Source organism: Algoriphagus resistens (assembly GCF_001442615.1).
Taxonomy (GTDB): Bacteria; Bacteroidota; Bacteroidia; order Cytophagales; family Cyclobacteriaceae; genus Algoriphagus; species Algoriphagus resistens.
Map to the genome: position 1 here is coordinate 288358 of NZ_LMXN01000005.1, position 57671 is coordinate 346028.

The following is a 57671-nucleotide window of genomic DNA, read 5'->3' on the forward strand; positions in this document are numbered from 1 at the left end:
CATTTACTTGTGTTTTTTAGAAATAAGATCAAAAATAGGCGAAGCCCACCTCTTTTATACAAATTCTCTAAGTCGATAGATTTAGTTATTGGTGGTAATTTCTTCGTCTAGCATTTCATAATCCTTTGCTCCGTTTGAATCCGGCACATAGTCAAATATGCTATGTGCCTAGAGCTGGCCTTTTGATTTTCAATAAAAATATTCAATGCTCGCTTGATGGGATCGACGAAATTCTTAATTTGGTCACAGTAGAGTTCCGGAACCCTGCGGATAATCGCGATATTGATGCAATAAGGTTGCGGGAGTTCTTTAACAACAAATGTTAGCGGATATTTTACAGACAACCTAAACTTCGACAAAGAACTATGGCACTTTATCCACAAATACTATTTCACTTTACTAAGAAAAAGAGCCTTTATACAATACTAAATGAAACATTTAAAGCTTCCTATGCCAGAGAAAGAATCATTGGTGGAAATAACACAAAGGAATTTGCTGTTCCAATGGTTTCCTTCAGTGACTTGAGACTTTCTGAGCTTAAAAATAATATCGGCACTTACGGAAAATTTGGTATTGGATTTACTGTCATCCGGGTAAGTTTTTCATATCCTAAAATAGTGGGTTTTCTGGCTTTCTAGGGTGATTTTTCCTTTTTTCTCAAAACACCCCCCTGCTCAATTCCAAATATATCCAATTGCACTATTTCCAGATTTCGTTCTTCTGCTGCCAGACAGTTTGTTTTTAGTATGGTCTGGAAGCACACATACGATATCAGGTTGGCCCGGGCCATGGATACCAACGTAGTAAACTGCTCTGCTTCTTTGATCCGCTTATGGATCACACTGAATATCAGATTGGCGATCAATACCATCCATACCTGCGTTTTGATCCCCTCCCTGCTGTCCGAGAAAAAATAGCCCAACTCGAAGTTCTGCTTTATTTTTTTATAGAACGGCTCGATCTCCCAGCGGTTTTTATAAAGGAGCACTATAGTATGGGACTGGAAGTCAAACAGGTTGCTCAGAAAGCGGAACACCTTGCCTGTCAATGGAGCTTTATAGGTGATCAATCTGGCCTTCAGTGGCCCTTCATTGGTCTTTAGCTCCACCAACTGGTCCAGGATGGTACCCCCGGCCAGGAAGTCATGGATGTCCGCACGGATTTCACTCACCACTTCATAGGTGGCGTTTTCATTTAAACATGTGACGAAAAAGGAACCACTCTCAGTCCATTTTTTATAAACCCCATAATTTACATACCCCTTGTCAAAGACATAAATCTCTCCTCGTTGTGGTTTCAGCTGTCCGAGGAAATCTTTATCGTTGCTACTGGCAGGGGTCAGCCAGATCAGTTCGGGCACCATATTGTCCAGGGGGAGTACCGCATGGACTTTGAGTCCCCCTTTTTTCTTCCCGTTCATAGGATTCCTTCCCGTCCCTTTGAATACATCCGTCCACAGGGTCACGGTGCTGGAGTCCATCAGTTTAACCCGGTCTGGGGAAACTTCCCCGTTGATGGGTAGACTGAGGTAACTGTCTGAAATCTCCGCTCTGTAATGGGCCAATAATAAGTAATAAATATACCCATGCACTTCATTGGGACGCTTACGGTTGGCATCCGAAAGGGTGCTGCTTGCAGGAAGCTTATAGATGCCCAAATAGCTTAGCTTCTGTCCCAAAAACAACAGGCATTTGCAGAGGCTGTTCAGCGACTGCGCTTTGGAAACCACTCCGTAAAGCATGAAGACAAGCTGTTTCCAGGTATCCATTGTCTTGTAGTAGCGGTCCGACTGAAAGGTTTCTGCAGCTTTATCGACTATCTCCCGGGGTACGAAAGAAAGTAGCTGGCTGATTATCGGATGACCGGATAGTTTTGTAGTTTGCATTGGGATAGTTGATGTGTCGTAACCTCAACTTGCACCAAAAGGCGGGATTTACCTAATCGGTGGTTCCGCTTTTCCTGTTTTGTACTATTCCAAGAATGTCATTTTAAGCCTGTTTTTTACTCGGATGCCAGTATATTGGATTGACAAAGTCATGGGCAATAAGAAATGGACTTAATCCTGTTATGTATGCAAGTAAAGAAAGTCTTTTCACAGGAAACTTTATGAGTGGAGTTGAGGATATTTTCACGCTTTTGACAAAGGCGAATGACACAACAGGAAAATTTGAAACAGCATACAATAACACAATTAATACTTTACGCTACATAAAAAACTATCAAGGAGACCTAATTAGACCAGGAAAGAAAACAAAACCAAATTATGTATTTGCAAATGAAAGGGAATGGAGATATGTTCCAGCAATTACAGACGACATTTTATCCTTTATACCAATTGATAAAATTAGAACTGCTCAACAGAAATCAAGTTTCAACAAAAAAGTAAGCCATATACGACTTCATTTTCAGCCAGATGACATAAAGTATTTGGTAGTTGAAAAAGAAACTGATATTAACCCATTAATAGCTCACTTACGGCAAGCAAAAAGTAGATTTTCTTATGAAACGGTTGACAAACTTGCAAGCAGAATTTTAACTTATGAACAAATTGAGAAAGACGTATAAAAAACAGCGGCTAACATAAGTTTTTATAGGGGCAGACGAACAAATTCTTATCTTTAGTTTTTCAATTTGGCTTTTTGTGGTGGTTGGGCAGACGTTCCCTGCCCCCCCCCGCAACGCCAAACTTTGAACGTTGTAAACCATAAAAGAGATGGCTAAAAAGATATTTAAACTTCATACCAGTAAGGTTGAAAATGATTGGTTTACATCATCAATTCAACCAACAGATTTTGATGTGTTTGGTGAAAAAGTTGAAACTATATCACGATTTGATAGCGATACTATTATATGGCGGTATCTGGATTTTAGCAAGTTTATTGCGCTTTTAGAAACAAAACAATTACACTTCACACGATTAGATGACTTTTATGACAAATTTGAGGGTTCATATTCGCCATCTGATTACGAAAGATTCTTATCAGATGACTTCTTAACAAGGATTGAAAACTCATTACTTTCTCAACTGATTGACATTTCAGTTCGTCTAGGTAACTTTGCATCTTCCTGGCACATTAATAATTATGAAAACTATGGGATGTGGAAGTCTTATGTTAAATCTAATGAGGGAGTTGCAATTAAAACAACTGTTGGCAACCTTATAAAAAGCCTTCGAAATTCAAAAAGTTCTCTTGTATATGGAAATATAGAGTATGTAGATTTTGAAGAACTAGATATCAGGAAGTATTTTGAACACAATAAACAACACGGCGTTCAAGTTATGCCTATTCCATCCTTCTTTAAAAGGAAAAGTTTCTCATTTGAAAATGAATTTAGAGTAGTTATTTATTTTGAATTTGGAATCTCTAACACAAATTTGATAAATCAAGATTATATTGATAATATAATTAAATCACAGAAACGCTTTTATCAAGAATCCATTGACTTAAATGAGCTTTTTAATGAAATTTATATACATCCAGATTCAACAGAATGGTTTGATACTTTGGTTAGAAAAGTGGGTGACAGATACAATGTTGATGCGACAATATTAAAATCTGATATATAAAAGTATTGCTTTCATTTTGTATATGTAATGACAAGGCAAGTGTTAAATATCAAAGATTGTAGCCCGCTCAAACAGCGTAGGGATTTGATATGATACTACCAATCAATCTACCACAACTCATAAAATTTACCGTCAGTAACTATGGAAATTCAATGGTCATCGTATCTGAAAGTGCATTTCCCAGCTCTTTCTGAAATTTATCTGGATACCCACGCTGAAAAAGAGATCAATGAGCAATTAGTGACTAGAAATTCTGAGCTTCTGAAAGTGTGTCCTGATAAATATACGACCACTTTTTATGACCTATTCGTTAGGATAATTAACACTGAAATTGAAAATGATAGGGAGCAAGAAATTTCCCGCTCATTGTTAGGCCAGCTTAATGATAATGTCGAAAGACTCAATAACATACTGATCCAAAACAAATTATCAATAAGTCAAGTAAAGAATTATCTGGATGGACTCTTTCGAGTAAACGGTGAGAAATATCTCGATAAGGTGGGAGAACTATTGAGCACGAATTATATTCTTGAAAACAATAATAATTTCAAGCTTTTACAACTTGAATATAAACATGAACCACATCTCGGAAATAAAAGTAAGGATAGTGATTTACTGATTTTTGACGAAGTTCTTAAGGGAGGTATTTTGGTGGATATTTTGAATGTTAACCTGGATCACGAAAAGATAGAAGATGAAATAGGACTTACCAAAATCCTTTCTCATCGCATTGGGAACAAATATATTGATAAAAGGTATCATAAAATTCAGATAAATGATTCCTTTAAAATTGGGGTCATACAACCTTTTATTTGGGTTTATGATTTATGTTCAATACTCAAATATGAGGAAGTCTTTCGGAATTTTACTATATATAACTCATTGCCAATTTTACTTCTTAGGCAAAAGTCTAATGGTCAAGGACAAGTTTATTATGATTGTATCCAAGCGAAAGACATTAATAGTTAAAACTGATGACAAGTGCTAAAAATCCATAGGTTTATGAGCCACTTACAAAGGGAGTTGAGATTAGATAGTTTTAAAGCAATTAACAAAGTTCAAGCCTATGGATTTTAGCTTGGCTTTGTACGAAATATGAGCAAAACGGTAATCATAATTGGAACAATCATAATTCTCCTCCTGATTTTCGGAAATATTCAAAATAAAAGGAGTGAAAAGAGACTTCGGAAATTAAAGGAAAGTCGACCGAATCTTACTCGAACGGAATATATAAATCGATAGAGGTATCCGCTTAGTTTCATATTAGATTTTCCACGTATATTTTGTCGGCATTCACCATTCTCTTGACCAGGTTATGAAAGATCGTCTGTTTTGATTGTGACCTGTTGGTCCGATAGGAGTATTCATTCAGGTAGCGTTCTATATGGCGTTTGCTCACCCAGGAAAACGTTGTCCTTATCCAGGATTTCACCTGGTGTATCGCCGTATGTATCGCCTTAAAGTTCAGTCCGAACTCACTGGGGATCTGGGTGATCTGAAAATCCTTGGCGATGGGGCGATACCCCTTCCATTCATCCGTGGTCACTTTAGCTTCTGCTGAAATATGGCGTTCAAAGATGGGACGAAGGCTTTTTGCGGAGAAATCCTTGATCTGAAGGCTATAAAACCGCTTTACCTTGCCCTCTTTGGTAAGTTCAATGGCACAGACCACTTTCTTTTTCTTGCCCCCATAGCTCCTGCCGGGCCTTTCTGACTCTTTTCCCCCGACCACGAATTCATCCACATGAACGTCGCCCTCCATCGGATGGGTACCGCTGGATTTCATCGCCTCCCGCACTTTGTGCATGAATACCCGGGCGGTATCAGGACGTATCCCGTACCTTCTGCCCACCTGCAGCGCGGAGAGCCCTTTAGTCGTAGTGGCCATCTCAAAACAGATATGAAAGGCCTTCAACAGTCCAAACTTCACTTTGTGGAACAGCGTATCAGCACCCGGTGATTCCGTATCACTGCACTTATTGCACGTTCTTGAATAATCCCTGCGTACCTGGCTGCCGTGATGGCCACATTTTCTACAGGTATAACCCGATGACCACTTCACCTCACTCAGATAGTTCTTGCAGTCCAGGTCGCTTTGGAAGTGTCCAGTGAACTCTACAATGTTCTGTCATTTAAAAATGTCCATTTGTTCCGTTTTTGAATAGATAAATATATGAATTTAAACGGATACCTCTATAAATCGATTTGTAAAAAACGGATTTGATACAGAGAACTAGATAATGGATAGCGCATATTCTCGGGAACTGAAACGCAAGAATATCTAGACAACCCAAACAATTCTGCAGATTACGCCACGAACACAATAGCCAATTATGACCCGGCAATCATCCCATGCCTGGAGATGCCAGCTGGTACAGAGCTGGAACGAATAGTAGGAACCAATAAATTCGAAGTAGTTGAATAATCTACTCACAATATATGCTATAAATGAATGGGGCGTTTGTGAGATAGGAAATTTATGTAGGTTGAAAAGTACGCTACAAGTTTTCAATCAAGGCGTGGCTATTTTTGTGAGACGAGAGTTGGTGCTTTCTAATCCTCGCTCATTATAGCAAGGCGTTAGTCTAAATCCCATAATGCTCCGCAATCGCAGTCAGAATCATTTCCCTCATAGAAGCCTTAGTTTCCCCTCCAATCTCATTTTTCAGTTTAACGATCATGCCTCAGTCGGAATCCAAAGGGAATAGATTTTCACATCCTCAGTGTCGAATTCTTTGCTAGATACTTTTTCTTTTTGCTGCGTTTCAGGATCTGATTTGATCAGCATCCCTAAGCCTCTTTGCTTGATACCTAGGTTTTTATTTCCCTTGCTCGGGTTGTTTAGCTTCGTAGCCATATCAGTTTCAGTTTAGTTTGGTGATCATTTCCTCGACTAGCATTTCGTAGTCCTTTGCTCCATTGGCTTCTGGTGCATAGTCAAAAATGTTTTTTCCCTGCAGCTGGGCTTTCGATTTCCAATAAAAATATTCAAAGCCCACTTGATGGTATCGACGAAATTGTTAATTTGGTCACAGCAGTGACCTGAAGGCCTTTGGGGAATGGGGATATAGATGCAATAGGGTAGCGGGAACTTCATAACCGCAGGAGTTGGAAGTAATACGTAAGAATTTTAATATGGATGTTTTCGAATTATTATCTGACTGTTCTAGTTTCGATGAGCGATTTATTTCTTTGAAAGGATTGCCAGGAATGCTATCAGCTAAAGGAGAAATTAATAGGATATATAATTCTTGGAGTGGATTTGATGAAGACTTTGTCAAACAATTTCAAACATTGAATTTTGAAGCAAGACTTTGGGAATTATACTGTTATGAATTCTTTAAAGATCAAGAATTTGTAGTTGAGCCATGTAATGAAAATCGACCCGATTTTAGTCTATTAAAAAACGGCCGAGAAATAGTTGTGGAATCTGTGACATCAAATGAATCGGGAAAAAGAACTAAACAAATTTATTTAAATACTTTAGAAAGAGAAGATAGGATAGATTTCAAAACACGAATAGGAAGTGCATTATTTTCCAAGCTAAACAAAGAATATCATAAACTAGAATGGGTTAAGAATAAACCCCTAATTATAGCTATTCAACCATATCATAGTGCTGAATCATTTAATATGAATGTTTATACTATGGTAAGCTACTTGTATGGAATCGATATATCCAAAGAAAAACTTGCAAATGGTGAAATACTAACTCGATTTTTGAAAGGCAAAAATTTTAAACGAAACCATAATGGTGAAGTGATAGAGATTGATGCGTATTTTAATCTGGAGATGTCAAAGTATATTTCTGGAGTTTTGTTTACAAATACTGCTACTTTAGGAAAATTTAGTAGGATGGGATATCAAAATGGATTTGGAGTTGATGATACATTGGGTATTATTTACACTGGTGCATGTTATGCTGAAAACGAAATAGAACCAAGGCAATTCAGTATAAATATTGGTAAAACTGGATTTGATAATTACAGATATGGAGTTACGTTATTTCATAATCCAAATGCAATCTGTCCAATTAATGATGAAGATTTTATGTGTACTCAGGTTAAATTTATTAACAATGAGATATACTGGAAACGACTAGGTTTTTATCCATATTCAGGTAAAAACATAAGACTTATTAGAAATCTTTCTAGGGAGGGAAAGAAAATAAATAATTCTTTCCTAGGAAATAATGCTTTTAACGAAGAGGAATAATTCGCCCAAAAAAATATAGGTGTCCATGCTCCATGAGACCCTGCACTGCAGCTATACTATCCTTTGGGCCCTACCTACCAGCGTTCCTAAACGAAACATTCTCATTGTCAAAAAGATAACTAAACAATATGACCGATAAACAACTACGTTCTTTTAAATTTTTTGAATTAGAATTAAAATCACTTTCTAGCTTTTTAATTGTAACAAATCCTTACTTGACAGAACTGGCATCATCAGTTTTTTGGGAACATGAAGCAATAAAAACAGAAAAGACACGAATAAGTACTCTTTTAACTTTTCCACCGACTACACAAGAGTTCATTGCTAGAAGTTTTGAACAGAATATTTCATTTTTAAGTAGAGAGTTAATTTACATAAGAATTGTATCTGCTTTAGAAATATTTTTAATACAAAGTGTCCGTGACGTTTTTAAGCAAACTGAGAAGCCTTTTGAAAGTAATAATAAGAAGATCGAATTGAATTATTCGCAGGTTTTACAACTCTCATCGATTAGACAACTTAGAAATGCGATGCTACATAAAGAAACTCGCCCTCTTTCCAGCGCCGGATATGAGGATGTAGTTAAGTATTATAAGCAACAGCTACGTCTAGATATTAGTAGCTTAGGTCCCGGACTTGGGAAAATGAAATATTACCATCAGGTCCGACATATATTGGTACATCGTTTGGGGAAAGTTGATAAACAATTTCAAAAAGAACATAATTTCAAAAAGACATATTTGCAAATTGATGAAAGTCTATTGATAAATCTATTCAATGATGTTTACGCTTATGCATATCAGGTTTCAGAAAAAATCAAAGCATTAATTGATGCTAATAAAATACTGAAAATTTATCGACAGTTTAAAGGTGAGCGACTTAGGATTGAATTCGACTCAAAAATTAATGACAAAGTAAACTTTCTCGAACCTGAATACCATTTCTGGGTCGGAGATGATGTCTTTTACTTGGAAGATTTAGGCCTACACATAATATCGAAGGGAGCTCGTTACATGGTTGAAGTTTGGGGCGAAACTGAAATACTTAAGGCTTATAAGAAGAGCATCAAGACAAGACTAAAGACATCGAAATATTTTGAAAATATCTCGGTAAAGCCGGTGGCACATCCTCAAGTATTTGATGAATCAATCATCTTAGCCGTAAGTAAATTGTTGCCCAATGAGGTTTGGCCATTGGACATTCGTAAAACAATTGCTGCGGAATTAGACATTTCAATAAGTAAAGTGAGTCAGATAATTAAAATCTTGAATTCAAGAGGTATGCATTTAAAACCAGAATAAAAAATATTGACAACGCCAGCGCCCAACAAAAATATTGCTGGCAAAGCCATAGTTATATCGAACCAATTTATGGAAGATTTTGAAAGGGTTTTGAAGCTGGATTCAGAACTCTAAGCTTTAAATAATCCGAGTTAATGCTTGTATTCTGGAGCTGGCGATACAGAAGTCGAACCATTTCGAGCAGGATTTGGAGCGTTTGGCTAGGTTGTTTAGGCATCTTTCACAATCGTGATAAGTATAGATCAGTAACTTAACTTACTGATGCTTTTGTACATACTCGTTTTTTTATACATACTTTTCTGACAATGGCTTGGTTCTGTCTTTTGGGATTTCAAATGCGCAAATTCATGCCCCATTAATAATCGATTATTGATCTCCTGAGCCTTCCAGACTCGATCCTCTAACTCCGGGAACAGGGTAGAAACCGATACCATCATCGATGGGAATAAGATTAACTCCTTAATGCTAAATGCGGTTTATTAGCCTAGAAATAGTTCGCTCACTTTTTTCTAAGTCAATTTTATTGAACCAACCTTTTTCAGTTCTGTGTTCCGTTAACTTAAATACATTAACTATAAACTGAAAATAATGCAATTAAGAAAATTTGGAAAAAATCCGATAAACCTACAAATTCAGTTATATTTTAATACCTGAATAAAGCCTTCTAAGACTAAATATACAATAGAAAAAAGAGGAAGCTACCATAATGCAATTACAGGTATCCTGAGCAAAACGGAAATAATAAATAATATGAGAGAATATCTTAATAAGGTCAGAAAATATTACAACAATGCAGTTTTCTTAAAAGATTCCTTAAACAATATACTCAATCTAATTGAAGAACAATATCAATTGAAGCCCAGTCAAGTCGTTATGGTGGATAGTATTTGTAATAATGATGTGAATTTAATCCATTATCCGCCGAAAGCTTACGAAATGATTGGGCCATTTCATTTAGGAGGATTAGATGGATTTCCATTTTTAGGATTAACAGGGATGAAAAAAGTTGATAACCATGTTTCTGAAGAGGGAGCAGTATTAATTTTTTATGCACCTCATATTGGAGTGAGTAAAGATGGGACAACAGGTGGGATTAAAAGGACACATCAACACGATTATTCTTCTTGCTGTGGGGGACTTGAGATAGCGTTGAGAAACCTCAGTTCCAACATGATTAAATCGGGAGAGGTGTCATCCTTAGATTATCAATTCAACATTCTTGAACAAATTTTGTTTTGTGAAAAGGAAAGGATTGATGCTGCTGCTGATAAATTCGTTGAAGCTACAGAAGTAGTATATGAAGCGATTGAAAGACAAATAGACCTTCTGATTTCTAAATCAGAATACCACTGTAAACACCTATTTCTTGTAGGAGGTATTTATATTAATGGAGATAGGGGAGCCTGTTCATTTCATGCTGTTAGGCGTATTGAGCATCTTGACGTAACTACAAATCAAAAAACTGATTTAACAAGATACATAACATTTAATGATTGAGGTTACATTGTTGACTTATGGCCTAAGAGTTTACGATCAGGATTAGCTCTGTGATCCCTCTAAGTTGCTCTAACAAAATTATAGATTGCTTGAGAAATGATCGATTCCGGATCCTGATTTATGAAATTCTGTAAACTTTTTCTTTTGGGATTTGCAGTAGCTAATGTTGGTAGTTTAAAATAATATGGTTATTGTTTTCCGGCTTTAATAACTAATCACTAAGTGAGAAATGGTTTTTGTGTATTTCCAGTAAAAACAAATTTGGCGATTCCGAATAGTAAATATATATATATAAGAGAACTGCTTCAGGTGTGGAAACTTACCCAATTATCAATTCATTATAAAAATTATGAGCAAAAGATTCTTTTTCCCCCTTACTCTTTTGATTCTTCTTATCTTTTCTAGTTGGGTGCAACAGGAGCCGATAATGAATTATGAGGATCTCACCACAAAAGCAAAAATAGCATTTCGTGATTCCTGGAATGAATTACTGCTTTCGTATCAAGACAGCGTTTTTTCGATTTTGCCAATTCGGAAATTGGGTGAGTCCAAATACAATCTTTCTTTTCAAAAGCCACTTTCATTCAAACCAGATGTATCAATACCCCCGATTATATGCAATTTTGAGAAACTTGATCTTCTCAGAAACTATAGGATAAAGGTTATTCAATGTGGAGATGGTGAGGTGGCCTATAGCTATAGCTATGAAATCAGGGATGAAGCAGCTCATGAAATTATTCTCTTCGCTGGTCTTGAATTACCAATTAACTTGTATTATATAGATATTCAGTCACTAAGAACCATTACTTTTTTATCAACTTTAAAATTTGCTTGTTTTGGATTGCTCGCTGGAGTTACAATTTTAATGGCTTTTATGTTTATCAAGAGTATTCCACTGCAGCTATTTGGAGGAAACAAACCCTGTTTTATTCAGATAGGAAGCACTCTACTGGATGCAGATCAATGTTTTTTACTTACAAATGGTGAGAAGACCTCGATTACCAGAGAGGAGTCTGACTTACTGCTCAGCTTTGCGACAAATCTAAATCAAGTGGTCACATGTGAAGATCTCAATATAAAACTTTGTGGAAATGATAATGTTTTAGTAGGTAAGAATCTGGATACATACATTTCAAAACTCCGGGATAAATTAAAATCTGACACTAGTATTGTAATCATCAACGTGCAGGGCGTGGGTTATAAAATGGAGGTTGAAAGCTCCAAATAGCTCTGATTATGGTTCAAAATAATTCCGCTAGGGTAATTGTACATCATCAGCCTGGCTTCTAATTAAAACGACAGTCGGGGGCCGCTTCATTATTTTTGGGAATTTCTATTCTCTAACAGGAATTCCTATTGATTTCAAGAAGTTTTTAGAGAATAAAAGGCTTGACTCCACGGGATCTCTACCTTTCTATCCCCTTGTTTAAGGGTAATGTTTTTACAAAATGCTTGACAAAATTGCCAAGCATTTTGATCATTTATTATTCGTAGCCGAAGGTATAAACCTTGTCATCAAAACCACAGATATATAATTCTTGGTTTTGGTCAATTCCAAATGAGGAAATAGGGAAATCAGCATTAAGCAACTCCTTATTTACGGGGGTTTTGGGATCACTGAAATCCAAACTCCAAATTCGTCCCGAGACGTAATCTGCATAAATGTACAACCCCTGCAAATTTTTTATGGCAGTACCATGATAAACAAAACCGCCTGTAATGGATATATCGCCTTGTGATCGCCCATATTCCCAAATTGGCAATTCCAAATTTTCCATATTGCAATCATCGGCATTGAAGCAATGAAAACCTTCCATTGTATTCCACCCGTAATTCCCACCTTTTTTAACAATGTCAATCTCTTCATAACTATTTTGCCCCACATCACCTACCCACAATTGTCCATTTTCTGAATTAAAGCTAAATCTCCAAGGGTTCCGTAAGCCATAAGCATAAATCTCCTCCCTGAATCCCTCAGTGTTATTGACGAATGGATTGTCTTCAGGGATCGAATAATTTGTTGACCCATTTTGATGATTAACATCTATTCTCAGAATACTCCCTAATAAAGTCTTTCTGTTTTGACCATTTCCCTGGGGATCACCACCGTTCCCACCGTCACCAACTGCGATATAGAGGAAGCCGTCCGGGCCAAATGAGATTTGGCCTCCATTGTGGTTGCCGTAAGGTTGGTCATATTCTAACAATACCAGTTCACTAGCAGGATCTGCCTTATTTGGGTTGGTTGAGGAAACGCTAAAGCGGGAAATTATAGTCCGATTGGGATTAGAAGCGGTGTAGTTTACATAAAAATAGCCGTTACTTTTATAGTTAGGGTGAAAAGCTAGCCCTAATAAACCTTGCTCTCCACCAGAATCTTCCACTTGGTTCTCAATAGTTAGAAAATCGACTTTCTCTGTTGTTTTTTCATCATTATGAAAAACTGAGATAACTCCCCGTTGCTCTACAACAAATATTCTATTAGACTTATCCCCCGCATGTTGAAAATCTACTGGTCTGGTAAATGACAGCCCAGGAAAGGCTTCCTTAACTGTTATATTTCCATTTTGAATTAATGAGTCTGTTTTAGCGTCTTTAGAACAGGCAATGTTAGAGAATAAGGATATAAATAAAAGGATACTGAGTTTGTTCTTCATATTTAATTTGTTAAACGAAAGCTTAAAATACTTTCAGCATTGATATAAGGAATAAATTAGCGAACTGGATTATACTACAGTTCTAGTTCGTTTAATGCTTGATCAATAAAAAGAGATTCATTAGAACTTAGTTGAAAATCCATAGAATGTGCATTTTGAATAGCTTGATCCGCATTTCTAGCTCCCGCTAATGCGATGGTAATACCCGGGCGATTGTAAGTCCACAGCAATACCAACTGAGCAAGAGTAGCGTTCTTTTCATCGGCAATTGGCTTTATTTTCGCCAGAAATGCATTTGTCTTAAGAATACTGTCATCTGTGAAATATTTTAAAACCGCCCTGTGATCACCTTCAGCGAATTTTTGTCCAGCAGTCATTTTCCCACTTAATAGGCCTCTTTCCAAAGGGCTATATGCCAAAATAGCTTTTTCATTTGCGATGCAATAAGGAATTGTCTCTTCTTCTATACCTCTGTTTACCATGCTATATGGTATTTGGTTTGAGATTATTTCCACATATTCTTCTGCTTCTTTCATTTGGGCAGCATTATAATTGCAAACACCAGCATAGCGCACTTTTCCTTGCTGTATCAAGTCGGCTACCGCTTCAAATGTTTCTTGAATCGGCGTAGTAGGATCAGGCCAGTGAATCTGATACAGGTCAATGTAATCTGTCTTCAGTCTTTTCAATGAATCTTCTACTTCCTTGATAATACTTTCTTTTCCGGCATATTTATAGATGTCGATTGGGTTACCTTTGTTGTCTTTGCTTGAGAATGCAAAATCTCCTTTTGCCAAGTTCCAGCGCATACCAAATTTTGTAAGAATCTGTATTTTTTCCCTTGGAAGTTCTTTTATGGCTTCTCCTACAATTTCTTCACTGGTTCCTTGCCCATAAATAGGAGCAGTGTCAATTGATGTGACTCCTAGGTCATAAGCAGCTCGTATAGCTTTGATCGAACTGCTTCGTTCCGTGGATCCCCACATCCAGCCACCTGCAGCCCAGGCTCCAAAAGTAATTACAGATACTTCTAAATCTGATGTTCCTAACTTTCTAAATTGCATGTTTGGTAATAGTTTTTAATTTGATTTTTTATTTGTGCACAGGAAACAGCATGTCTGAAACGTAGGGTTCATTTCAAGTAACTTAGAAAAAAGTGAGTGGTTGATTTTCGGGCTAATCCAGTAATTCCTTTTAATTTTAGACAGTTAACAACAAATCACAAAGTAGTAGTATGAAAAAGAAAATTATGTTATTTTCAGTGGTGTTTGTCCTTTTGCTAAGGACGGGACTAGCCTTTGCTGGAAAAGAGGATTTCTATCAGTTAAAAGTTTACCATTTATCATCAAGTAATCAGCAAGAAGTTGTAGAGGAATACCTGGAGCAGGCATTTCTTCCAGCCATGCATAGAGCCGGGGTTAAACATGTCGGAGTATTTAAACCAGTTAATCCTTCAGAAGGAAGTAGTTCCTCTGAAAAGTTGATTTATGTACTGATCCCCTTTAGTTCACAAAAGGATTATTTCAAAATAGAATCAGTACTCTCTAAAGATCAGCAATATCAAACTGCTGGAGCTAAATACCTGAATGCACCTTATACCAATCCTCCTTTTGATAGGATTGAGACTATCCTGCTCAATGCCTTTGAGAAAAATCCTAAATATGGTGTTCCCGATTTAAAAGGCCCAAAGAAAGATAGGATCTATGAATTACGCAGCTATGAGGGCCATAGTGAAAAAATATCTGCCAATAAGATCAAAATGTTTAATGCAGGTGATGAAGTAGGATTATTTAAAAGACTGGGATTCAATGCTGTCTTTTATGGCGAAGTTGTTGCGGGTAGTACCATGCCAAATTTGATGTACATGACTACATTTGAAAATAAAGCTGACCGAGATGCGCACTGGGATTCTTTTGGTAGCGATGCTTATTGGAAAGAGCTATCCTCTCTTCCTGAATATCAACACAATGTATCCAAAAACGTAACTATTTTCTTACATCCTACGGAGTACTCTGATCTGTAAAAGAAAGATTTATATATGAATAGCATACTTTTTTAGGTAAAGTTGCTATTCATATGTGAATCTGAAAATTGGCATAATTGATCTAGTAATTCACTGAGTTTATATCCAATAGGAGTAAGAAAATACTGGTATTTTCCAGTGGTTCCTGAATCGTCCTTAGTTTTTTTGATTAGTTTATATTGCTCCAGTAATTTCAGCCTGTTTGCCAAGACATTATCACTTATTAGGTCTATGGATTTTTTCAAACTTGAAAATCGATCATTCCCTTCTTCAATTTCAAACAGCACATCTGTTGTCCAACGCTTACTGAGTATATTTATCAATTCATTTAATGTGCATTTCTCTTCTAAATAAGTCTGATTTAAATAATTGGTGGATGTGATTTTTCTTTCCTCTATCATGAATTATAATTGTTGAATGCTTGTATTCCGGAAGTGATGTTAACTATCTTCGACAGAATATGGGTTAAAACCAGTCAATTTGTTGCCGTTTTTCCTTTTCCGAAAAGGTGCTGCAATTGAGTTTCAAATGAACTGATTAGTTTATTTTTTCAGGCCACATGTAATTCATAATGCAGAACCCATGCTAGAATAAAAGATTAAGCTACTCTAAAAGAGGTGATTACGAAATATAATTTATATAAAGTCACAAAAAGGTACTTTATGAGGGAGATATATTCCACCGAGGGGGTGATATGTTCTCAAGGCAGGATCTATCCAGAAGAGTTAGTTCGCTTGGCCGCGCCAACATTGGGCTTTCAGGTCCAGAAATAGATGGATTTTGTTTTTGAATCTGAATAGTCGATAGAAAGTGTTTTTTTAATTCATCACTACACTCTAGAGAGTGAAAGGAAGATCAGCTTTAGTATCATTAAACTTTTATTTTCTCTTTTTCAGGACTTCATAATTGAGGGACTGAAATTGAGGGACTGATGCTATTCATTTTATGGAAAGTCGGAGAACTCTTCTAACTGCTGTTGCATATAACAAAAATCTATCCCCCCTTCTGATTTCAGTGTGACCTTTTCAATCATCCCTGCCACACTTTTGATCTTCATCAAAAACGATTATCGTTATGGATCAAGCAGCTCAAAATCTCAACTTTTACAGAAATGTTCCGCCTACAATGGAGCAGGTGCAGGCCTACTTTAACTCCCTCCAAGTTCCGGCTGCGGAAGCGGAGGTTTTCTATTTCTATTACCAGGGAATGGACTGGCGAAATGAAATGGGTACCGCTATACGAGATTGGATTATGGCTGCTGACGACTGGGTCTGGAATCTGGAGAACTGATTCCTAAGAATAGTAAATAATCCCCTTATTCAACTACAGAATGCTCTTCTGCCGGTAGTCTCTGGCATTGCGGTTTGGCAATGAGCAAGATGTAGGATTGTGCCACAATCCGCTCTTGCCCACCGCTGCCGGAGTTGCGGGTGGGGGTAAAATTTCTCCGAAGTCGAATTTTATAGTCCTGTTACCTTTATGAAAAAATCAGCTAATGAAAAATCCATATGGCTCACGGTAAGACTGACTTCCCTTGAAAAGCAAAAGCTCAATTCCTTACTCCAAAAAGCCGCCTATTGTCAGACGATAAGTGAGCTCGTTAGAGACGTGCTTTTCAAAAGAAAGCTAACCCTTAACATGAGAAACGAATCCTTGGAGAACACTCTGGTAGAATTAGGACTGCTCAGAAATGAGCTCAACAAAATCGGGGTGAATCTCAACCAGATTACGCACTATTTTCATATGCAGGCTGATCCAAAAGAGCGTCAGTTTTTTGTGAAGGAAATGCTCCCCCACTTTGAGCGGACTAAAGCAAAAATTGAGGCGCTCCATAGCTTGATTGAAGGATTGAAAAACCTAACCTAGTTGGTTGCCAAAATCATTACCGGAAAGACTATTGGAGGAGTGATTCGATACAATGAACAGAAGGTGAAAAATGGACAGGCAAAACTGGTACAGATGGGAGGGTTTGTGGGTGAAAATCTTACTGTGAGGGATAAGATCCAATCATTTGAAAAGGTGCAGAAGTTGAATACAAGGACGAAAACAAACACCGTCCATATTTCGCTCAATTTCTCTCCAAAGGATAAAGTTGATGAGTTTATGCTTCAAAAGATTGCAGCTGATTATTTGAAAGGGATTGGATTTGAAAACCAACCTTACCTGCTCTATCAGCACTTTGATGCTGCCCATCCGCACATTCACATGGTTACGACCAATATTTCAAGTTCAGGAAAACGGATTGAAACGCATAACCTGGGCAAGGGGCTGTCAGAACAGACCCGAAAGGAAATTGAGGGGCGATACCATCTTGTAAAAGCGGAAGAGCAGCGGAAGCAAAAAGTTAATTTGCTCCAGCCGTTGGAGAAAGCTACGTATGGCAAACGGGAAACGAAGTCTTCCATATCCAATATTGTTCAGGAGGTAATACGTTCGTATCAATTTGCTTCGCTGCCTGAGCTGAATGTAGTGTTGGGGCAGTTTAATGTATGTGCATACCGGGGTGAAAAGGAAAGTGAAATGTTTAAAAATAAAGGACTGGTGTACTCGGTTTTGGATGCGGCAGGGAACCGGGTAGGGGTTCCTGTGAAGGCCAGTTCAATTTATTGCAGGCCTACCTTGGCCAGACTGGAAAAGCTGTTCTTACGGAACAAAGAAGCAAGAAAGCAGCACCGGGAAACTCTTCGGGGTGTAATTCACGGTACGTTGCAAAAATGCAGTTCCCTGGAAGAATTTACTTTCCTACTCAGAACAAAAGGAATCAAGCCGCTACTTAGGATCAATGAAGAAGGGAGGTTATACGGGGTGACCTATATAGATAACGTAAACCGATGCGTATTTAACGGTTCGGACTTGTGCAGGGAATTATCCGCCAATGCGCTTTCTGTTAGATTTTCGAAGGACCATGTGCTTCCCAATTCATTGGAAAAAGAGCAGGAGGTAAAGCAGGAGGTAAAAATAAATGGCCAGGAAACTAACCCGGATACAAGAATTCCCGGCCTGGAGATTTCCTTAAATTCTTATCAACCGGAAGATCCAACCCCATTTGAGCTAAGGCAAAAGAAAAGGAAAAGGCGCAAGAAGCGAATCCAATAAACTGAGTCTATGCAAACTGGTGAAAATTCAGAGGGGTTAAGAAAGATCATCGATCTGACCAGAAAGGCAAGTATTGGAATGCTGTGTCTGCATTGCTATTACTACTGTTATCATTCATTCAATCAATGGGGGTTTACGCATCCTATTTCAGAAAGGCTTCTGGTCAATATTCAGCATACGGGCCTGTTTAATGAATTCTATGTTTCCAAAGTATTTGCGTTGGGCCTTTTGCTGATTTCGTTGATCGGAGCGAAAGGCAAGAAGGATGATAAACTCAGAATGGCCCAGATACTCTGGCCGCTGATCAGTGGATTCTTAATTTATTCGGGCAGCTTTTTTGTTTTTCACCTTCCATTTAATGAGGATAGGGTAAGTATTATATACATAACAGTCACCAGTCTTGGATTCATTCTTATTCTGAGGGGAGGAGCCCTTCTGAGCCGGTTGCTGAAGAACCGATTTGATCAGGGGGTGTTTAATCATTTGAACGAGACATTTCCCCAGGAAGAGCGCTACCTGGAAAATGAATACTCGGTTAATCTTCCTGCACAATACCGGCTTAAGGATAAGGTCAGAAAATCATGGATCAACATCATCAATCCCTTCCGTGCACTATTGGTGGCTGGTACTCCAGGCTCTGGAAAAAGTTACTTTGTGATCCGGCATGTGATTACCCAACACATCAGTAAAGGCTTTTCCATGTTTGTCTATGACTTCAAGTACGATGACCTCTCCCGCATCGCTTACAATACGCTGCAAAACAACCTGTCTGGTTATAAGGTGAAACCGAAATTCTATGCAATCAATTTTGACAGACTTTCCCATACCCATCGATGTAATCCCTTAGAGCCGGATACCATGTTGGACATTACCGATGCCTCAGAAGCTGCCCGTACTATTATGCTTGGACTGAATAGGGAGTGGATCAAAAAGCAGGGAGACTTCTTTGTGGAAAGCCCGATTAATTTCCTCACGGCTATTGTCTGGTTTCTCAAAAAACACAGGCATGGCAAATACTGTACGCTGCCCCATGTCATTGAACTGATGCAGACCGATTATGAGAAGCTATTTACTGTGCTCCGAACAGAGCCGGAAATTGAAGTGTTGGTGAATCCCTTTGTTTCTGCTTTGGTCAAAAAGGCATTTGATCAACTGGAAGGCCAGGTGGCAAGTGCAAAGATTACCATGGCACGGCTTTCTTCCCCCCAACTGTATTATGTGCTTTCCCAGAGTGAATTCACGCTCGATCTGAACAATCCTGAAGCACCTAAAATCATCTGCATGGGAAACAATCCCCAGAAGCAGCAGGTCTATGGAGCCGTGCTTTCCCTATATATTTCAAGGATTGTCAAGCAGGTAAACAAAAAGGGCAAACTGAAATCCAGTCTGGTGTTTGATGAATTTCCTACTATCTATTTCAATGGAATTGATAACCTGATCGCCACTGCACGATCCAACAAGGTGGCCACCTGCTTAGGTGTACAGGATTACAGTCAGCTTAGAAAGGATTATGGGAGGGAGCAGGCCGATGTGATTATGAATACGGTAGGCAACTTCATCAGTGGGCAGGTTTTAGGGGATACAGCCAAGCAACTTTCAGAACGTTTTGGCAAAATCATCCAGAACCGGGAGAGTATTTCAATCAACAGTTCAGAAACCTCCCTGAGCAAATCCACCCAGCTGGACCAGGCTGTTCCTGCTTCTACCATCTCAGCACTTTCCTCTGGTGAATTTGTGGGGATGGTAGCAGACACACCAGACCAGAAGATAGCGTTGAAAGCTTTTCATGCAGAGATCATTAATGATCATAAAGCGCTGAAGCGGGAGGAAGAAAGCTATCGGCCAATCCCTAAAGTACGGGAAATCACCCAAGAGGAGGTGGAGGAGAATTATAGGAGTATCAAGCGCGATGTGGAGGAGATTATCAGAGTAGAGATGGAAAGGGTGTTTGATACACCTGAGTTGGGGCATTTGATAATCAGGGGGTAATTGATTTGACTAAAACATATTTTTTCCGATATTAATAAGATATTATAACTTCTTTACCACTTATAGATATAGCCATACTGACTTTCCAGGATATTATTAAACTCAATGATTTTGACTGGGATCGGGCTTATGCAGTGCTGAATTACCATCTCGAAAAAGGAAGTATACTGAAGGGGATCTTGCCCGGCGATCAGGTGATCTATCATAATTTAGCAGGGATGGAAGGACATCAATGGATGCATGTACGCTATTTGCGAAGCAGCCTGAAAACAATGTAATCATGCGTCTTTGACGCAATCGAATAAGTCGGACTGTAACTTGGAGGGAAACAAGTAAGTATATGCTTGATGGAATATTATAATTAAAATTTATGCAATAGATAAAATAAGAGTTGAATCGATAACCAATCCTGCCATGAAAAAGACATTCTCAATTTTATGCCTAGCTACCTTGTTCTTTTCCTGTTCATCGGGTCCTGAAGATGCAGTTAAAAATTTTACTGAAAACTTAACGAAAGGGAAGGTGGAGGAGGCGAAAAAGTATGCAACAGAGTCCACTGGTGCAATGCTTGATATGGCAAGTGGAGTGGGGATTGTTCCGGTAGACCCTGATTTTAAGTTTGAGATGCTAAATGATTCTATAGTAGGGGATCGAGCTTGGATTACCATTGCCAACCCCAATGGAAGATCGGAAGTGATGGAGGTTGTTAAAATAGACGGGGACTGGCTAGTGAATATGAAAGCTAAATTCTAATTTATTTTACGTAATGATATTGCTGCTTCTGGCGTAGGTATCTTATTTTAATTATTCATAACTAAACGGTTTCGATATGGGCTTTTTTGGGTATAATATTGTAAAGAAACGTAGGCAAGAAATGGAAGATTATATAAATCATAGACTGCCTGAATTCTCAACATATGGTCCTTCTGAAATTAAAAAGATATACTATAACTCGGACGTTCCTTTGGAGGATCTAATGGATGTAATGGAGATCTTATATGAGTCTGAAATTAGCTTCTCTGAGAAAGTATCTCTCCTTAAGGAGATCCCCTATGGCATGGACGTTTTAGTCGTGATAGCTACAATGGAGTGTTAATTATGAGCTTATTATAAGCTCAGGAAGTTATTTTTTAAGCAATTCCTTCTAAACAAGTGAATGCTCCAGCCTTTCTTTCCAATTTTTCCAATCCGGCATAATGGTTTCTTGTAGCGCATAAAAAGCACGTGTATGATTATGGTGGATTAGATGACACAGTTCATGACTGATCAGGTACTCAATGCTTCCTTTTGGAGCTTTAACCAATAGTAACTCCCAACGCAGCAACAAGTTTTTCTCGGGTTAGAAATGATTCCTCTCTGATGAGATAATTTTTTTTCTCTAGCATCAGCATATAAAATTGTTCCCGAACTTTTTACAGAGCGTTTTAAAACCTTGATAAATATACCTTCTGTTTTAAACTATGGTTCAGGTAGACCAGCATCCTTCATCCGATCTTTGAATCAGCCTACGCTGGATCCACTTATTCGATCTTACGTATGCGGACAAACAAACCGAAAATTAAAGGATTTCTACTATGGCTTTTTGTGAAGAATCGGCAGATGGAAAGTAGAGTAGGACCAAGCTGGTCAAAGCCGTGCAGGGGCTATCCCAACATTTGTCCGATATCTTGACAGCGGGTTTTTCCGAAGCCTATCAGTGGAACATGAGGCAGTTTTAACGTTTCAGGATTACGGGCAATTCTCTACGCACAAGCGTAGAGGATTCATAATCAGCTACACAGTGGGTTCACAATCTTAGCTGGACAAATATCCTGTTGATTATGAAGATCGATGATCCTAAATAAAAGTATTACCTGAGTGAAGCATCTTTACAAAATTGGAGTATCGTGCTAGTGCATATGCCTATCTCTCTATTACATGGGAAGTATGCATAACGAAATGGTCTAGTCCTTCGACACTGCGTCAACTTTGCGTCGACATTGATTCCACTTTTTATCACTGTGCTGGCGAAGAAAAGTGAACCTAAAGCCGAGCTAAACTGAAAGATGTTGAAGGTTTGCTTTTCCATATTCATACTTCTTCAGAAGAAAGTAGTCGGGTAGGAACCAGAATGACTACAGATTATTCCAACACTTGAGAAGCTTTATGTAGTGCGGAAAACTTTTCTGTATCAAGTCCAATAAATCCCAAATCTTCATAAAATACCTTTTCTTAGGGTTGAACTTTTATATCTTTAATTCTTAATCCTTTTCGGATATTTTAAGTCTCATGCGGGCATAGGTTTTTTTAGCTTGCAGAAAATTTCTAATGAATCACCAAACTATCATTCAAGTAGAAAGCAAAAGGCTATCTATTTGGAGGTTAGAGAATGTGCTGACTTCTGGACAGGCAAATAAGAACCAGAATTAACAAGTAGTAGAAAGTAAATATGAACCAAACCGTACACAATAGATTAATATCATTTATCTGGTCCATCGCAGACGATTGCCTGAGAGACGTTTATGTCAGAGGTAAATACCGGGATGTCATTCTACCAATGGTGGTATTGCGCAGACTGGATGCCTTACTGGAGCCTACCAAAGATGCCGTGATGGAAGAGCTTGCCTTTCAGCGGGATGAAGCGGGATTTACGGAATGGGACGAGTCTGGATTGAAAGATGCCAGTCACTATGTATTCTACAATACCAGTGAATGGACACTCCAAAGATTGTATGACACCGCCACCAACAGCCAGCAGATCTTGCAAGCCAACTTCGAGGACTACCTCAATGGCTTTAGTCCAAACGTCGTAGATATCATTGTGAAGTTTAAGCTTAAAAGTCAAATCCGGCACATGGCCTCAAAAGACATTTTGTTGGACGTACTGGAAAAATTCACTTCGCCACACATAAACCTCACACCTTTTGAAAAGGAAGACCCGGACGGTAGAAAACTACCGCCTCTTTCTAATTTGGGAATGGGGTATGTGTTTGAAGAGCTGATTCGGAAATTCAACGAAGAGAACAATGAAGAAGCTGGGGAGCACTTTACACCTCGTGAGGTAATCGACCTCATGACCCACATAGTTTTTGATCCCATCAAAGACCAATTGCCTCCGGTGATGACCATTTACGATCCTGCCTGCGGCTCGGGAGGAATGCTTACCGAATCCCAAAACTTTATCAAAGATGAAGAAGGTGCTATCCGGGCGATGGGTGATGTGTATCTGTACGGTAAGGAAATCAATGACGAGACCTATGCGATTTGTAAGTCTGACATGATGATCAAGGGCAACAACCCTGAAAACATCCGTGTGGGTTCTACGCTTTCCACCGATGAGTTTTCTGGACATACGTTTGATTTTATGCTTTCCAATCCTCCTTATGGGAAGTCATGGGCCAGTGAAGTGAAAAATATTAAAGATGGTAGCGTTATCATTGATTCCCGTTTTTTAGCTAATCTCAAAGATTATTGGGGCAATACCGAGGAAGAAGATGCCACACCACGTAGTTCTGACGGCCAATTGCTCTTTCTGATGGAGATGGTCAATAAAATGAAACCTACGAGCCAAAGTCCTCTGGGTTCCCGCATTGCTTCAGTACATAATGGCTCCAGTTTGTTTACCGGAGATGCGGGAGGAGGGGAAAGCAATATCCGTAGGCATATCATTGAAAACGATTGGTTGGACTGCATCATTCAGTTACCCAACAACCTGTTTTACAATACGGGTATTACCACCTATATCTGGATATTGCACAACAACAAGGCAGAACATCGAAAAGGAAAAGTTATCCTTATTGACGCTTCTCAGCGTTTTGCCAAGCTGCGTAAAAACCTGGGCAATAAGAACTGCGAACTAGCTGCCAGCCATATCACAGAAATTCAAAAAGCCTATACCGACTTTGAAACTATTGAGCGGCAAGGTGATGATGGTATCGCTGCTAAGGTTTTTAACAACTCCGATTTCGGCTATTACAAAGTAACCATCGACCGCCCTGCTAGACTCAAAGCTCAATTTACGGCAGAACGAATTGCTGAAATGCGGTTTGACAAAACCTTGAAAGAGCCTATGCAATGGGCTTATGAAACGTATGGAGAAACCGTGTATGCTGATCTGAAATCCATTGAAAAGGAAATCCTGGAATGGTGTGAGAAAAACGACTTAGATCTGAATGCCAAGAAGCGCAAAGCACTCACATCAGTCGCTAACTGGAAAAAGCAAAAGGAGCTTTTAGAAACTGCAAAGCAGCTTATGGAAGCGATCGGAACAGAAGAATACAGCGATTTTAATGTGTTCTCCAAAATGGTGGATGATGAACTCAAAGCCGGCAAAAGCAAACTGTCTGCTTCCGAGAAAAATGCCATCCTACAAACCGTAAGCTGGTATGACGAAACAGCTGAAAAGGTCATCAAGAGAACGCAAAAGCTGAGTGGCGATAAGCTTGACCAACTTTTGCATCATTTGGACTGTACTGTAGATCAATTGCCGGATTATGGTTACTATCCAAGCGGTAAAAAAGGCGAATACACCATATACGAAAGCCAAACCGACCTGCGCGATAGCGAAAGTGTGCCTTTGGCAGAAAGCATCCCCGATTATTTCTTACGGGAAGTAAAACCGAATGTGGATGAAGCTTGGATTGACCTGGACAAAACCAAAATTGGTTATGAAATAAGCTTCAATAAGTATTTCTACCAGCACAAACCTTTAAGATCCATTGAGGAAGTAAGTGCAGAAATACTCTCCTTAGAGCAAGAAAATGAAGGGGTGATTATGGATATTTTAAACCTAGCCTAATGGAACTTACTGCAACAAAAGCAACCTTTCAAAAATACCCTGCTTACAAAGATTCGGGAGTGGAATGGTTGGGAGAGATACCAGAGGGATGGGAATTGAGACGATTTAAATATTTATTCAAGGAAATTAACGAAAGAAGCACTGATGGTACAGGCGATTTATTGTCCGTCTCACAGTACACTGGCGTTACTAAAAAATCCGATAAAGTTGATGAAGGCGATTTGTTGACAACAGCTTCAACACTTGAAGGATACAAAAAAGTCTATCGAAGTGATTTGGTCAGCAACATCATGCTTGCATGGAATGGTAGTCTTGGATTTTCTCCTTTTGATGGGATTACAAGTCCTGCTTATTCAATTTATCGTTTATACAAAGGAAATTCTGAACGATTCTTCCACTATTTAGTGAGAAGCCAGATATACAAATCTGAATTCAAAAGAAACAGTTCAGGGGTAATTGAAAGTAGGTTAAGATTATATACGGATGATTTTTTTGCAATATGGTCAATACTACCCACCCCATCAGAACAAACAGCCATTGCCAATTTCCTAGACGACAAAACCGCCAAAATAGACCGTGCCATTGCCCAAAAAGAGCAGCTGATAGCCCTGCTCAAAGAACGAAAGCAAATCATCATTCAAAATGCGGTGACTGGTAAAGTTGTATGGAATGAAAAAGAGCAAAAAATGATACCGCTTGCCCTGAGCGGAGTCGAAGGGAAAGACTCTGGCGTGGAATGGATTGGGGAGATTCCGGAGCATTGGGAGATAGTCGCGAATCGGGTTTTATTCAAAGAAACAAAGTTGCCAGGAAGAGAAGGTCTTCCTCTTTTATCTGTTTCGATTCATTCTGCCGTATCAACTGAAGAGTTAAGTGATGAAGATAATATTCGTGGATTAATCAAAATTGAAGATAAGGCAAACTACAAGTTCGTTGCCGTTAATGATATAGTTTTTAATATGATGAGAGCATGGCAAGGAGCAATAGGTGCTGTAAAAGTTGAAGGAATGGTGAGTCCTGCCTACGTAGTAGCAAAACCAAATAAAAAGATAATTGCCTCCTATTTTGAATACCTGTATAGGACATCTTCATTTATACAACAGATGAGTAAAAATTCAAAAGGAATTACTGATTTTAGAAAAAGGCTCTATTGGGATGAATTCAAACAACTTCAAACTGTATTACCGCCCAAATTAAAACAACTAGAAATAGTCAAGTATATCGAAACCCAATCCACCAAAATCGATCAAGCCATTTCCTTGCAACAAACCCAAATCCAAAAACTCAAAGAATATAAGGCTACTTTGATTGACAGTGCGGTGACGGGGAAAATTAAAGTGGATTAATATGCCTAAAGAAACCATCTTCATATCGAGTGTTCAAAAGGAGTTTGCGGAAATCCGGCAAGCTTTAGCCGCCTATGTGAGGGAAGACGATTTGTTAAGGCTGTTTTTTGATGCCTTTTTGTTTGAGGAAGTAGCCGCTACAGGAGATAATCCAGGAAAAGTATATCTCAAAGAAGTCAACAACTCTGCTATCTATTTGGGTATTTTGGGTGCAGATTATGGCTTTGAAGACAGTGAGGGTATTTCTCCTACCGAACGGGAATTTGATGCAGCCCAAGAATATCACAAGCCATGTTGGGTATTTATCCAAGGAAAGCAGGCTTTGAAGCGCCATCCCAAGCAACTGACATTCATTGAAAAAGTTGGCGAAAAGGTCTCCAGAAAGCGTTTTGAGACGTTGAATGATCTCAAAAGGGAAATCTACCGTTCTGCCATTCTGTACCTCAAGCAAACTGGTAAAATAGATGCAGATGATTTTGACAGCGGCACCCTGAGCAAATCCAGTATGGATGACATTTCGGAAGAGGCTTTGGGGACTTTTGTTCGTGAAGCTAGGGCCAAGCGTAATTTTCCGCTGAGAGAAACGGATCCAAAAGAAAAAATCCTTACCCACTTACGCTTAGTAAGACAAGGGCAGCTGACCAACAGCGCCATCTTGACTTTCGGGAAAAATCCCCAGTTTTACTTTCCTGCTGCTACTGTCAAGTGTGCCCATTTTCACGGGTTTAAGGTCAGTAAACCTATTCCGGACTACAAGGAATTCGGAGGAACGGTTTTCCAGATGGCGGATGATGCCATCGACTTTGTGCTTTCCAAAATTAGCCTTTCCACAGGTGACAGAAGCAAAGCAAATTTGGTAGATACCACCTATGAAATTCCTCGTGCAGTAATAGCAGAGGGAATTATCAATGCCATTGCACACCGGGATTATTACAGCAAAGGTAGTATCCAGGTTTCTGTTTTTCAAGACCGGATAGAGATCTCCAATCCGGGTTCCTTACCCAGAGAACTGGATATTTCCCAGTTAAAAGAACCGCATAGTTCCTATCCTTTTAATCCTACCTTGGCCAATTGCATGTTTTTGACAGGTGCCATCGAGCGCTTTGGTACTGGGATTCCGGAAATGTATGCGCTTTCCGCTGAGAGAGGACTTAGAGCTCCGGATTTTGAGGATAATAAATCATTTTTGGTCACGGTTTGGCGTCCTTCTGCAAGTACCGCTCATGACACCGGGCAAGTTACCGGGCAAGTCACCGGGCAAGTCACCGGGCAAGTTCAATTCTTTAATAATTTAACAGAGCCTGAGCGCGTGATCCTAATTTTACAGGGTGAAATGATGCGTGAAGAATTGATGAATAGGCTTGATTTAAAGCATCGTGACAATTTTATGGAGAAATACCTAAACCCTGCTATTGCACAAAAATGGGTAGAAAGAACCATTCCTGATAAACCAACAAGTTCTAAACAGAAATACAGATTGAGCAATGAAGGCATAGCATACCAAAAGAAATTACAAAATGACCCCAAGTAAAACCAACGAAGCAGCCCTTGAATCCGCCATAGAAAAAGCCTTAACAGGAACCTCCCTGGAGGAAATCCGGGAGATGGGCAATACAGTGCAGGAAGCTAGAGCGCTGTATGGTTCTGCTCAAGACTTTTACATCGGTGATACCAAAGAGTTTAATGCTAAATACGCCTTAGACGAAACCCGCTTTTGGCACTTTTTAGAAGAAACCCAAAACGATAAACTCGAAAAACTCCAACGCTCAACCGACTGGAAACTGAAAATTCTGGAACGCTACGACCGCATGGTGAAGAAATATGGCATTTTGCGATTGCTGCGAAAAGGTCTGGAAGTGGAGGATGCCCACTTTACTCTCTTGTATCAGCTACCCATGGCAAGCAGCAGCCAAGCGGTAAAGGACAACTTCGCCAAAAATGAATTCAGTGTAAGCCGCCAAATCCATTATAACCTGGATAACCCCCGTGAGGAAATCGACATGGTGGTGTTTGTGAATGGGATAGCCATCGCTACGCTGGAACTCAAAAACGCTTGGACAGGACAGAATGCCAAAGTTCACGGCATCAAACAGTACAAGTACGACAGAGATATTCGGCAGCCTTTGCTACAGTTTGGTCGCTGCATCGTGCATTTTGCGGTAGATACCGATGAAGTGTATATGTGTACCAAGCTCAGCGGAGGCAATTCCTTTTTCTTACCATTTAACAAAGGCCATAACGATGGAAAAGGAAATCCTCCCAATCCATTTGGTCATAAATCCAGCTATCTCTGGGAAGAGGTGTTTACCAGGAAAAGCCTGACCAATATCATTCAGCACTTTGTCCGCTTTGATGGGAAGGCCACAGATGCCTTGAGCAAGCGAACCTTGTTTTTCCCGCGTTACCATCAGATGGATGTGGTGCGAAGGATACTCAGGCATGCAGCCCAAAATGGCACCAATCAAACCTATTTGATCCAGCATTCTGCAGGCTCGGGCAAGTCCAATTCCATTACCTGGGCAGCGTATCAACTTATAGAAACCTATCCTGAACGGGAAGACTTGCCCGGATCAAAAGGCACCCAAACCCCTTTGTTTGATTCCATCATCGTAGTAACCGATAGAAGATTATTGGACAAACAGCTTCGGGAGAATATCAAGGAATTTTCAGAAGTCAAAAACATCGTTGCCCCTGCTTTTTCTTCGAAAGATTTAAAGGACAGTCTGGAGCAAGGCAAAAAGATCATCATCACCACCATTCAGAAATTCCCTTTTATAGTGGATGGTATTGCAGACCTGAGCGACAAGCGTTTTGCGGTGATTATAGATGAGGCACATAGTTCGCAAAGCGGAACGGCTGCAGGTACGATGAACCAGGCCATGGGCGTGGGTGTAACCCAAGATTCCATTCAGGACAGTGAAGAAGAAGACGCACAGGACAAAATCCTAAAAGCCATGCAAGCCCGAAAAATGAAGGGCAATGCATCGTACCTGGCCTTTACGGCAACACCCAAAAACGCCACTTTGGAACGCTTTGGTAGCAGACAGAAGGACGGCACGTTTGAACCCTTCCATTTGTACTCTATGAAGCAGGCCATTGAGGAAGGCTTTATTTTGGATGTACTGGCAAACTATACCACCTATAAAAGCTACTATGAAATAATAAAATCCATCGAAGACAATCCCAAATTCGAAACCACCAAGGCCCAGAAAAAGCTGCGCGCCTATGTAGAGCGGGATAAGCGGACCATTGCCACCAAGGCAGAGATTATGATGGAGCACTTTATCAGCAAAGTATATAATACCAAAAAGCTAAAAGGGAAAGCCAAAGGCATGGTGGTTACCCAAAATATTGAATCAGCCATCCGGTATTTTATGGCCATCAACCGCATTTTGGCAGACAAAGGAAACCCGTTCAAAATAGCAGTCGCATTCTCCGGGAAGAAAACGGTTGACGGGGTGGAATACACAGAAGGAGAATTGAATGGATTTGCAGAAAAGGACACAAGGGATCATTTCGATTCAGACGAATACCGCCTATTGGTCGTGGCAAATAAATACCTGACAGGTTTTGATCAGCCAAAGCTATGCACCATGTATGTGGATAAGAAACTGCAGGGGGTGTTGGCAGTGCAGGCATTGAGCAGGTTAAACCGTGCTGCGGATAAACTGGGTAAGAAAACAGAAGACCTATTTATTCTGGACTTCTTTAATCAGGTGGATGAGATCAAAACTTCCTTTGATCCTTTCTATACTTCTACCTCACTTAGTGGCGCAACGGACATCAATGTGCTGCACGAATTGAAGGGTAACTTGGATGTAGCTGCAGTGTATGAGTGGTCAGAGGTGGAGACCTTCGTGGAACAATACTTTGCAGGAGTGGATGCACAGCTACTTAGTCCACTGATAGATGTTGCTGCTGACCGCTTTAATCATGAGCTTCAACTGGAAGATGAAGAAAAAGCGGACTTCAAAATCAAGGCCAAGCAGTTTGTAAAGATCTATGGTCAGATGGCTTCGATTATGGAGTATGAGGTGTTGGATTGGGAAAAGCTCTTCTGGTTTTTAAAATTCCTCGTTCCAAAATTGAATGTCAAGACCAAAGAAGATGAATTGATAGATGAATTGTTGGAATCTGTGGATTTGTCCACCTATGGATTGGAGCGTACCAAACTTAATTACAGCATTGAGCTGGACGACTCCTCAACAGAATTGGATCCCCAAAACCCAAATCCTAGAGGTACTCATGGAGGGGAGGAAGAAAAGGATCAATTGGATGAGATTATCCGAACCTTTAATGAAAGATGGTTTCATGGCTGGGATGCGACGCCGGAAGACCAACGGGTGAAGTTTATACAAGTCTCAAGAAAATTAATCGAGCATCCGGATATAGAAGAGAAATATTTCAATAATCCGGACAGCCATACCAGAGAACTGGCACTTCATCATATGCTGAAGGAAGTATTAAATAAGCAACGGAGGCAAGAGTTGGAGCTATACAAGCTAACAGCCAAAGACGAATCATTTTATCAGGCGTTTTTTGACACCATGAAGCGAATGATTGATAATCCTGGGATGTCAAAGACCTAGGATGATTGGCTAAGGTGTTCTGGCTTGGGCATGGGTTTTTCTTATGTAGTTATTGCTGGCAGCATGAGGGGGCTTTACCAACTTGCTGCTAGTATTTTATTTAGACAGCTAAGTGGTTTCAGTCCAAAGAGATTACCCATTTCAAGGGTAAGAATTAAGAAGTAGAATTTAAGTTTGAAATTGTTTTTTAAAAATTATTTATGTCAAAGAGAAACCTGATAAATGAGATTCATTCAGTAAAATCTAGATCTTTTCATAATTCTAGATATGACTATATGCAGAGGGTATTTAGGATTGATGGTGCAATACAGGATTTAGAAGAAAATAATGGAAGGTTTAAAAATGAACTCCTTCGCTATATCCCTATTTCAATAGTTGCCTGTTTCGAAGCATTTTTTAAATCAGCAATTCGGGATTTGGTTGATTTTGGCAGCCCATTCAGTGATAATGTTAAAAAATTTAACCAAGCCCAAAACATCAAACTTGATTTTGACGTGTTGGGGGCTATGCAAGCCAAATCTCTTACCATAGGTGAGTTGATTGCTCATATTTTGCCGTTTAACAATTTGCAGGATGTTAATTCAAACATTACTACTTTGATAGGGAAGGATTTTATTTCGGAATTGAAAAAGTTCAAAAAGAAATCGCGATTTGAATCAGAAAATGCATTTAGAAGTGATTTTGTTGATAGAGCAGGTGAAATTTTTCAAAGCGTTGATAGGGTGTATAAAATTAGACATATTTTTTGTCATGAATCGCCTACAAGTTATAAAGTTGACTATGATGAAGTAATCCAGGACTACCAAAATTGTAAGGCCTTACTAGAGCAGTCTAATTCGTTGATCAGTGAAATTTTGTATCCTGGTGCTCCAGTTACACAAACTGAAATGAATATCAAATCTGGGGAGAGGTTCGAAGAGATAGAAAAGGTATTGGAGGAACTTATTTTAGAAATAAAATCTAAAAATTTTGAAGAGGAACCTATGTTAGATTTTAATCATGACTTATTTGATGAATCCATGGATAGGTGGAGAGAATATCGTGAGTCCCACGCGAATTATAAAGCTGATGTTGTTCGTGGAGGAACAATTCAGCCTCTGATTTATGCTCAAGATATGTTCCATACCACAAATCAAAAAATTGAAAGTTTGAGGGAAGAGTTTGAATTGGTTTTAAGTAATAAGAGACTATACTTTTTTGATTGACTTTAATTTTAGAAGCTTTTTAGTAAAGGTTTAGCAATCTTGTAATTGCATAGATTGGCTGCATGTTAAGTTTAGTTGAGGGAGGGTTTAATTCTAATAATTTTTAAAAAAAATGAGCTCAAAGATTGATTTATCGAAGGCTTACGAAAAGCCTGATAAAAAATGGCGAGCCTACTTATGGAGTCCTGATGTGTCTATTACGGCGATGATGGGCCAGTGATTCCGGCTTATACTGGGCCACGGATTACGGGAATCATTGGGCCACTTTCCAATGACAATAATAAGTTTAAAATTTAGATGTGTAACTTTTTTTTACTTCTCATTGATAATCCTTCCAGCTCAATTCTATGGGAGGAGTAAACGAGTCTATCCAAAACCGCATCTGAGATACTGTCATCCCCGATTGCTTCCTGCCATTGGCTGACCGGTATCTGTGAAGCAATGATGGTTGAACTTTTCTCATAGCGGTCTTCCATGATGTCCATTAGGGCAATCCTTCCCTGGGCATCCATAGGCGCCAGGCCAAAGTCGTCCAGGATAAGTACCTGGGTTTTTTCCAGTTTTTTAAGCAGTTTATGATACGTGCCCTCCAGCTTTGCCAGCCTGACCGAATCAAAAAATCTGGCGGTATTATAATATAAGGTCCTGTATTTATTCTGGCAAGCCTGACCTCCCAGGCACTGGGCGAGGTAACTTTTACCCGATCCGGTTGCACCGGTAATTAATATATTCGTTTTGTTTTTTATAAACCCCAGACCAAGTAACCTTTCAAAAAGCCCCCTGTCCAGGTTTCGGGAAGCGTGGTAATCAATATTGGTGGCCGCAGCAACCTGTTTAAAGCCGGCCTGATGGATCAGGTTGTCAATGCTTTTGTTCTGCCTGTCCTCCCATTCACTGTCCACCAGGAAAGCCAACAGTTCATCGGTAGACAAGTCACTGTAAAGATGCTCTGTAAGACACTTGTGATACAGTTCGGCCATGGTTCCCAGGCGCATCTGTTTCATTTTTTCAATCGTGTTGTATTGGTTCATATGTTATATTGGTTTGGGTAAGTAAATGTGATTTAGGGGCCGGTTACCGATAGGATCCCCGGATGTTTTTGTGTTCCGGGCTAACATAGTCATCGGGAAAAGGGAGTTCCTCCATATCCAACCTGTTGCCGAGTATTCTTTCCAGGGTGTGATAGGAGGCCTTTTCAAAACCCAGAGCCCGTTTACAGGCTCTTTCCAACCTTTCCTTTTCATAACTTTTTAAAAAAGAAAGAATGCCCTGCGCCTGTTTATAGCCGATCTCAGGATAAGCATACTGACCGATCAGTTTTCCGATATATTCCCGGGTGTACTGACCGATTTTTTGTGCCCTCCGGTCGAAGTATTCCGGACTCCATCCCTTGTAGTGTTGATGGGTGCTGGGCATATGTTCCCCGACAGTGATGTATTGGCCTTTCCGGGAAGCTCTTTTGTGGACAGCGATCCGTTCCTGGCAGTAAAAGATCTCCACCGTATTCTGGTTGTATTGTAGCTCTACACTTTTGCCCACGTAGCGGTGCGGACAGCTGTAATAGCCTTTGTCCTCTCCCAGATATACATGGGAGGATTGCTGGACGCTGGCTTTTTTGTAATAACGGATACTGTAAATACTTTGGGGAAGAGGCTGTAAGAACTCCTTTTCGATGTCCAGAAACTGGCTTCTTCTGCTTCCCTGTCCGTGGCTGAGCAGATAATCATTGTATTGTTCCAGTTTCTCGGCAATGGCAGCATTGAGCTCCTCCAGACTGAAAAAGGTCTGGCTGCCTAATGGGTAGTATATCCGTTGGTAAACCAAGGTGACTGAACGCTCAACTAAAGATTTATCTTGAGGGTGGTAGGGGCGTGTCGGGTCCAGTGCACAACCATAATGCAGGCCAAAATCCGCAAAGGATTTGTTGAGTATAGGGGCATATTTTGAGGCTTTGTCCACGGCAGCCTTAAGATTGTCAGGGACAACGGCATAAGGAACACCGCCTATCCATCCCAGACAATAAACCAGACAGCTGATAAAATCTTCCCGTTTTTGGCTGTGAACTGCCCTCACATAGGTGAGTTGGCTACAGGGCAATATCGCGACGAAGACTTCTACGGGGATCTGTTCTCCTGTCCCACGGTCTACGTAATGCATTTTTTTTCCGCAAAAATCCACAAACAGTTTCTCCCCTGCACGGTGGGTCAGCTTACCGCTGGCGTTGTTCTTTTTCCGCCATTGCCTGTAATGCCAGGTAAACTGGCTGTATTTATAGCCTTCGGGAAACCTTTCTATGTAATCCTGCCAAAGTACCTGTAGCGTGCAGCCCGGTTTTTTCATCTCCTGCCCGATGTGGGAAAATCGGGATGACAAGGTATCGTAGCGTTCCTTTTCGGTTTGGCCGGTTTCTACAAATAAGTCCTGCAGATCCCTGCCATCCAGGGAGAGCAGCTCACCATAGCCCAGGGAAAGTTCCCTGAAACGTTTAACATAGCCATCCACGGTCTTCCGGTTGACTCCTAACAGGCCGGCAACTTTACGGTTGCTAAGCCCTTTTTGCTTAAATGTGATCAAACTTCTTAAATCCATGATGTCGATTCTTTGTCCTGCCATATCGCTACTGTTGTGTAACTACAAGGCTAAAAACTTATCATGGAAAGTGGCCCAGTGACCTCCGGAATATCTGAAGGAACCTTAAATTAAAATGGCCCAATGACCTCCGGAATAACTCCGGATTTTTGGCCCGGTGATTCCCGGAATGCCTGGCCCAGCATCAGCGTAAAGTGTGGCCCAGTGACCTCCGTTTTAGACATGATGATCCAGAAGAGAAAGCTCCCTGTACAATATCAGTTGTTAATGGTAAACCAATTAAGGTTGAATGTTGGGAGAATATCGCAGCATTTGGTCAGTTGTTTTCTGATTTAAATTTTCATAATCCTTTGGATTGTTTGCATGGGCAATTCGAAGATGGAAAAGACTTCTCCTTGTTTTATATGCAGCTTGAGAATTTCCGTTTGGGAAGTGGAATACCATATGTTTGCTTATTTGGTAAATTTTTGGTGAGAGGAATTCATTTACTTGAAAAAGAGAAGAAAATTGAGGCTCTTTATATTAGGCAACAATATATAGATGAATGGAGTAACAAAACTCCAATTGATGTTAAGCAGTCTGATGATGGTACATTCGGAAGGTTGGATATTCAAGTAGATGTGCCGGAGAAAACGATTCTATTTCAGTCTGATGGAATGGAAGTTTTTTTAGGTCATGAAATTTCATACTCATTGCAGAAAGTTAATAGAATGGTTCTTTATCCATTGCCAAGGCTTGCATTAATATTTAGTTCTCCGATCCTTTTGGTAAAGGCTTTAGAACTTAGAGAAGCGGTTAAGCATCTTTTGAAATGCTTTATAGGTAATGAATGTGGGATAGTAGAAACAACAGTTAAAACTGGGGATTATCAAATCCAGGAAATTTTTACTTATGAGAATAAATTGAAATTGAATTACAATTCTTTCAATGACCAAAATATTTTTCTGAATATGGAAGTGGTTTTGTCATATTCAAATTCAATTCTCGACAATTGGTTTAGAATTTTCAGTGAAAATCAAATTGCTATTAATGAATATTACAGGATTTCTGGTGAGAGAACGCTAGTCAATCAACGTGAAATTTTTATGAATGCCATACAAGGTGTAGAAATGTTTTATAAAATTTTGGAGATAAAAGTCAAAATCGATACAAAGTCCACAGGTGGAAAAAAGAAGGGTGAATTATGGAAGAAGCTTGAATCAATGCTTGTAATTCTTAATGACATTATTTGGGAAGTTATTCCTGATAATGAAATCTTTTTAAAGAAAGTCATAGAGACTAGGAATCATTTTTCACACTATAACTTAAAATCAAGGGATAATGATCCTCTAATTATTCCACAACGCTTATTAGGCGTTTACTCCAAGAGGATAGAGCTTATTTGTAGCTTGTGCCTATTATTAGAACTTGGGCTTCCTGCCGAAATTCTTAAAGAGAGATTTAAAAAGTATCTTCATTTTTTTGTATTGAAAGGAGAAAATAGGTATTTGAAAAATTGAAACACAGGCGGTATGGTCTTAAATAATTTGAACGTGTTATGAAGTCGAGGTTCTTTAAAAGTAATATGCCTTTTGGGATAGAAAAATCAGATAAAGGTTATTGGACATCATTCAATAGTTATTTCAAGCCATTGGAGGATCAAAAACTGACTTTTGTTGATCATGATTCTCTCCCCATATTACAACATCGCTTGGGTTGTAAGTTTGTTGGTCTTGAGGATTCTGACTTGATTGGGATGGCATGTGGCCTTGAAATGGTTCAAAGGGATAAAACTGATTTAATTGGCCGGGTCTTCTTTTATAATGACCTTAATAATCCAACCAAAACCAAGAGCACCGAGGATTGGAAGAAGTATTTTTCCAGATTAAAATTGTTGTCTAAATTTTCAATAAATAGATAAATGTTTTATTTAAATCCAACCAAAAGAGGTGTAGGTGTAGAACTATGGGGTACTTCCGCTGATTTGAGGCTTATGTACCAGGTTTTTTCAGACTTGTGGGATTTGGATGATGACAAATTAACTGAAAATATCCTAAGTGCTTTTTTATATGAAGTTCGACATGCAGATCAAGGGGATAGATTAATCCGGGAGAACAGCCATTTTTCTATTGAAAGAGAGTCACATTTTGGTTGTCAAATTTCGTGGGTCCAGTTACTATATTTTATAGCTTTTGTCAATCACAAGAAATCCCTCCATCCAAGGAATAAACTCTTGGACGCGATAATTCTTCAATTAGAATATTGGACAGAAGAGGCTTTAGTTGAATACGATGGTAAAACGGGTCAACTGATGCTGACTTATGTGGGTAAATCTCTTGATGGTTCAAATCCCCACTTATATTATTTTATGAGATTGGCAAATCTTAAATTTTTTGAGCTTAAAGGGGGTAAAAGAGCATTTCATCAATTGCCGGAATTGATGAAGGATGGAGTAAAGGGAACTGTGGCATACAAGACTATCAGAAACAGACTTATATTAAAGGCTAAAGAATTGGGATGTGATCCAGGTGAACTTGATTTGGATGAGGATGATGCAGTCTATGATATTCAATGGTAAGGCCTCCGGATTATACCTAAGTGTAGAGAAGGTACTTTATTAAAACTGATTGTGAGACAGTAACTGTCATTATAAGTGAATTGAGTTACAAATTCCTCTACGGATTTCTATAACTTTATCATTATCAGAAAAGTAAGTTGTATCTAACTATACAAATCATGGAAACTAGGAACGGTATCAAACCAGGACCAAAGAGAATCGCAGATTCAACAGGAAAACCGGACAGGCGTCAAAGGGATAATAAGGATACTCCGGGAAACACTTCTTCCTTAAAACCACCAAAGCACTCTGAAAAATAATAAAACAATGAAAATAATAAAATTACTGCTATTTTTTAAAATTCTTTTTGAACCTGAGTATTTCTGTCCAAACTATTTTCTCTATGAAAAGCTTTTAAATCATAAACAACTATGATAAGGGATTTGATCAAAGATCTCGTGTATGAGTCAATATCATTATCGCAAGGTCTTATAAGAGCAAAATTAATAGCTTACAAGATTGATAACAGTACATTCAAAAAATGGATTTATAACGAGTTAAATGGTTATTCTAGTTCGGAGATATTACCTGAATATAGAATCATTTCGTGCAATCTATATGGCAAAATACAAGTTCCATTTTAAGGAATTAGGGAAATTCCAATAGAAGCATCTGCTCTCGATGCATGGCTAAATGGGAAACTCTACAAAATGAATATAAAACAAAGTGTTTCAACACTTGAAGAAGGAACAAGTAATATTAAAGAGCACGGACAATATGGGTATGAAAGTTTGCCTCAAGTATTGGTTCAAAAAATAAGAGAAATGTCAAACTCTCCTGAAGTTGTAGAAGTATATCGGAGAATCCAGTATTCACAATTAAGCCATATTATAAACCTGACAAAACAAAAGTTAATTGACACTTTACTGGAACTTGACAAAGCTTTCCCAGATTTAGAAAATGAATATGAACCTTCAAATGATGAAAAAAAGGAGGCAAGTACAATAATTACCACTAATATTTATGGAAGTAATGTAAACTCAAATATTGGAGTTGGAGATGAAATCCATCAAACACAAAAGTTAGTCACTCCGAATCCAAAATTAGAAAAAATACTTGAAGAAATTAAAAACCTCGGAGTAGAAGAAGGATATGTTTTAGAGGTTGAAAAAATAATTAATGAGGAAAAAGATAAAACTTCAATCTCAAAAAAGCTACTAGCTTGGACAGGTAAAGTAGCTACAAAATCACTGGAAAAGGGAATAGAGATAAATATTCCCCTATTAATTGAAAAAGTTCAAGCATTATTTTGACTATAAAGTTCGGTGCTTACAAATGCTGACTTCCATTGATCTAGGAACAAATTTTTAAATGCTTTAATCCGAGGATTAAATTGTTTTTCTAGATAAGAAGGCTCGGGTTGAATAGGAAAGTAGTAGCATTATAGCTTTTTAGTTATATTTTGCACTTGGATTATTTTCAGCTCTTTTTGGTTTTGTATGAATATTGACCTTGATAAAATTTCGGTTGACGAATTATTAAAGAAATTTGGTGCTGGTGAGCATATTCCAGGCTCTGGAAGTGCAGCAGCTATGCAGGTCTTGATCAGTGCAAACTTGATCATTACTGTTATTAAAATCACACTTGACCCCAACAGGAAACCTAAGTTCGAAAGTGTAAGAGGTACGATGCTTGAACTTAAGAAGCGTATTGAGGAAAACTATATTCCACAACTTAAGCAGTTATTTCATCAGGATTATCAGGTATTTGATGCTGTTATTTTAAATCGAAAAGATCGCAATTTAAATAGAAAGTCCTCCGAGGAAGGAACTGCTCAGAAATTTATAAAAGCTAAAAGTAGAGTAGCACAAGACACTTTTTTGGCTACCCAGTCTGCTTTGGAGATTTCGAAAGTTGCTATTGAATTAGCTAAGGCGGGTATTTATGTATTTCAGCACGGTTATAAAGCCGTAGGTGGAGATTCCGCAGTTGGAATTCAGGGCTCATTGGCCATGGCAATAGGGAGTCTACATATAGCTGAACTGAACCTAAAATCTCTTGTAGAACATGAGGATTTTAGAAATCTTGAATTGGAACTTGAAAAGATCCGGTCTGATTACTGGAAGGCTAGTGCGAATGCCAATAAGATCCTCCAAAAACTTCAAAAAGAAATAGAAAAGAAAAGGAAGGCCTGTGAGAAAATAAAGACCATATTAGCCAAAGCTGAGGAGGAAAATATAGAAAAAACTGTAAGAGCCTTACAGTTGGAATTGTACTCAGAGGCTGAGAATAAAGATTTTAGCTCTGTTATAGACGCTGAGAAAGCTTTGAGATTTTTAGGATACGATGTGATTCCAGTAGACAGTCTAGGGGCATTTGATGATTATGATGGTAATGTGGAAGCTGCTGGGGAAGTTGATAACATTAAGAAAGTAGTGAGGATTTCCACCAAATATCCACCATGGGTTCAAAAATTCACCATGACGCATGAATTGGGGCATGCAATACTTCATTATAAAAGCCTGACTGTACTCCATAGAGACCGTGCATTGGAATCAGGAGTTGTTCATATCAAAAGGTCGCAGATAGAAGTGCAAGCAGATAAGTTTGCAGCTCTATTTCTAATGCCTAGGAAGGAGATGCTAAAGCAATTTGAAGTGAGATTTGGATCTGTAAGACTTCATATTAACCAGGATATATCTTTTGCACTTTCGGGTACAGGTTTAATTGAATTGAAAAAGAAGTATAGTGATAGGAGAAGATTATCACGATTTCTGGCAAGTACAACTCTATTTGGTGGAGTTTCTTTTGCATCCCTTACTGAACAGTTTAATGTTTCAATGGAAGCGATGGCAATCCGAATCGAGGAGTTGGATCTCGTTGATTATAATTCACTGGGCTATTGAGGACGACAAAGTTTAGATTGAATCAAAAATTCTATAAGTGAGTTTGCTTTCTGAACCTATCTATTGACATCAAAACTTCAAATCCTATTTGCCATAAAGATGCTGGAATAGGATTTTCCATGTCGATTCCGAGGGTGTAAAATTAACTCTGTCTAGAACTTTGAATTTTAGTTAAAGTTTTTAAGATAGAGCAGTATGAAAGAAGAAGAATCAGCATTCAAGAAGAAAGTATTAAAACAGTTTTTATCAGGTGACAACCTATTCGGAAAGGATGGTGCCTTAGCACCTCTACTGAAGGATTTTCTGGAAGAATCCCTGCAGGCAGAGATGGAAGAGCATCTCCGTGATGATGACAAAGGGTGGGCCTCTGGCAACAAGCGCAACGGGAAAGGCAGCAAAACAGTGAAGAGCAACGTGGGCGAAGTGACCATAGACACCCCGGAGGACCGTCACAGCAGCTTTGAGCCCAAGCTCATAGAGAAGCGCCAGCGTATTCTGGCAGACAACCTAGAAGACCAGATCATCGCCCTTTACGGGATGGGGAGCAGTATGCGGGATATATCAGCCCATATCCGGGAGATGTATGATACGGAGGTCTCCACCCAGGTGATCAGTGATATTACCGACCGGATCATCCCCAAGGTAAAGGAATGGCAGAACCGCCCGCTGGAGGAGGTTTACTGCATCGTATGGCTGGACGCCATGCACTTCAAGGTGCGGGAGGAAGGCAAGGTGAGGCACAAGGCACTGTACAACGTGCTTGGGATCAATAAGTCTGGGAGAAAGGAAATCCTGGGGATGTACCTGTCTGAAAGCGAAGGGGCCAACTTCTGGTTACAGGTCCTCAGTGATCTGCAGCACCGTGGGGTAAAGGATATCCTGATCGCCTGTACAGATAACCTGACAGGTTTTCCCGAGGCAATCCAGTCTATTTTCCCTAAGGCTGAGATCCAGCTCTGTATCGTCCACCAGATCCGCAACAGCCTGAAGTATGTGGCCAGTAAGGAACAGAAGGAGTTTGCCGCTGACCTGAGACTTATCTATGGGGCAGATACCAAAGATCAGGCAGAGTCTGCCTTGTTGGACCTGGAAGAGAAATGGGGGAAGAAATATCCGGTGGTGATCCGTTCATGGAACAGCAACTGGGAACGTCTCAGTGCCTATTTTGCCTATACCAAACCCATCAGAAAGATCATTTATACCACCAACGCGGTTGAAGGGTATCACCGGCAGGTGAGGAAAGTCACCAAAACAAAAGGGGCTTTCACAAGTGATATGGCGCTGCTGAAACTGGTGTATCTTGCCGCAAAGAGGATCGAACGGAAGTGGACGGCCCCGATCCATAACTGGGGGTTGACAGTCCAACAATTAGCCATTAGATTTGAGGGGAGGTTGGTGTTGGATGTTTAAAAATTAATCATTTAGTTCCCTTCCGTTGGGGTACCCCAACGGAAGGGATGGACAGAGTTGGCCTAACACTCCCTCGATTCCAGCTTCATCAGATCCTTTTACAAATTTCCAACCAAGTGCATTTCTATATGAAAGGTTGTAAAATTCAATTGGGATATTGGAGTCAATGTGTCCACCTCCGTCTTTATTTGCAACTTCTGTTACCAGTTCCTTTCTTGACCATAATTTACCACTGTTATTTGACATAACTATTTCTTCATCCCACCATTGATGATAATTGAGAAAATTAACTTCTGATGTGTCTCTTATTGGTAAATAATTGGCAAAATTTGAGAGAGGACTTAAAGCAATTAGACCTGTATGTGGTATCAGATTGCTTGGGGAGTATTTGGACGATGTAGAAGCCATTTGGATTCTATTTTCAATATCTAATTGGTTCAGAAGAGAATGGCTTTTTCTTGTTTGATGAAAAACAACCCTAATATTAATGGATAATGGTTTATAGAATTCTCTATTACCTGAGGCAATTTGATCCATGTGTGCTCTCATAAACATTAGCTGAGATTCAAAGTCCCTCAATAAATCATTTCGATTTCTTTGGTATGGTTCTTTATTATCCACGATTTTTCAATTAAAATTTACTTGTGATTATCTGGGCTTTAGTCTTCCCATGCTCCTTTTTTATAGAAAAATATGTTGTTCCAAGGAAATAATAGGTTGATTTTTTCATTCCGAAAAATACCAATTCTACTCTGAATTCTTCCCGATTACACTCTAATAAACATCCGCCCTGTTATTATTGGATATTCCGGAGTATGCTGATCCCTCCAAACTGGAATGCTTTTTAATAGCGAAAGCACCTTAACAGGATGGGTTTGACTGACATTCCAACGCAATTGACCCCTCTGATCGATGGTTTTGGAGGATATTTTAGATAAAAGCTTACTAAATCCCTACTGCTGATAAACCTAAATTGATAAGTCAGATAGAAAACGACACTACTTCATAGATAAAAGAAAGAAGCCAAACCAATCACCCGCATCACAGATCTACAGCAGAATCCCATGACTCCCTTTCTATTTTTATCTACAAAAGGGCACAGAAGAATGCAGATAATTCCGCTGACCAACCAAAAACCACCTCAATTCCTTCACATTTCCTCCCATTTCCGCAAAAAATACCCTTTACATGGTGTGTTTTCCTATCATTTTATTCCTTTTATTGCGTAAGTCTTTCAGTTACTGAAAGCTATCATTTGCCGCTGACTAGCGCCTTCTCCTAAAGGAGAAGGATGGGATGAGGTAGAACAGCCAACTTTTAGCACCCATCCGGGCTTAAATCCGGAAACCATCAAACGCCATTTGACTCTGATATCCCGATGATAGCAGAGCCAAGCGCCTCCTCTTTAAGGAGGAGGATGGGAGGAGGTAGAGAGGCCAATTGCAAATTGCTAAGGATATTAGGGTGGAATTACAAATTCCACCCAGTGCCACGAGCGATGTTACTACGCCCAGACGGGGATACGAGGAAATAGAATAGGCGCATATAAAGCCAGAATAACTGATGAAAATAAAGACAGATAACTTCTACTGTAGAAATTGCAATAGGGTAACAAATCATAAAATTTTATTTTCCAAGAAAATTGGAAAAAATCATACTTATGATGGAGATGATGAAATAAGCTGGAGCGAGGAATATTCTACAATTGAATGTCTAGGTTGTGATACCGTAGCATTTGCAAAGGTGTATAGTGATCAAACAATGATTGAGTATATGGGAGGAGAGGACTTTAGATATTATGACTCAATAGACATATATCCACCTTATTTGGAAAATGGAAATATTATTAAACATAAGGAATATATACCTTTAGAAATTAATACAATCTATAATGAAACAATTTTATCTTTAAAGGTAAAAGCAAACATTTTAGCAGCAGCAGGATTTAGGGCTATAATAGAAGCAACCTGTAATAATTTGAAATTAGAGGATCAAAACTTAAAAAACAGAATAAATTCATTAGCTGATAATGGTCACATTTCAAGAAATGAAGCAGATAGACTTCACAGTATTAGGTTCCTTGGGAATGGAGCTCTTCACGAAATAGAAAAACCAGCATATAATAAACTATTAATTGTATTAGAGATTGTAAACCATTTACTATCAAACTTATACATTAATGACATAATTGTAAGAAAATCATTAAATACAATGATAAAGTCAGAGGATGACTTTTACTCACTGGTAATATTAAAACTTCAAAATCAAATATTAAACAAGGTTATAACACTAAAAGAATTATTAGGTAAAGATGATGAAAGAATTGAAAAATCAGATCTTCACAAATATGAAATAAACTTATACAAAGCAATAAAAAATAATGAATTCAATTTTTTAAAATTTGAAAAAGATGGTGAGAAACAAACAAAACACTATAAAATTGTTAAAATACCAGAAAAATATCACAGTAGTAATTTTAAACCATGAACAAACTTAATATTTTTGTAAGCTCTACATGCTATGACTTATCACAAGTAAGAGCCGATATGTATGAATTTATCGATAATTTGGGTCATACTCCTATGTTGTCTGAATTTGATACATTTCCAATTAATCCTTCTATGAACGCAATAGATAATTGTATTATTTCTGTAAGAGATTTTGCAGATGTGTTTATATTAATAATAGGAAGTAAATATGGATATGTGCTCCCATCAGGAAAATCAATAACAAATACGGAATTTTTAACAGCAAAAGAAAAGGAGATACCTATTTACATTTTTATAAAAAAGGAAATTATAACATTTTTACCAACTTGGAGAAAAAGTAAAGATCAGGACTACTCAAACATAGTTGAATCTTCAAAGATATTTGAATTGGTTGAAGAGATCAGAGATAATGAAAAATTTCATTGTTGCGAATTTGAGCATATTCAGGATATAAGAAGTAGACTCAAAATTCAACTATCATATTTATATAAAGAGTCTTTACAATTAAAGTTAAAATTAACTCCAGAGACTGAGGAAATTATGAATATGGGTATATCAACACAAGCTGTGCGACTTATTCTAGACAAGCCAACAGCCTATGAGTTTTTGTTTCTTTTTCAAACTATGAGTGATGAAATGAAGAAAAAAGAATACCTATTCAATGACTATGAGTATAGTGTGCTATTGAACTCAAAAAGATACATAGAATATTTAAATAGTTTTGTATCATGGCAAAAGCATAAAATTGATGTTTTGCTAAAAATTGCATATGGAGTACAAAACATACTTAATGTTGGGGCAAAGAAATATTTTAATGAAAAAGGTGCATCGGCAGATTTAAAAGGTTTATTTTATATCTCTATGACTTATTCTAGATTATTTGAAAGTTTAGTAAATTGGTCATTGGAAGTTTCAAGTACTACAGTAATAAATAAATTCAATGGTATTAAAGATAAATTAGCTAAATTAGCATCAGAATTTATTTTAAAAATGATGCAATACCCAAATCAAGAACATGTGAAATTTCTTGACATACAAAGAAGGATCAATGAAGGGGAAAATATAACTAGTGTAAATTCAAAATTAGAAATATCTATTAATGAAGATGATTTAAATGAATATTTTAATGAATTTGAGATGTTTTTAGAGCTGAATAATGCTTGACAATTAATAGTATACTAATGAATATCAATATTAGGTATGATCTTTATAAATCACTTTTAAAATTTTGGAGGTAGATATTTGGCATTGCTTTTTCACAACCTATGATAGTCTAGGTGGCAAAGAGACGAAAGCTATCATTTACCTCTGGCTAGCGCCTCCTCATTAAGGAGGAGGATGGGAGGAGGTAGAGAGGCCAATTGCAAATTGTCAAAAATATTCGGGTGGAATTACAAATCCCACCCAGTCCCGACTACCGATTTGACTACACCCAAACGGGGTTGGAGAAGTTTATTTAAAAGATTGTATGACTACTAAAAATTCTCATAAATATGATTTACCTCTTTTCTAAGATCATCTTTCCATTGTCCTTCAAAAGACACATATGTAACTCCCAGGTAATCGGAGGGTATCTCTACATCTTTTTCATATAAAACAATAACTTTTTCTCGACCAAGTTTTCCAAAAAAGAATCCTGTTTCAAAAATTACGTTTTGCCTTGCTCGCTTTTTTAGTTCTTCTCTATGCTGATCTAGCGAACCTCTGTCGTCGCCTGTCCAAATTGCAACTGCAAAATCCACGTTGGAATATTTTTCAAATTTTTCAATAATAGTTTTTCCAGAATTTGGTTTTTCATGAAGTATAGTGACATTTAATTTAATGTCATTCTCTAGAAACCTTGCTACTTCTAGCTTTTTGTTTTCATCTCTTCCGTGAATTAGAAATATATTGTTTGTTCTTGACGGCTCCTTAACTTTTGAGATAGTTATATTTTTTCTCAGTAATCGATTTTTTAAAATCTTAAACATTGAGTACAAGTTGCCGAACTGATTCCCTTTTGTAGAACCATTTCCTTGTAAATTAGCCTCTAAAAATTCTTTGTAGTTTAAATTTTCTAGATCGAAATAGTCACCAAAAAAATCTCTTGACTCATAGTACCATTCATCAAAAAGACTTATAAATTCCATTGAGTTTAGTCTTGCCTCTCGCCCCTTTTTCCATTCGATTTCATACTTTATTGCCTTTGATTCAATTTCAAATAATTGTTTCTCAAGTGTCATCGGTTTATTACTTAAAGATTTTAAATACTTGATTCCGTTATGATTAATTAGATATTCACATTGTCCACCCAATGTTGAATTATCCCTCCCTCTTATAAATTGAACTAGGCCTCTGCTTTCCAATTCAAATTCAATTTCTTTATAAAGTCTTTTTTTGTTTTCAGGTGTAAATGGAGAATTGTCAAGAATTGAAGCCAAGCTACTTGGAGTGTCCTCGTTTTCAAGTCTGTTTAAAAAATCAATAATTATTTTTTCTATTTTAGGATCCATTAATTACTAAAGTTAAATTAAAATTTATTAAAATTCCCTAAACTTATTCTTAACAGTATCATTCAGATCAATCCAGTATTCAATTATAAGGATTGAATTTATAATTAAATTCCAATTTCTGCTTTCTGAATCTATTCCGCCATAATATTTACCACCATGCAGTAAATTGTTCCGTATTCGTCTTAAATATTCAGCCAGTATAAGAACTAAGTTGCCTTCTATTAGGTGGTCTTGCCAAATTAATTTATTCCTATCCATTATCTGGATTTTTGGTGGAGATTCAATTATGAAATTAACTGCTTTTTCCAATTGCGATTCTGGCTCAGGTTTGAAAATTTCACTTATTGAAAGTGCGTAGTTTTCTAAACTTGCCATAACTCTATTTCTGCTTTGTAGAAATCCACACTCTTTCAAAGCGTATTCAAATCTTGAATAAATTATTAAGAAGTCGGTGCATAACTCTAAGTATGATGGGTTTTGTTTCGATAAAGTATCTTTTACAAATTCTAAGTTATTCATTATTTATTTTTTATACCACTCCTCTTCAACAACTCTGCATCCTGTTTTCTTGAGAGGTTTGGTAGGTTTCGATTTCTTGAATGAGTTAGGTGCATAATGCGATCAATCCATTAACTTTTTCTAAACTTTAGGGAGCCTATTTTTGCCATTGAAAGATTTCTTTTTAAAACTAAGCGATTGGAAGGAATAAAAGGCAATTTTCTTATTCGAAAGACAAGAATTGACTTAAATTGCCTTTCAGAACCTGTAATTGATCTGCATACGAGAGATTTGTTAAATGAGAGTGATTAATCTAAGTTTCCAATATTCCAGTTTGGTAACGAATATTCGAATTTTTTTTCCCACTCTTCAATTTGATATTTACCTATATCATCAATCTTATTTGGCAAGGAGTTTAATATTAATATCACTTTATCTGAGATCACCTTTTTTAATTTGAATTGTTCAAAATATAGAAACGTTAAAAAAAACCGAATATGAGTTTTGTCTAGTATAGGTGAAAGTGAGTCGAGAATATCAGAAGTTACTTCATCATTTAGGTACTGTTTCTTTGCTCCTTCTAGGATAGTGATTAGTAAAAAATCGGGTTGTATTTCATTAATTAATTTCTTGTTAATAAATTCTTTACCCATTATTTGGAGAAGATCCTCTTTATGTCCAGTTTGTTGAAGCATCTCAATTCGAGAGGCGACAATTTTGGTAAACTCATTTTCATTTTTGCAAACACTGTATGAGTGCATCAATATTCTCCACAACATTGTAGCACTTGATATACTGCAACTGCAGCTTCCTATATTGAATATTAATGATTCAACCAATACCTTCCTGTCATTTGCCGATTTGCATATTAATTTCCAAAGTTCCTTTGGATTTTCCCACATTGATGAAAAACTATTGACTCCATCATGTAAGAATTTTTGAAGACATACCTCAAAACCAACTCGATAATTTGTAGTTAAAATATATCGCATAACTTTTGTCCAAAGGGACTTGTTGCTGGCATGTACTCCGATGCGACTTAAAGAGTATGGAGATCCACAAATGACATTAAGACAATCTTGAACTAGTGAATCAGGCATTATTTCCAAAATTTCCGGAACTTCTTTTTGAAATACGCTTGATTGGCCTAATATTTTTGAAACAATAGCCTCAGGCGGAATTTCTCTCGTGAGCATTACCGCTTTTACCCATCTAATATCTTCTCTAGAACTATTAAGGAGTTCAAGTATTTCTTGCCTTTCTTCTTGGTTAAGATCTTCCCAATACTCTAATGCCCACTTAAGACTGGATAGCATAAAATTTGTATCAGGGTAATTGATCAACTCCTGAAAGAGACCCTTTCTTAACTCTGAATCTTGCCCAGTAAATTGCATTAAGTTTAACATAATACCCATCTCAAAATCGTCGGGGCTTAATCCATTTAAAATTTGACAATGAATTCTTTCAAACCATGCTTTAAACACTACTATACCTTTGTCGGAGTCAAGATATTTTATGGCCTCATCCATTGTTGCGCCAAACCTTGCTGTATTTATAAATATGCCATCAGAGGGAAGGTTTTTTACCATGATCGGATAGATTAAGCCCCATACATTCCATATCTCTCTTCGATCTGACTCTTCTAATTCTTGTAATGTAAAAATACCTTCAGAACCATAAAATGCAGAAAAAGTAGAAAATAGGTTAGCAGAACGAATAGCAACTTGTTCTTTCGACATGGCTTCCATCATTTTCTTGATAAGAAGCGGCCTGATTTCTTCATTGAAATCCTTCCAATATAAAAATGATCCTCTAATTGCAGTAAAAATTATTGAAGGATGCTCATCGGAAAAAATATCATTAACCAAATTAATGTAAGATTGATTTAATCGGCGGAAAAATTGTAAGACTACACGTTTTTTAATAAAAGTCTCCCTATAGTTAAATAGGACTTGGAAGTAATGTGTCGGTACATCACGTCCATCTTTCAAACTTTCCAAAAGCTCCCAGCCATCTTGAATTGGAGGGAGTGTATTAGAATTTAAAAGATTTTCAGCTCTTTTGACTAAAGCCTTTTCCGGGGTAAAAAATAATCGGCTAACGCCACGTTCATATGAGAAAAACGGAATAGATCCATTATACCAATTGATTTTCTCGGTACTAGTGCCTCCTCGCTGAATTAACTCTATTAGTTTTTCTAGTTTATCACCTTGGATGTCTTTAATGTTATTGGAGAGAAATGCAAGTGATACATCTTCAACCGCAGGAAATGCGGAATTTAAACAGCAGAAAGAGATATCTATTAACTCATGCCTTAAATCGGTGCGTATGCGATTGTATATAAATTGAATTTTATTTGCGGCCAAGTATGCGTTTAAAGGAGACGTGCTAGAAACTGACTTAAATAAATATTCCAGCAATCTTTGTTGGCCTGTCTTTGATTTAGATATAAAAGAAAACCTACCTGCCTCATAGTAATTTGGATGAGAGAACTGAATGGACTCTCCAACCACTTTTATCAATTGCCTTTCTTCTAGAAACTCCAAAGCAACTAAAGTCCTTTGATCTAATATAGGGGAAGTTCCATAACTTGGGAATTTCAATTCTTGCTTTTCTTTAAAAATTGAGAAAGTATCCTTTTCTATAAAAGAAGGCCTTGATGTGTCAGTGGAAAAAATGTACCCTAAGTGTAAGTAGTCAATACTTTCAATTGAAGTTGAAACCATGGCAAGCACACCTAAAACCTCAGAATAGTAGGGATCCTTTCCAAAAATCCAGTCTGCTATCTCGCGAGAACTCCTTCTTGCGATGTGCTCTAACTCATGAAATGATTTACTTAGGAGCTCTGTTTTTTCATAATTGGCTAAAAATTTTAACTGGCCAATTTGGAGAAGGTGGTCAGAACTGGATTGCATTAAACCTTTTGTAACAAGTTCTATTACTGAACCGTCTATAGTTCTCCTTAGCGAAATGGATTGCCAATATTTAGAGGTTTTAGCGGGATCACGCTCAGTTAAATCTTTCCAAGTTCGGTTTAAAACATTGCAGTTTTGAAGACTTTCAGTTTGAAATAATTCAAACAATCTATGTAAAGAACTGGTAATTATAACATGGTGGTGTTGCTGTAAGTTTTGCAGTAATTGCTCAATTTCTCTAAAAATCCTTTCATAGCCAGGTAAAAGATTTAAATGGCCCCAGGGATCTTCCAATATTGCTATTTTATGATCAGTAATATTAGTTGCAAAAAAATGTTTTAAATTCTTTACATCGCTTGTGTGATGATAATCATATCCAGCATCAACAAGGTTCGCAGCAATGACTTTAGCAACCTCACTTTTTCCACACAATGTTAATCCTGTCAATAGTAAGAGCTTTTCTTTCAGAACAATTTTCTCAAATTTGTCTTCATCACCTCTGAACAAGTAATTCGTTACGGTTATAGGTCTTCCAATTTTTCGCTTTTGAATAACAGCACGTAATGTTGGTTGTATATCTTTTTGACTATTTCTCCCATATTTGATTTCTTCAAGTAATTCCAAATATGTGACAATTGCCAATGAGCTGGCTATTTGGTGATTACGAGTAAGAATATTTATAATCGTGCTATCAACTTTCTCGTCACTTAACTCCTCCCATATAACAATACCGGAAAATAGCTTTTCTAGCTTCTTATTTTTATTTAGGGTTTGAGCTAGTTGAGAGTTGAAAGAATTACGAGCTTGCATTAGTTTGCTGGCCCCATGATCTATTTGTTTTAAAGCAGTTATAAAGTTTTTCTTTTGCTCACGAGAGACCTTTAAATTTATATGGGGGTTAAGCCGGTCCAAATTTGACCTAAGAAACACAGTTTCATCTGAACATCGTGACCGTGCTGCAAAAAGTACAATATCATCCTTTTTATCGCTTAGTCTCTGGATAAGACTAGCGTTTTCCTGTCTTTCTTCAAAATGACATAGCCAATCCACTAATTTTTCAGTATTCAAACTTCCTCTCTCATGCTTTATTTGAACTTGAATTCTCGTTTTGACATTACTATCATCAAGGACTAACAGAGCATCTTCGTTTCCCGCAGTTTCTACGAACAACTGTAAATTCTCAGCATGGTGGATCAAATAGATCAATAAAGTTACCTTGTATTGGTACTCGTATCCTTGTACACCTGTTGTTGAAACATTCATGACTTTGTTATCTTGAAAATCAAACCGCCCCTTTCCCCTCCTCAGTAATCACATATCTCTGCTAATGGATCAGTTCGGCACTAATATCCTCTGGAGAAGGATTAGGTCTTTTGTCGTTTTCGGTTGTATTCAAGAATCTCTTCTTCAGTAAGAGGTTCAGTTTTGGTAATTACTGGAATTTTTTTGTTAATCCCATCATTATCTTTTTCCCATATTTTTTCTACTGTGATACGGACTAAATCATCTTTTAAAAAACTTTTAGGAGGTAAAAAGTCTTTTACATTACACTTCAAGGCTTCAGCCGCAAGGTTTATTTGCCTGATGTTGTATTTAGCAGGCAAAGATGGATTTTCTATATTTCCAACTAATTTATCCGAGAATCCCATATCAACTGAAAGGGCACTTTGACCAATTTTTAAAAGTTCCCTTCTATCGCGGATTTTCTTTGTCACATACAAATCAAGGGCGGACACAACACGTGTTATTTTCTCATTTTCTTTCATTTATCAATGAAAGTTTAAATTGAGCCGATATCCACCTACTTATAATTAGGTGATTTCAAATATTTATATTATTATTGACTTAAATATTATGAGTTCGGTGGCAAAAGCTACCGTTTGATTAATTTTGCGAATCTTCAAATAGCATTCGCACTTGTTTGTCTGAAACTGAAACCTAGGAAATTTCAAGTACACGAGACAATAAGTGAGGGTTGCTCACGCCATTGGCGTGGGCTCACTTATTCGTGTACGAGGTCTTCCTAGGTACCTAGTTTCGATATGTTGAGTCCCACGCCTCTTTTTTTTGGCTTGGTCTCAACTTGGACTATCATTATAACCCAAGTATCATGGAACAGACCTTGATTTTTTCTGGATTAAGTAGCTTCCCGGGATCAGTATTCTGGAAGATAGATCTGTCTGCGCTTTTTTACATTGGGTCACACAGTTCTCTTACCTATTACATCCTTCCAGAGGAGCAGGGCATTATCGCATCAGATCGCCTGTATCCCCTGAAGCCCAAGAATCCTATATAAAGGGTTCGTTTTTTATCGCCGATTAAGGGGAGGTGCACATCCCTGAGCAGATCGGTTACCACACACTCACGTCAGCAAGCTCAGAATAGCCGGTAGAGCTGACACATTACATCTTAGTATTCATTATTGCTGGTTGCTCGGTTGGGGCGAGGTGGGATTAGTATGTCTTGTTTGGAGCCAAGAAGCTAGAGTCAAGAATCAAGAGTCAAGAAGCTAGAGTCTTGAAGCTGATACTAAAGTCAAGTGTTAGTAACGAGACTTCATCATTCGGAATTCATCATTCGATACCTGCCCGCCTAAGGAGGGTTCATTATTAAAATGATGATAGAGTCCCTTGAGACTGCCGCGGCTCGTACCTCGCCTCGCAGTGACGGTGCACACTTCGGTCTTCCGTCTCCTGTCTTCGGTCCCTCTTCACCGCACTTCGGTCTCCCGTCTTCCAGCATTACAAACAAAAAGCACATGAAATGCCTGAAGCAGGATAGCTATGTCTAATTCTATCTCAGTTGAAGGCATTCCATGAGGCCATTAAAAAACAATTATAAATCTCATGAAAAAATTAATACTCATCTGCTTACTGGGATACCTATGTCTTCCCACAAGCACACTCCCAGCACAAGTTGCTGATTCACCCGGGGCGGATTTTCTTCATAGGTCACGCCCCACCGTCTCCCCTGAACACGGAGACTCCCATCGGGGCGGGGAGACCCGTCCCGATACTCTGTCCATCGGCGATCAGATTCCATCGGGGATTGAGTTCTCCGAAGTATTACACTATAATTCGGATAAGCTTCGTCTGGATGACTATCAGGGGAAGTATGTCATCCTGGAATTCTGGGCACCTACCTGTACGGCAAGTATTGCATCGCTGCCCCAGCTGGATGCGATCCAGAGGAAGTATGGCGACAGGATTGCCATACTGCCTATCTCAGTTTTTGCTGAAGATAAAATTGCGGAGACTATTTCAGGCAATGAGCGTTTAGAGGCGGTGGAGTTGCCGCTTATTGTGAATGCTGGGAAGATGCGGTCCTATTTTCCGCATAAGGTAATCCCACATCTGGTGGTATTGGATCCTAAAGGAAGTGTGATTGCCATCACGGGAATAGAGGATCTGACGGAGGCCAATTTAGAAAAACTGTTGAGTACAGCTATTTCTCCCTTCCGCTATAAGGAAGATGTACAGATCCAATTACCGATCAAGGCAAAACTGCTGACTGAAACACCGCAGCTTCCCAATAAAAACATCTGGTTTGAATCCGCAATGACGGGGTATATCCCTGGGGTAACAGGCTCATTGATCCAACAGTTTGGCGCCATGTCCCATATCCGGATTGTCAATATGAGTCTGCTATACCATTATCAGCTGGCTTTTTCAGGAAGGGATCTTGTGGATTATTTTGGCAGAAACCGGATGGATACAGAGGGTTTTGATACCGAAGAACTGTGGTCTAATAAAATGGGGATGGATTATGACGATTGGATGGCGGAGGGTACGCATGTTTTTGGTTACGAGCTGATCGCACCGTCCTATATGGATCCTTACCGCTTGATGCGGGAGGATTTAAAAAGGTACTTCCCCCATATTGAGGCCGGTATAGAGGATAGATCCAAAACAGTCTACGCTTTAGTGCAACAGGAGGGGAAAAGTTATCCTCCTTCTACTGGTAACCCCAAGTCTTACAGCACATCGCAAGGCGTGAAAATGGTCAATTATCCCCTGCAGGGATTTGTGTATCACCTCAACTCACTCTTCTATGCAAACAGCCCCTATCCGATTGTAAATCTTACCGGGATTGATTACCCGATAGACCTGAGCCTAGACACCCGCATCGGTGATTATGACCAGCTGAAACAGGCCTTGAGGGCCAAGGGACTGGACTTGGTAAAAAGAGAGGAAACACTGCCGGTGCTGGTATTGAAGAAGGTCGGTGAACCTAAACTGTTGAGGCCATGAAAAAGCTAGTATTGATTTCAGTTATATGGGCACTGTGTGCAGGACATTCCCTAGTAGCCCAAAATCAGCTATTAAAAGGCAGAGTGGTGGACCAGGACGACGGGCTGCCATTGCCGGGTGCCTTGGTGACTGTAACGCCGGGTAATATATCCAGGGTGTCTGATGCTGATGGGATATTTGAATTCAGTCTAGGTGAAGGGGATTACGAATTGGTTCTCCAGTTTCTTGGCTATGCGACTTTGAAGCATCAGGCTGCAGTTCCAACTTCCGGAACATTGGTTTTGGGGATGGAATCAATGGATATGGAGCTTGGGGAAGTACAGGTGTTGGCTACCGGTTACCAGGAGATTCCCAGGAGCAGGGCTTCAGGATCTTTTGTTTCACTGGATGAGGAGCTGATTGACAGGCGTGTGAGTACTAGTCTTATTGACAGGCTGGAGGATGTGACCTCAGGGGTAATATTCAACCGGACGGGAGATTCAGGAAGGGATCCTATTTCGATCCGTGGCAGAAGCACCCTGGGCAGGTTTTCACAGCCTTTGATCGTGATCGACAATTTTCCGTATGACGGGAGCCTGGATGACATCAACCCCAATGATGTAGCCTCGGTCACGGTTCTCCGTGATGCTGCGGCTGCGTCCATCTGGGGGGCAAGAGCAGGAAACGGTGTGATTGTAATTACAACCAAATCCGGTAAAACCAACCAGGGGATGCAGGTAAGCCTGATGGCCAATGCCAACTGGATAGAAAAGCCAGATCCTTTCCTTGCCCCGCTTCTTTCTGTTTCCGATTATATTGACATCGAACAGGGCTTATTCGCCAGTGGCTACTACAACAGTACGATCAATAATGTCTCACAGCCTGCCTATACACCGGTGGTGGAGATTCTTCACCGGCAACAGCAAGGGTTGATCAGTGAGGCGGAAGCCAATAGTACGATAGCAGGGTATCGACAGCATGATCTGCGTAATGACCTGAACCGCTACCTATATAGACCGCAACTGAATCAGCAATACAGTATTGGGGTTTCCGGGGGGCTTGATTCCTACCGGTATAGGATTGCCCTTGGCTATGATGGGCAAAGGCAAAATGTAGTAGGCAATTCTTCTGATAGGCTGACGCTGGACGTCAAGAATGATATAAGGGTCTTGGAGGATAAACTTGGCATACAACTGGGGTTTTACGGGGTCAAGAATAGCAGTATTGATCAGAATGCTGGTCCTGATGATTTATATTTTACATCTTCCCAAAATGCCTATCCCTATGCACGTCTGGCAGATGAAATGGGCAATCCCCTGGAGGTAAACAGACAATTTAGCAACCGCCTGAAAAATTCCGCAAAAGAACAGGGTATGTTGGATTGGGCCTACAGGCCACTGGATGAATTGGGTAGAAACACAGGGAGGGCAAGCCTGGATGACTGGAGGCTTAATTTCGGGATGGATTATCGGCTGATGAAAGATCTGGATATTAAGGTTCTATATCAATACTGGCAGCAATCTGGGATAAATACCACCACCTACAGCAGGGATAGCTATTATGTGCGTGAACAGGTGAATCTCTTCAGTGAGTTTGATGAAAACGGGAATCTTATCCATAATATCCCTTACGGAGACATATTGGGCAGATCCACATCCCAGTCATCCAGTCAATCCGGACGGGCGGTGCTGGAATATTCCCCGACTTTCAAAGAAAAGTGGGAATTGCACGGCATGGCAGGGGCAGAATTGAAAAAACTTGATTTTCAGAGTGCTTCTTCCAGGTATTATGGATATGATCCGGATAGGGCGAGTACACAGGTAGTGGACTATAAAAGCCGATTTCCCATGTTTAACAATCCATCGCTGACTGCCAGCATACCAAGCGGTGACAGGATCGGCGGGGGAGCCGACCGTTTTTATTCAGTTTTTGCAAATGCTTCTCTATCCTATTTGAACCGCTACCTGGTTACCTTAAGCGGCAGAAAAGACGGTTCCAATCTTTTTGGGGTTGAAACCAATCAAAGGGCGGTTCCTTTGTGGTCGGCGGGATTGGGCTGGACACTGAGTGAAGAGGATTTTTATCACTGGAGCTACATGCCCTTTCTTAAGTTACGTATGTCCTACGGATACAACGGCAATGTGGACAGGAGTTTGTCGGCATTTACCACAGCCCAGATCTTTGCCACAAATTTTCTTACCCAGCTTCCTTTTGCCCAGATAGTAAACCCTCCCAACAGGGAACTGCGATGGGAAAAGATCAAGATCTTCAATCTCGGGCTTGACTTTGAAAGCAAAAACAGCCGGATATCAGGAAGCCTTGAGTTTTATCTCAAAGAAGGGCTAGATCTGATCGGGCAGACGCCTTATGCACCTTCTTCCGGTATCCAGGTGTTTACAGGCAATAGTGCAGGTACCAGAACCAGAGGATATGACCTGACCCTGGAAACAAAAAATATAGACCGGTCATTTCGTTGGTCAACCGTTTGGCTACTCTCCGGGTTTAAAGAGGAAGTTACAGCCTTCGAAAATGAGCCGGTTGTCAGCAATCTTTTGAGCTATGGGGATACAGGCCAGGGCGGGACTTATTTCCCGGTTATAGGGCGTCCGCTTTTCGGGATTTACAGTTATCCCTGGGCCGGACTCAATGCCGAAACAGGGGCGCCGGTTGGCTATCTGGAAGGGGAGGAATCAGAAGATTATCGGGCCATTGTAAATGGTGCGTCTCTGGAGTCTGTGATTTATCACGGTCCTGCCAGACCTACGGCCTTTGGATCTGTCAGGAATACGTTTTCATACCGGGGGTTTAACCTATCGGCTAATATCAGCTATCGTTTTGGCTATTTCTTCAGAAGGACTTCAGTCCAATATGGAACTATACAGACCGCCGGGGGTGGGCATTCTGATTATGCGCTGAGATGGAAAAGCCCGGGGGATGAACAGCTTACGCATGTGCCATCCATGCCGGATTCCCGGAATACCTTCCGTGATCGCTTCTACAGGAACAGTGCTATACTGGTTGAGAAGGGTGACCATATCCGGCTTCAGGATATCAGGTTGGGGTACAGGGTGCCGACTAGATCCAGCGGTCTTTTATCGGGATTATCCAAGGCAGAAATATTTCTTTATGCAAACAATCTGGGGGTGATCTGGAAGGCTACAGATACAGACTGGGATCCGGATTTTGGATGGGCTAAACCGCGAAGAAACCTGGCGGCCGGTCTGCAACTTGATTTCTAAACAATTATCCACATGGGGCAGCCGGCCAAATAGTTCTTTATAGTATAGTGGCAATCTCCGACTATCCATAGTTCCGGCTGAGCTATAATGCTCAAAGTTTTATAG

45 protein-coding genes and 1 pseudogene are annotated in these 57671 nt (G+C 39.0%); 31 read left to right on the forward strand and 15 right to left on the reverse strand.

The window, feature by feature from the left end; genetic code table 11:
• Positions 1–365: 365 nt before the first annotated feature.
• On the forward strand, positions 366–638 hold the full coding sequence (locus AS141_RS11790; protein ID WP_057937859.1) for an abortive infection system antitoxin AbiGi family protein: 273 nt from the start codon (positions 366–368) through the stop codon (positions 636–638).
• Here the strand turns inward: AS141_RS11790 and AS141_RS11795 are convergent.
• A complete protein-coding gene (locus AS141_RS11795) occupies positions 635–1885 on the reverse strand; it encodes an IS4 family transposase (protein ID WP_057937860.1) in 1251 nt (416 codons plus the stop codon). The two genes, AS141_RS11790 and AS141_RS11795, sit on opposite strands and share 4 nt — an antisense overlap.
• Positions 1886–2025: 140 nt before the next feature.
• Here AS141_RS11795 and AS141_RS11800 point away from each other — a divergent pair, with 140 nt between their 5' ends.
• The 3 genes from AS141_RS11800 to AS141_RS11810 all read left to right on the forward strand — a co-directional run bounded on the left by AS141_RS11800 (position 2026) and on the right by AS141_RS11810 (position 4537).
• The gene (locus AS141_RS11800; RefSeq protein ID WP_057937861.1) at positions 2026–2565 is read left to right on the forward strand and encodes an abortive infection system antitoxin AbiGi family protein; all 540 of its coding nucleotides are present in this window, start codon (positions 2026–2028) and stop codon (positions 2563–2565) included.
• 148 nt (positions 2566–2713) lie between these two features.
• On the forward strand, positions 2714–3568 hold the full coding sequence (locus AS141_RS11805; RefSeq protein WP_057937862.1) for a DUF2971 domain-containing protein: 855 nt from the start codon (positions 2714–2716) through the stop codon (positions 3566–3568).
• A 141-nt stretch (positions 3569–3709) separates the two neighbouring features.
• The gene (locus AS141_RS11810) at positions 3710–4537 is read left to right on the forward strand and encodes a hypothetical protein (protein ID WP_057937863.1); all 828 of its coding nucleotides are present in this window, start codon (positions 3710–3712) and stop codon (positions 4535–4537) included.
• A gap of 289 nt (positions 4538–4826) precedes the next feature.
• Here AS141_RS11810 and AS141_RS11815 read toward each other — a convergent pair whose 3' ends face one another.
• Positions 4827–5690, reverse strand: a complete 864-nt coding sequence (locus AS141_RS11815) for an IS1595 family transposase (RefSeq protein WP_232424887.1) — start codon at positions 5688–5690, stop codon at positions 4827–4829.
• A 129-nt stretch (positions 5691–5819) separates the two neighbouring features.
• Here AS141_RS11815 and AS141_RS27400 point away from each other — a divergent pair, with 129 nt between their 5' ends.
• Positions 5820–5993: an immunity protein Imm33 domain-containing protein gene (locus AS141_RS27400; protein WP_082632280.1), complete on the forward strand. Its 174-nt coding sequence runs from the start codon at positions 5820–5822 to the stop codon at positions 5991–5993.
• Between the two features lie 252 nt (positions 5994–6245).
• On the opposite strand, the gene AS141_RS11820 is transcribed toward AS141_RS27400, so the two are convergent.
• A complete protein-coding gene (locus AS141_RS11820) occupies positions 6246–6425 on the reverse strand; it encodes a hypothetical protein (protein WP_232424883.1) in 180 nt (59 codons plus the stop codon).
• Between the two features lie 251 nt (positions 6426–6676).
• On the opposite strand from AS141_RS11820, the gene AS141_RS11825 reads away from it, so the two are divergent.
• From AS141_RS11825 to AS141_RS11845, 4 genes are all read left to right on the forward strand, one after another.
• A complete protein-coding gene (locus AS141_RS11825; protein ID WP_157243446.1) occupies positions 6677–7783 on the forward strand; it encodes a hypothetical protein in 1107 nt (368 codons plus the stop codon).
• Between the two features lie 128 nt (positions 7784–7911).
• Entirely contained in the window at positions 7912–9084 is a 1173-nt protein-coding gene (locus AS141_RS11830; RefSeq protein WP_057937865.1) for a hypothetical protein, read from the forward strand.
• 750 nt (positions 9085–9834) lie between these two features.
• Positions 9835–10581, forward strand: coding sequence for a hypothetical protein (locus tag AS141_RS11840; protein WP_057937867.1), 747 nt, complete (start codon positions 9835–9837; stop codon positions 10579–10581).
• Positions 10582–10930: 349 nt separating this feature from the next.
• On the forward strand, positions 10931–11809 hold the full coding sequence (locus AS141_RS11845; RefSeq protein ID WP_057937868.1) for a winged helix-turn-helix domain-containing protein: 879 nt from the start codon (positions 10931–10933) through the stop codon (positions 11807–11809).
• A gap of 256 nt (positions 11810–12065) precedes the next feature.
• Here the strand turns inward: AS141_RS11845 and AS141_RS11850 are convergent, their stop codons facing one another.
• Positions 12066–13238: a PQQ-dependent sugar dehydrogenase gene (locus AS141_RS11850; protein ID WP_057937869.1), complete on the reverse strand. Its 1173-nt coding sequence runs from the start codon at positions 13236–13238 to the stop codon at positions 12066–12068.
• Between the two features lie 74 nt (positions 13239–13312).
• A complete protein-coding gene (locus AS141_RS11855) occupies positions 13313–14302 on the reverse strand; it encodes an aldo/keto reductase (RefSeq protein ID WP_057937870.1) in 990 nt (329 codons plus the stop codon).
• Between the two features lie 170 nt (positions 14303–14472).
• On the opposite strand from AS141_RS11855, the gene AS141_RS11860 reads away from it, so the two are divergent.
• Positions 14473–15261, forward strand: coding sequence for an NIPSNAP family protein (locus AS141_RS11860; protein ID WP_057937871.1), 789 nt, complete (start codon positions 14473–14475; stop codon positions 15259–15261).
• Positions 15262–15293: 32 nt separating this feature from the next.
• Here the strand turns inward: AS141_RS11860 and AS141_RS11865 are convergent, their stop codons facing one another.
• The gene (locus AS141_RS11865) at positions 15294–15662 is read right to left on the reverse strand and encodes a winged helix-turn-helix transcriptional regulator (RefSeq protein ID WP_057937872.1); all 369 of its coding nucleotides are present in this window, start codon (positions 15660–15662) and stop codon (positions 15294–15296) included.
• Between the two features lie 673 nt (positions 15663–16335).
• Between AS141_RS11865 and AS141_RS11870 the strand changes: the two genes are divergently transcribed.
• From AS141_RS11870 to mobC, 4 genes are all read left to right on the forward strand, one after another.
• Positions 16336–16551 (forward strand): hypothetical protein, encoded by a 216-nt coding sequence (locus tag AS141_RS11870; RefSeq protein ID WP_057937873.1) that lies wholly within the window; start codon positions 16336–16338, stop codon positions 16549–16551.
• A gap of 189 nt (positions 16552–16740) precedes the next feature.
• Complete coding sequence (locus AS141_RS11875; RefSeq protein WP_057937874.1) at positions 16741–17127, forward strand: plasmid mobilization protein; 387 nt, start codon at positions 16741–16743, stop codon at positions 17125–17127.
• The gene (locus AS141_RS11880) at positions 17128–18357 is read left to right on the forward strand and encodes a relaxase/mobilization nuclease domain-containing protein (RefSeq protein ID WP_057937875.1); all 1230 of its coding nucleotides are present in this window, start codon (positions 17128–17130) and stop codon (positions 18355–18357) included.
• A 9-nt stretch (positions 18358–18366) separates the two neighbouring features.
• Complete coding sequence (gene mobC / locus AS141_RS11885) at positions 18367–20346, forward strand: conjugal transfer protein MobC (protein ID WP_057937876.1); 1980 nt, start codon at positions 18367–18369, stop codon at positions 20344–20346.
• Between the two features lie 53 nt (positions 20347–20399).
• On the opposite strand, the gene AS141_RS26845 is transcribed toward mobC, so the two are convergent.
• Positions 20400–20552: a hypothetical protein gene (locus AS141_RS26845; protein WP_198293535.1), complete on the reverse strand. Its 153-nt coding sequence runs from the start codon at positions 20550–20552 to the stop codon at positions 20400–20402.
• 208 nt (positions 20553–20760) lie between these two features.
• On the opposite strand from AS141_RS26845, the gene AS141_RS11890 reads away from it, so the two are divergent.
• Both AS141_RS11890 and AS141_RS11895 read left to right on the forward strand, forming a co-directional pair.
• Positions 20761–21099 carry a DUF4878 domain-containing protein gene (locus AS141_RS11890; RefSeq protein ID WP_057937877.1) on the forward strand — a complete coding sequence of 113 codons (339 nt, stop codon included), beginning with the start codon at positions 20761–20763 and terminating at the stop codon, positions 21097–21099.
• Positions 21100–21220: 121 nt separating this feature from the next.
• Positions 21221–21442, forward strand: coding sequence for a hypothetical protein (locus AS141_RS11895; RefSeq protein ID WP_157243447.1), 222 nt, complete (start codon positions 21221–21223; stop codon positions 21440–21442).
• Positions 21443–21490: 48 nt separating this feature from the next.
• Here the strand turns inward: AS141_RS11895 and AS141_RS26005 are convergent, their stop codons facing one another.
• A complete protein-coding gene (locus AS141_RS26005) occupies positions 21491–21673 on the reverse strand; it encodes a M48 metallopeptidase family protein (RefSeq protein WP_082632274.1) in 183 nt (60 codons plus the stop codon).
• Positions 21674–22774: 1101 nt separating this feature from the next.
• On the opposite strand from AS141_RS26005, the gene AS141_RS11900 reads away from it, so the two are divergent.
• From AS141_RS11900 to AS141_RS11920, 5 genes are all read left to right on the forward strand, one after another.
• Positions 22775–25123: a type I restriction-modification system subunit M gene (locus AS141_RS11900; protein ID WP_057937879.1), complete on the forward strand. Its 2349-nt coding sequence runs from the start codon at positions 22775–22777 to the stop codon at positions 25121–25123.
• A complete protein-coding gene (locus AS141_RS11905) occupies positions 25123–26469 on the forward strand; it encodes a restriction endonuclease subunit S (RefSeq protein WP_057937880.1) in 1347 nt (448 codons plus the stop codon). Before AS141_RS11900 ends, AS141_RS11905 begins: the two co-directional genes overlap by 1 nt.
• 1 nt (position 26470) lies before the next feature.
• Positions 26471–28000 carry a Fic family protein gene (locus AS141_RS11910; protein WP_057937881.1) on the forward strand — a complete coding sequence of 510 codons (1530 nt, stop codon included), beginning with the start codon at positions 26471–26473 and terminating at the stop codon, positions 27998–28000.
• A complete protein-coding gene (locus tag AS141_RS11915) occupies positions 27987–31058 on the forward strand; it encodes a type I restriction endonuclease subunit R (RefSeq protein ID WP_057937882.1) in 3072 nt (1023 codons plus the stop codon). Before AS141_RS11910 ends, AS141_RS11915 begins: the two co-directional genes overlap by 14 nt.
• Positions 31059–31258: 200 nt before the next feature.
• A complete protein-coding gene (locus tag AS141_RS11920) occupies positions 31259–32263 on the forward strand; it encodes a HEPN domain-containing protein (RefSeq protein WP_057937883.1) in 1005 nt (334 codons plus the stop codon).
• 293 nt (positions 32264–32556) lie between these two features.
• On the opposite strand, the gene istB is transcribed toward AS141_RS11920, so the two are convergent.
• A complete protein-coding gene (istB, locus tag AS141_RS11925) occupies positions 32557–33294 on the reverse strand; it encodes an IS21-like element helper ATPase IstB (RefSeq protein ID WP_057937884.1) in 738 nt (245 codons plus the stop codon).
• 43 nt (positions 33295–33337) lie between these two features.
• Positions 33338–34876, reverse strand: coding sequence for an IS21 family transposase (istA, locus tag AS141_RS11930; protein WP_057937885.1), 1539 nt, complete (start codon positions 34874–34876; stop codon positions 33338–33340).
• Between the two features lie 170 nt (positions 34877–35046).
• Here istA and AS141_RS11935 point away from each other — a divergent pair, with 170 nt between their 5' ends.
• The 5 genes and pseudogenes from AS141_RS11935 (at position 35047) to AS141_RS11965 (ending at position 41704) form a co-directional block, all read left to right on the forward strand.
• Positions 35047–36351 (forward strand): ApeA N-terminal domain 1-containing protein, encoded by a 1305-nt coding sequence (locus AS141_RS11935; RefSeq protein WP_157243448.1) that lies wholly within the window; start codon positions 35047–35049, stop codon positions 36349–36351.
• Positions 36352–36752: 401 nt separating this feature from the next.
• Positions 36753–37409, forward strand: coding sequence for a DUF6904 family protein (locus tag AS141_RS11945; protein ID WP_057937888.1), 657 nt, complete (start codon positions 36753–36755; stop codon positions 37407–37409).
• A 410-nt stretch (positions 37410–37819) separates the two neighbouring features.
• Positions 37820–38701 (forward strand): annotated as a pseudogene (locus AS141_RS11955) (AbiTii domain-containing protein).
• Between the two features lie 186 nt (positions 38702–38887).
• Entirely contained in the window at positions 38888–40294 is a 1407-nt protein-coding gene (locus AS141_RS11960) for a cyclodeaminase/cyclohydrolase family protein (protein ID WP_057937891.1), read from the forward strand.
• Between the two features lie 195 nt (positions 40295–40489).
• Positions 40490–41704 carry an IS256 family transposase gene (locus tag AS141_RS11965; protein ID WP_057937892.1) on the forward strand — a complete coding sequence of 405 codons (1215 nt, stop codon included), beginning with the start codon at positions 40490–40492 and terminating at the stop codon, positions 41702–41704.
• 3 nt (positions 41705–41707) lie between these two features.
• Here the strand turns inward: AS141_RS11965 and AS141_RS11970 are convergent, their stop codons facing one another.
• Positions 41708–42325: a hypothetical protein gene (locus AS141_RS11970; RefSeq protein ID WP_157243449.1), complete on the reverse strand. Its 618-nt coding sequence runs from the start codon at positions 42323–42325 to the stop codon at positions 41708–41710.
• A 942-nt stretch (positions 42326–43267) separates the two neighbouring features.
• On the opposite strand from AS141_RS11970, the gene AS141_RS11975 reads away from it, so the two are divergent.
• Complete coding sequence (locus AS141_RS11975; protein ID WP_082632275.1) at positions 43268–44191, forward strand: DUF4145 domain-containing protein; 924 nt, start codon at positions 43268–43270, stop codon at positions 44189–44191.
• A complete protein-coding gene (locus tag AS141_RS11980) occupies positions 44188–45357 on the forward strand; it encodes a DUF4062 domain-containing protein (RefSeq protein ID WP_057937895.1) in 1170 nt (389 codons plus the stop codon). Before AS141_RS11975 ends, AS141_RS11980 begins: the two co-directional genes overlap by 4 nt.
• A gap of 311 nt (positions 45358–45668) precedes the next feature.
• Here AS141_RS11980 and AS141_RS27050 read toward each other — a convergent pair whose 3' ends face one another.
• The 4 genes from AS141_RS27050 to AS141_RS12000 all read right to left on the reverse strand — a co-directional run bounded on the left by AS141_RS27050 (position 45669) and on the right by AS141_RS12000 (position 51864).
• Positions 45669–46685, reverse strand: a complete 1017-nt coding sequence (locus AS141_RS27050; protein ID WP_057937896.1) for a TIR domain-containing protein — start codon at positions 46683–46685, stop codon at positions 45669–45671.
• 27 nt (positions 46686–46712) lie between these two features.
• The gene (locus AS141_RS11990; RefSeq protein ID WP_157243450.1) at positions 46713–47204 is read right to left on the reverse strand and encodes a hypothetical protein; all 492 of its coding nucleotides are present in this window, start codon (positions 47202–47204) and stop codon (positions 46713–46715) included.
• 287 nt (positions 47205–47491) lie between these two features.
• Positions 47492–51361, reverse strand: coding sequence for an nSTAND3 domain-containing NTPase (locus AS141_RS11995; protein ID WP_057937898.1), 3870 nt, complete (start codon positions 51359–51361; stop codon positions 47492–47494).
• Positions 51362–51462: 101 nt separating this feature from the next.
• The gene (locus AS141_RS12000) at positions 51463–51864 is read right to left on the reverse strand and encodes a hypothetical protein (protein WP_057937899.1); all 402 of its coding nucleotides are present in this window, start codon (positions 51862–51864) and stop codon (positions 51463–51465) included.
• Between the two features lie 344 nt (positions 51865–52208).
• Here AS141_RS12000 and AS141_RS12005 point away from each other — a divergent pair, with 344 nt between their 5' ends.
• From AS141_RS12005 to AS141_RS12015, 3 genes are all read left to right on the forward strand, one after another.
• A complete protein-coding gene (locus tag AS141_RS12005) occupies positions 52209–52394 on the forward strand; it encodes a hypothetical protein (protein WP_057937900.1) in 186 nt (61 codons plus the stop codon).
• Between the two features lie 550 nt (positions 52395–52944).
• On the forward strand, positions 52945–54348 hold the full coding sequence (locus tag AS141_RS12010) for a TlpA family protein disulfide reductase (protein WP_057937901.1): 1404 nt from the start codon (positions 52945–52947) through the stop codon (positions 54346–54348).
• Entirely contained in the window at positions 54345–57566 is a 3222-nt protein-coding gene (locus AS141_RS12015) for a SusC/RagA family TonB-linked outer membrane protein (RefSeq protein WP_057937902.1), read from the forward strand. Before AS141_RS12010 ends, AS141_RS12015 begins: the two co-directional genes overlap by 4 nt.
• The last annotated feature ends 105 nt before the right edge of the window (positions 57567–57671 follow it).

What these genes read in the sequence shown, in the direction of transcription:
- AS141_RS11870 (WP_057937873.1), top strand. Translation starts at nt 16,336, where the DNA reads ATGGATCAAGCAGCTCAAAATCTCAACTTTTACAGAAATGTTCCGCCT.
- AS141_RS11920 (WP_057937883.1), top strand. Translation starts at nt 31,259, where the DNA reads ATGTCAAAGAGAAACCTGATAAATGAGATTCATTCAGTAAAATCTAGA.
- AS141_RS11890 (WP_057937877.1), top strand. Translation starts at nt 20,761, where the DNA reads ATGAAAAAGACATTCTCAATTTTATGCCTAGCTACCTTGTTCTTTTCC.
- AS141_RS11990 (WP_157243450.1), bottom strand. Translation starts at nt 47,204, where the DNA reads ATGAATAACTTAGAATTTGTAAAAGATACTTTATCGAAACAAAACCCA.
- AS141_RS11805 (WP_057937862.1), top strand. Translation starts at nt 2,714, where the DNA reads ATGGCTAAAAAGATATTTAAACTTCATACCAGTAAGGTTGAAAATGAT.
- AS141_RS11860 (WP_057937871.1), top strand. Translation starts at nt 14,473, where the DNA reads ATGAAAAAGAAAATTATGTTATTTTCAGTGGTGTTTGTCCTTTTGCTA.
- AS141_RS11795 (WP_057937860.1), bottom strand. Translation starts at nt 1,885, where the DNA reads ATGCAAACTACAAAACTATCCGGTCATCCGATAATCAGCCAGCTACTT.
- istB (WP_057937884.1), bottom strand. Translation starts at nt 33,294, where the DNA reads ATGAACCAATACAACACGATTGAAAAAATGAAACAGATGCGCCTGGGA.
- AS141_RS11830 (WP_057937865.1), top strand. Translation starts at nt 7,912, where the DNA reads ATGACCGATAAACAACTACGTTCTTTTAAATTTTTTGAATTAGAATTA.
- AS141_RS12000 (WP_057937899.1), bottom strand. Translation starts at nt 51,864, where the DNA reads ATGAAAGAAAATGAGAAAATAACACGTGTTGTGTCCGCCCTTGATTTG.
- AS141_RS11995 (WP_057937898.1), bottom strand. Translation starts at nt 51,361, where the DNA reads ATGAATGTTTCAACAACAGGTGTACAAGGATACGAGTACCAATACAAG.
- AS141_RS11960 (WP_057937891.1), top strand. Translation starts at nt 38,888, where the DNA reads ATGAATATTGACCTTGATAAAATTTCGGTTGACGAATTATTAAAGAAA.
- AS141_RS11945 (WP_057937888.1), top strand. Translation starts at nt 36,753, where the DNA reads ATGTTTTATTTAAATCCAACCAAAAGAGGTGTAGGTGTAGAACTATGG.
- AS141_RS11900 (WP_057937879.1), top strand. Translation starts at nt 22,775, where the DNA reads ATGAACCAAACCGTACACAATAGATTAATATCATTTATCTGGTCCATC.
- AS141_RS11905 (WP_057937880.1), top strand. Translation starts at nt 25,123, where the DNA reads ATGGAACTTACTGCAACAAAAGCAACCTTTCAAAAATACCCTGCTTAC.
- AS141_RS11845 (WP_057937868.1), top strand. Translation starts at nt 10,931, where the DNA reads ATGAGCAAAAGATTCTTTTTCCCCCTTACTCTTTTGATTCTTCTTATC.
- istA (WP_057937885.1), bottom strand. Translation starts at nt 34,876, where the DNA reads ATGGCAGGACAAAGAATCGACATCATGGATTTAAGAAGTTTGATCACA.
- AS141_RS11840 (WP_057937867.1), top strand. Translation starts at nt 9,835, where the DNA reads ATGAGAGAATATCTTAATAAGGTCAGAAAATATTACAACAATGCAGTT.
- AS141_RS11855 (WP_057937870.1), bottom strand. Translation starts at nt 14,302, where the DNA reads ATGCAATTTAGAAAGTTAGGAACATCAGATTTAGAAGTATCTGTAATT.
- AS141_RS26845 (WP_198293535.1), bottom strand. Translation starts at nt 20,552, where the DNA reads ATGATAGATCACCTGATCGCCGGGCAAGATCCCCTTCAGTATACTTCC.
- AS141_RS11820 (WP_232424883.1), bottom strand. Translation starts at nt 6,425, where the DNA reads ATGGCTACGAAGCTAAACAACCCGAGCAAGGGAAATAAAAACCTAGGT.
- AS141_RS12005 (WP_057937900.1), top strand. Translation starts at nt 52,209, where the DNA reads ATGGAACAGACCTTGATTTTTTCTGGATTAAGTAGCTTCCCGGGATCA.
- AS141_RS11975 (WP_082632275.1), top strand. Translation starts at nt 43,268, where the DNA reads ATGAAAATAAAGACAGATAACTTCTACTGTAGAAATTGCAATAGGGTA.
- AS141_RS11850 (WP_057937869.1), bottom strand. Translation starts at nt 13,238, where the DNA reads ATGAAGAACAAACTCAGTATCCTTTTATTTATATCCTTATTCTCTAAC.
- AS141_RS11895 (WP_157243447.1), top strand. Translation starts at nt 21,221, where the DNA reads ATGGAAGATTATATAAATCATAGACTGCCTGAATTCTCAACATATGGT.
- AS141_RS11910 (WP_057937881.1), top strand. Translation starts at nt 26,471, where the DNA reads ATGCCTAAAGAAACCATCTTCATATCGAGTGTTCAAAAGGAGTTTGCG.
- AS141_RS12010 (WP_057937901.1), top strand. Translation starts at nt 52,945, where the DNA reads ATGAAAAAATTAATACTCATCTGCTTACTGGGATACCTATGTCTTCCC.
- AS141_RS11790 (WP_057937859.1), top strand. Translation starts at nt 366, where the DNA reads ATGGCACTTTATCCACAAATACTATTTCACTTTACTAAGAAAAAGAGC.
- AS141_RS27050 (WP_057937896.1), bottom strand. Translation starts at nt 46,685, where the DNA reads ATGGATCCTAAAATAGAAAAAATAATTATTGATTTTTTAAACAGACTT.
- AS141_RS11915 (WP_057937882.1), top strand. Translation starts at nt 27,987, where the DNA reads ATGACCCCAAGTAAAACCAACGAAGCAGCCCTTGAATCCGCCATAGAA.
- AS141_RS11865 (WP_057937872.1), bottom strand. Translation starts at nt 15,662, where the DNA reads ATGATAGAGGAAAGAAAAATCACATCCACCAATTATTTAAATCAGACT.
- AS141_RS11875 (WP_057937874.1), top strand. Translation starts at nt 16,741, where the DNA reads ATGAAAAAATCAGCTAATGAAAAATCCATATGGCTCACGGTAAGACTG.
- AS141_RS12015 (WP_057937902.1), top strand. Translation starts at nt 54,345, where the DNA reads ATGAAAAAGCTAGTATTGATTTCAGTTATATGGGCACTGTGTGCAGGA.
- mobC (WP_057937876.1), top strand. Translation starts at nt 18,367, where the DNA reads ATGCAAACTGGTGAAAATTCAGAGGGGTTAAGAAAGATCATCGATCTG.
- AS141_RS11980 (WP_057937895.1), top strand. Translation starts at nt 44,188, where the DNA reads ATGAACAAACTTAATATTTTTGTAAGCTCTACATGCTATGACTTATCA.
- AS141_RS11810 (WP_057937863.1), top strand. Translation starts at nt 3,710, where the DNA reads ATGGAAATTCAATGGTCATCGTATCTGAAAGTGCATTTCCCAGCTCTT.
- AS141_RS11965 (WP_057937892.1), top strand. Translation starts at nt 40,490, where the DNA reads ATGAAAGAAGAAGAATCAGCATTCAAGAAGAAAGTATTAAAACAGTTT.